Source organism: Streptomyces sp. NPDC056628, from assembly GCF_042792555.1.
Classification (GTDB): Bacteria; Actinomycetota; Actinomycetes; order Streptomycetales; family Streptomycetaceae; genus Streptomyces.
The window spans coordinates 1-55,712 of sequence record NZ_JBHTWG010000034.1 but is presented as its reverse complement, the minus strand read 5'-3'; the positions used below and the strand labels follow the sequence as shown (position 1 = coordinate 55,712).

48 protein-coding genes (1 of these 48 running past the window's edge) are annotated in these 55,712 nt (G+C 73.5%); 20 read left to right on the top strand and 28 right to left on the bottom strand.

Going from position 1 to position 55,712, the window contains the following annotated elements:
* Both ACFRAC_RS29915 and ACFRAC_RS29910 read left to right on the top strand, forming a co-directional pair.
* Nucleotides 1-277, top strand: the 3' portion of a protein-coding gene (locus tag ACFRAC_RS29915; RefSeq protein WP_382934769.1) for a VOC family protein. Its footprint begins 524 nt before the window's first position; the window shows 277 of its 801 coding nt (coding positions 525-801); the start codon falls outside the window, past its left edge; it ends in the stop codon at nucleotides 275-277.
* Nucleotides 278-337: 60 nt separating this feature from the next.
* Nucleotides 338-1,030 (top strand): ribonuclease H, encoded by a 693-nt coding sequence (locus ACFRAC_RS29910; RefSeq protein ID WP_382934766.1) that lies wholly within the window; start codon nucleotides 338-340, stop codon nucleotides 1,028-1,030.
* A 19-nt stretch (nucleotides 1,031-1,049) separates the two neighbouring features.
* Here ACFRAC_RS29910 and ACFRAC_RS29905 read toward each other — a convergent pair whose 3' ends face one another.
* Complete coding sequence (locus ACFRAC_RS29905; protein WP_382934762.1) at nucleotides 1,050-1,874, bottom strand: tyrosinase family protein; 825 nt, start codon at nucleotides 1,872-1,874, stop codon at nucleotides 1,050-1,052.
* A gap of 34 nt (nucleotides 1,875-1,908) precedes the next feature.
* Nucleotides 1,909-2,283 carry a tyrosinase cofactor gene (locus ACFRAC_RS29900; RefSeq protein WP_382934759.1) on the bottom strand — a complete coding sequence of 125 codons (375 nt, stop codon included), beginning with the start codon at nucleotides 2,281-2,283 and terminating at the stop codon, nucleotides 1,909-1,911.
* Between the two features lie 360 nt (nucleotides 2,284-2,643).
* On the opposite strand from ACFRAC_RS29900, the gene ACFRAC_RS29895 reads away from it, so the two are divergent.
* From ACFRAC_RS29895 to ACFRAC_RS29885, 3 genes are all read left to right on the top strand, one after another.
* Complete coding sequence (locus ACFRAC_RS29895) at nucleotides 2,644-3,882, top strand: FAD-dependent monooxygenase (RefSeq protein ID WP_382934756.1); 1,239 nt, start codon at nucleotides 2,644-2,646, stop codon at nucleotides 3,880-3,882.
* 23 nt (nucleotides 3,883-3,905) lie between these two features.
* Entirely contained in the window at nucleotides 3,906-4,889 is a 984-nt protein-coding gene (locus ACFRAC_RS29890; RefSeq protein ID WP_382934752.1) for an aldo/keto reductase, read from the top strand.
* Nucleotides 4,890-4,995: 106 nt separating this feature from the next.
* The gene (locus ACFRAC_RS29885) at nucleotides 4,996-5,490 is read left to right on the top strand and encodes a DUF6328 family protein (RefSeq protein ID WP_382934750.1); all 495 of its coding nucleotides are present in this window, start codon (nucleotides 4,996-4,998) and stop codon (nucleotides 5,488-5,490) included.
* A gap of 24 nt (nucleotides 5,491-5,514) precedes the next feature.
* Here ACFRAC_RS29885 and ACFRAC_RS29880 read toward each other — a convergent pair whose 3' ends face one another.
* On the bottom strand, nucleotides 5,515-6,486 hold the full coding sequence (locus ACFRAC_RS29880) for an LLM class F420-dependent oxidoreductase (RefSeq protein WP_382934745.1): 972 nt from the start codon (nucleotides 6,484-6,486) through the stop codon (nucleotides 5,515-5,517).
* A gap of 132 nt (nucleotides 6,487-6,618) precedes the next feature.
* On the opposite strand from ACFRAC_RS29880, the gene ACFRAC_RS29875 reads away from it, so the two are divergent.
* A complete protein-coding gene (locus ACFRAC_RS29875) occupies nucleotides 6,619-8,046 on the top strand; it encodes a serine hydrolase domain-containing protein (RefSeq protein ID WP_382934742.1) in 1,428 nt (475 codons plus the stop codon).
* A 1-nt stretch (nucleotide 8,047) separates the two neighbouring features.
* Here ACFRAC_RS29875 and ACFRAC_RS29870 read toward each other — a convergent pair whose 3' ends face one another.
* The 5 genes from ACFRAC_RS29870 to ACFRAC_RS29850 all read right to left on the bottom strand — a co-directional run bounded on the left by ACFRAC_RS29870 (nucleotide 8,048) and on the right by ACFRAC_RS29850 (nucleotide 14,405).
* A complete protein-coding gene (locus ACFRAC_RS29870) occupies nucleotides 8,048-9,595 on the bottom strand; it encodes a serine/threonine protein kinase (RefSeq protein WP_382934739.1) in 1,548 nt (515 codons plus the stop codon).
* A gap of 157 nt (nucleotides 9,596-9,752) precedes the next feature.
* Nucleotides 9,753-10,712 carry a threonine/serine dehydratase gene (locus tag ACFRAC_RS29865; RefSeq protein ID WP_382934736.1) on the bottom strand — a complete coding sequence of 320 codons (960 nt, stop codon included), beginning with the start codon at nucleotides 10,710-10,712 and terminating at the stop codon, nucleotides 9,753-9,755.
* Nucleotides 10,713-10,815: 103 nt separating this feature from the next.
* Complete coding sequence (locus ACFRAC_RS29860; protein WP_382934734.1) at nucleotides 10,816-11,859, bottom strand: polyprenyl synthetase family protein; 1,044 nt, start codon at nucleotides 11,857-11,859, stop codon at nucleotides 10,816-10,818.
* Nucleotides 11,856-12,950 (bottom strand): tetratricopeptide repeat protein, encoded by a 1,095-nt coding sequence (locus ACFRAC_RS29855; protein ID WP_382934730.1) that lies wholly within the window; start codon nucleotides 12,948-12,950, stop codon nucleotides 11,856-11,858. The genes ACFRAC_RS29860 and ACFRAC_RS29855 overlap by 4 nt, the downstream gene beginning before the upstream one ends.
* 225 nt (nucleotides 12,951-13,175) lie before the next feature.
* Nucleotides 13,176-14,405 carry a serine hydrolase domain-containing protein gene (locus ACFRAC_RS29850; RefSeq protein ID WP_382934726.1) on the bottom strand — a complete coding sequence of 410 codons (1,230 nt, stop codon included), beginning with the start codon at nucleotides 14,403-14,405 and terminating at the stop codon, nucleotides 13,176-13,178.
* 214 nt (nucleotides 14,406-14,619) lie between these two features.
* Between ACFRAC_RS29850 and ACFRAC_RS29845 the strand changes: the two genes are divergently transcribed.
* Genes ACFRAC_RS29845 through ACFRAC_RS29830 form a run of 4 tightly spaced genes read left to right on the top strand, consistent with a single transcriptional unit; the run spans nucleotide 14,620 to nucleotide 21,279 of the window.
* Nucleotides 14,620-15,807, top strand: coding sequence for an ROK family protein (locus ACFRAC_RS29845; RefSeq protein ID WP_382934722.1), 1,188 nt, complete (start codon nucleotides 14,620-14,622; stop codon nucleotides 15,805-15,807).
* Nucleotides 15,808-15,830: 23 nt separating this feature from the next.
* A complete protein-coding gene (locus ACFRAC_RS29840; protein ID WP_382934721.1) occupies nucleotides 15,831-17,645 on the top strand; it encodes an alpha-galactosidase D in 1,815 nt (604 codons plus the stop codon).
* A gap of 59 nt (nucleotides 17,646-17,704) precedes the next feature.
* The gene (locus ACFRAC_RS29835) at nucleotides 17,705-20,092 is read left to right on the top strand and encodes a glycoside hydrolase N-terminal domain-containing protein (RefSeq protein ID WP_382934718.1); all 2,388 of its coding nucleotides are present in this window, start codon (nucleotides 17,705-17,707) and stop codon (nucleotides 20,090-20,092) included.
* Nucleotides 20,089-21,279 (top strand): SGNH/GDSL hydrolase family protein, encoded by a 1,191-nt coding sequence (locus ACFRAC_RS29830; protein ID WP_382934716.1) that lies wholly within the window; start codon nucleotides 20,089-20,091, stop codon nucleotides 21,277-21,279. Before ACFRAC_RS29835 ends, ACFRAC_RS29830 begins: the two co-directional genes overlap by 4 nt.
* Nucleotides 21,280-21,288: 9 nt before the next feature.
* Here the strand turns inward: ACFRAC_RS29830 and ACFRAC_RS29825 are convergent, their stop codons facing one another.
* The 4 genes from ACFRAC_RS29825 to ACFRAC_RS29810 form a co-directional block, all read right to left on the bottom strand.
* A complete protein-coding gene (locus tag ACFRAC_RS29825; protein ID WP_382934714.1) occupies nucleotides 21,289-24,219 on the bottom strand; it encodes a helix-turn-helix transcriptional regulator in 2,931 nt (976 codons plus the stop codon).
* 88 nt (nucleotides 24,220-24,307) lie between these two features.
* Nucleotides 24,308-24,661 (bottom strand): UBP-type zinc finger domain-containing protein, encoded by a 354-nt coding sequence (locus tag ACFRAC_RS29820; RefSeq protein WP_382934712.1) that lies wholly within the window; start codon nucleotides 24,659-24,661, stop codon nucleotides 24,308-24,310.
* Nucleotides 24,658-26,097: an ATP-binding protein gene (locus ACFRAC_RS29815; protein ID WP_382934709.1), complete on the bottom strand. Its 1,440-nt coding sequence runs from the start codon at nucleotides 26,095-26,097 to the stop codon at nucleotides 24,658-24,660. Before ACFRAC_RS29815 ends, ACFRAC_RS29820 begins: the two co-directional genes overlap by 4 nt.
* Entirely contained in the window at nucleotides 26,094-27,770 is a 1,677-nt protein-coding gene (locus ACFRAC_RS29810) for an FAD-dependent oxidoreductase (protein WP_382934703.1), read from the bottom strand. Before ACFRAC_RS29810 ends, ACFRAC_RS29815 begins: the two co-directional genes overlap by 4 nt.
* Nucleotides 27,771-27,972: 202 nt before the next feature.
* On the opposite strand from ACFRAC_RS29810, the gene ACFRAC_RS29805 reads away from it, so the two are divergent.
* Complete coding sequence (locus tag ACFRAC_RS29805; RefSeq protein WP_382934697.1) at nucleotides 27,973-28,845, top strand: universal stress protein; 873 nt, start codon at nucleotides 27,973-27,975, stop codon at nucleotides 28,843-28,845.
* Nucleotide 28,846: 1 nt separating this feature from the next.
* On the opposite strand, the gene ACFRAC_RS29800 is transcribed toward ACFRAC_RS29805, so the two are convergent.
* The 4 genes from ACFRAC_RS29800 to ACFRAC_RS29785 form a co-directional block, all read right to left on the bottom strand.
* Nucleotides 28,847-30,070 carry a DUF4032 domain-containing protein gene (locus ACFRAC_RS29800; protein WP_382934692.1) on the bottom strand — a complete coding sequence of 408 codons (1,224 nt, stop codon included), beginning with the start codon at nucleotides 30,068-30,070 and terminating at the stop codon, nucleotides 28,847-28,849.
* Nucleotides 30,071-30,104: 34 nt separating this feature from the next.
* Nucleotides 30,105-30,851 (bottom strand): MBL fold metallo-hydrolase, encoded by a 747-nt coding sequence (locus ACFRAC_RS29795; RefSeq protein WP_382934689.1) that lies wholly within the window; start codon nucleotides 30,849-30,851, stop codon nucleotides 30,105-30,107.
* 49 nt (nucleotides 30,852-30,900) lie between these two features.
* The gene (locus ACFRAC_RS29790; protein WP_382934685.1) at nucleotides 30,901-32,082 is read right to left on the bottom strand and encodes an acyltransferase family protein; all 1,182 of its coding nucleotides are present in this window, start codon (nucleotides 32,080-32,082) and stop codon (nucleotides 30,901-30,903) included.
* 109 nt (nucleotides 32,083-32,191) lie between these two features.
* Nucleotides 32,192-32,821, bottom strand: coding sequence for an alpha-ketoglutarate-dependent dioxygenase AlkB (locus ACFRAC_RS29785; protein ID WP_382934678.1), 630 nt, complete (start codon nucleotides 32,819-32,821; stop codon nucleotides 32,192-32,194).
* 127 nt (nucleotides 32,822-32,948) lie between these two features.
* Here ACFRAC_RS29785 and ACFRAC_RS29780 point away from each other — a divergent pair, with 127 nt between their 5' ends.
* Together ACFRAC_RS29780 and ACFRAC_RS29775 are read left to right on the top strand one after the other, a co-directional pair.
* Nucleotides 32,949-33,590, top strand: coding sequence for a TetR/AcrR family transcriptional regulator (locus tag ACFRAC_RS29780; protein ID WP_382934675.1), 642 nt, complete (start codon nucleotides 32,949-32,951; stop codon nucleotides 33,588-33,590).
* A gap of 15 nt (nucleotides 33,591-33,605) precedes the next feature.
* Complete coding sequence (locus ACFRAC_RS29775) at nucleotides 33,606-35,279, top strand: FAD-binding dehydrogenase (RefSeq protein WP_382934673.1); 1,674 nt, start codon at nucleotides 33,606-33,608, stop codon at nucleotides 35,277-35,279.
* A 22-nt stretch (nucleotides 35,280-35,301) separates the two neighbouring features.
* On the opposite strand, the gene ACFRAC_RS29770 is transcribed toward ACFRAC_RS29775, so the two are convergent.
* Entirely contained in the window at nucleotides 35,302-35,652 is a 351-nt protein-coding gene (locus ACFRAC_RS29770; RefSeq protein WP_382934670.1) for a DUF488 domain-containing protein, read from the bottom strand.
* Between the two features lie 87 nt (nucleotides 35,653-35,739).
* Here ACFRAC_RS29770 and ACFRAC_RS29765 point away from each other — a divergent pair, with 87 nt between their 5' ends.
* From ACFRAC_RS29765 to ACFRAC_RS29755, 3 genes are read left to right on the top strand one after another with little or no spacing between them, the layout of a single operon-like run.
* Entirely contained in the window at nucleotides 35,740-36,483 is a 744-nt protein-coding gene (locus tag ACFRAC_RS29765; protein WP_382934667.1) for a L,D-transpeptidase family protein, read from the top strand.
* A gap of 32 nt (nucleotides 36,484-36,515) precedes the next feature.
* Nucleotides 36,516-37,220: a response regulator transcription factor gene (locus ACFRAC_RS29760; protein WP_382934665.1), complete on the top strand. Its 705-nt coding sequence runs from the start codon at nucleotides 36,516-36,518 to the stop codon at nucleotides 37,218-37,220.
* Entirely contained in the window at nucleotides 37,217-39,037 is a 1,821-nt protein-coding gene (locus ACFRAC_RS29755) for a sensor histidine kinase (protein WP_382934662.1), read from the top strand. Before ACFRAC_RS29760 ends, ACFRAC_RS29755 begins: the two co-directional genes overlap by 4 nt.
* 33 nt (nucleotides 39,038-39,070) lie before the next feature.
* On the opposite strand, the gene ACFRAC_RS29750 is transcribed toward ACFRAC_RS29755, so the two are convergent.
* Nucleotides 39,071-39,304, bottom strand: coding sequence for a WhiB family transcriptional regulator (locus ACFRAC_RS29750; RefSeq protein ID WP_361355042.1), 234 nt, complete (start codon nucleotides 39,302-39,304; stop codon nucleotides 39,071-39,073).
* A gap of 104 nt (nucleotides 39,305-39,408) precedes the next feature.
* Nucleotides 39,409-40,626: a saccharopine dehydrogenase family protein gene (locus ACFRAC_RS29745; RefSeq protein ID WP_382934657.1), complete on the bottom strand. Its 1,218-nt coding sequence runs from the start codon at nucleotides 40,624-40,626 to the stop codon at nucleotides 39,409-39,411.
* 108 nt (nucleotides 40,627-40,734) lie between these two features.
* Between ACFRAC_RS29745 and ACFRAC_RS29740 the strand changes: the two genes are divergently transcribed.
* Nucleotides 40,735-41,442, top strand: a complete 708-nt coding sequence (locus ACFRAC_RS29740) for a TetR/AcrR family transcriptional regulator (RefSeq protein ID WP_382934654.1) — start codon at nucleotides 40,735-40,737, stop codon at nucleotides 41,440-41,442.
* 12 nt (nucleotides 41,443-41,454) lie between these two features.
* On the opposite strand, the gene ACFRAC_RS29735 is transcribed toward ACFRAC_RS29740, so the two are convergent.
* Complete coding sequence (locus ACFRAC_RS29735) at nucleotides 41,455-42,363, bottom strand: LysR family transcriptional regulator ArgP (RefSeq protein WP_382934649.1); 909 nt, start codon at nucleotides 42,361-42,363, stop codon at nucleotides 41,455-41,457.
* Between the two features lie 66 nt (nucleotides 42,364-42,429).
* On the opposite strand from ACFRAC_RS29735, the gene ACFRAC_RS29730 reads away from it, so the two are divergent.
* Complete coding sequence (locus ACFRAC_RS29730) at nucleotides 42,430-43,044, top strand: LysE/ArgO family amino acid transporter (RefSeq protein ID WP_382934645.1); 615 nt, start codon at nucleotides 42,430-42,432, stop codon at nucleotides 43,042-43,044.
* Nucleotides 43,045-43,122: 78 nt separating this feature from the next.
* Complete coding sequence (locus ACFRAC_RS29725) at nucleotides 43,123-44,427, top strand: MFS transporter (RefSeq protein WP_382934642.1); 1,305 nt, start codon at nucleotides 43,123-43,125, stop codon at nucleotides 44,425-44,427.
* Between the two features lie 3 nt (nucleotides 44,428-44,430).
* Here the strand turns inward: ACFRAC_RS29725 and ACFRAC_RS29720 are convergent, their stop codons facing one another.
* The 5 genes from ACFRAC_RS29720 to ACFRAC_RS29700 all read right to left on the bottom strand — a co-directional run bounded on the left by ACFRAC_RS29720 (nucleotide 44,431) and on the right by ACFRAC_RS29700 (nucleotide 51,304).
* Nucleotides 44,431-44,886, bottom strand: a complete 456-nt coding sequence (locus tag ACFRAC_RS29720) for a cyclic nucleotide-binding domain-containing protein (protein WP_382934636.1) — start codon at nucleotides 44,884-44,886, stop codon at nucleotides 44,431-44,433.
* Between the two features lie 302 nt (nucleotides 44,887-45,188).
* On the bottom strand, nucleotides 45,189-45,410 hold the full coding sequence (locus ACFRAC_RS29715) for a hypothetical protein (RefSeq protein ID WP_382934633.1): 222 nt from the start codon (nucleotides 45,408-45,410) through the stop codon (nucleotides 45,189-45,191).
* A gap of 33 nt (nucleotides 45,411-45,443) precedes the next feature.
* On the bottom strand, nucleotides 45,444-47,729 hold the full coding sequence (locus ACFRAC_RS29710) for an FUSC family protein (RefSeq protein WP_382934833.1): 2,286 nt from the start codon (nucleotides 47,727-47,729) through the stop codon (nucleotides 45,444-45,446).
* A gap of 33 nt (nucleotides 47,730-47,762) precedes the next feature.
* Nucleotides 47,763-49,151 (bottom strand): NAD(P)/FAD-dependent oxidoreductase, encoded by a 1,389-nt coding sequence (locus ACFRAC_RS29705; RefSeq protein WP_382934630.1) that lies wholly within the window; start codon nucleotides 49,149-49,151, stop codon nucleotides 47,763-47,765.
* A 245-nt stretch (nucleotides 49,152-49,396) separates the two neighbouring features.
* Entirely contained in the window at nucleotides 49,397-51,304 is a 1,908-nt protein-coding gene (locus tag ACFRAC_RS29700) for an AMP-dependent synthetase/ligase (RefSeq protein ID WP_382934626.1), read from the bottom strand.
* Between the two features lie 151 nt (nucleotides 51,305-51,455).
* On the opposite strand from ACFRAC_RS29700, the gene ACFRAC_RS29695 reads away from it, so the two are divergent.
* Nucleotides 51,456-51,725, top strand: a complete 270-nt coding sequence (locus tag ACFRAC_RS29695; protein WP_382934623.1) for a DUF6480 family protein — start codon at nucleotides 51,456-51,458, stop codon at nucleotides 51,723-51,725.
* Between the two features lie 16 nt (nucleotides 51,726-51,741).
* Here the strand turns inward: ACFRAC_RS29695 and glgB are convergent, their stop codons facing one another.
* From glgB to ACFRAC_RS29680, 3 genes are all read right to left on the bottom strand, one after another.
* Complete coding sequence (gene glgB, locus ACFRAC_RS29690; protein WP_382934618.1) at nucleotides 51,742-53,955, bottom strand: 1,4-alpha-glucan branching enzyme; 2,214 nt, start codon at nucleotides 53,953-53,955, stop codon at nucleotides 51,742-51,744.
* A gap of 3 nt (nucleotides 53,956-53,958) precedes the next feature.
* Nucleotides 53,959-55,320 carry a maltokinase gene (locus ACFRAC_RS29685; RefSeq protein ID WP_382934614.1) on the bottom strand — a complete coding sequence of 454 codons (1,362 nt, stop codon included), beginning with the start codon at nucleotides 55,318-55,320 and terminating at the stop codon, nucleotides 53,959-53,961.
* 41 nt (nucleotides 55,321-55,361) lie between these two features.
* Nucleotides 55,362-55,712: alpha-glucosidase C-terminal domain-containing protein (locus tag ACFRAC_RS29680; RefSeq protein ID WP_382934611.1), on the bottom strand; the 351-nt coding region annotated here is incomplete at its 5' end.

Genomic DNA, 55,712 nt, shown 5'->3' with positions numbered 1-55,712 from the left:
CTTCACGATCGGTGACGACATGGTGCTCGGCCGGATGCGGATGACCGAGGAGTTCCCGCCGGAGATCCCCTCCTACATCAACCTCTACTTCACGGTGGAGAACTGCGACGACGCCGTCGCCCGCGCCACCAAGCAGGGCGCCGTGCTGCGGTTCGGTCCGATGACCTCGCCGTTCGGCCGGTTCGCCGCGCTGACCGACCCGCAGGGCGCCAACTTCTCGGTGATCGACGTCACCACGACCGAGGGGGACACGCCGAAGACGACCGAGGTGTCCTGAGCGCCCCGTGCTCCTGGCCGGCGGCCCGTACCGGTACCGGGCGGGCCGCCGGCCCATGGCATGATCGGACGCATGCGTGAACGTGTGGTGGCCGCGTGCGACGGGGCTTCGAAGGGGAACCCCGGGCCGGCGGCCTGGGCGTGGGTCGTCGCCGGTCCGGAGCAGGCACCGGACCGCTGGGAGGCGGGCCCGCTGGGCCGGGCCACCAACAACGTCGCGGAACTCACCGCCCTGGAGCGGCTGCTCGGCGCGACCGACGCGGACGTGCCGCTGGAGATCCGCATGGACTCGCAGTACGCCATGAAGGCCGTCACCACCTGGCTGCCCGGCTGGAAGCGCAACGGCTGGAAGACGTCCGCGGGCAAGCCGGTCGCCAACCAGGATCTCGTGGTGCGCATCGACGACCTGCTCGACGGCCGGGACGTGGAGTTCCGCTACGTCCCCGCCCACCAGGTCGACGGCGACCCGCTCAACGACTTCGCCGATCGCGCCGCCAGCCAGGCCGCCGTCGCGCAGGAGCCCGCGGGCAGCGCACTCGGCTCGCCCGAGCCGCCGTCCTCCCCGGACGTCCCGCAGACCAAGGCACCGCGTCGCAAGGCCGCGCCCGCCCGCCGCAACGGCTCTGCCGCGCGCACGATCAAGGCCAAGTTCCCCGGCCGCTGCGTCTGCGGGCGCGGCTACGCGGCGGGGGAGCAGATCGCCAAGAACGCGCAGGGCTGGGGTCACCCGGACTGCCGCAGCGCCGACGCCTGACCGGCCGGGCGTACGGCCCTCAGTCCGTGTCGAAGGTGTAGTGCGGGGTGTGGTCGAGCAGATCGGCCGGACGCGTGTCGTTCCAGGGCTTCATCGTCTCGTGCAGGTCGACCACGTCCGGTGTCCCGGCCGCCGGGAGGTAGCCGGAACCCGGATGCCGCCGCCGCCACTCGGCCCACAGCTTGTCGACATAGGCGTGGTGCAGCCAGAACACCGGGTCGTTGGGGGACACCCCGGTCGCCATGTGCCCGCCGACCCAGACGTGGACCCGGTTGTGCAGGTTCGGGCCGCGCCAGCCCTCCAGGTGGTTGCGGAACCCGTCGGACGCGCTGTTCCACGGCGCCATGTCGTACGTCGGCACGGCGAGCACCGACTCGACCTCGGCCCGGGTGGGCAGCTCCCGCACGGCGGTCCCCAGCGAGCGGCGCAGGAACGTCCGGCCGTCCACGCGGACGGTGATCTGCCACGTGCCGGCCCCGGTGGCGAACGGCCCGTCCATGACCTGACCGTCGAGGCCGCGCCCGGTGCCGCCGAGGAAGTCGGGCGCCCACAGCGAGGAACGCGGGGAGCGGTCGGCGGTCCAGTCCCAGTAGGGCAGCGCGACCGAGGCGTCCACCTCCTGCAGCGCGCGTTCGAAATCGAGCAGGAATCTGCGGTGCCAGGGCAGGAACGACGGTGAGCGGTGCCCGGTGCGCTCGCCGTGGTCGGTGTCGCCGAGGATGAAGGCGTTGTGGGTGGTGACGAACGCGTCGTAGCGTCCGGTGCGCTTCAGCTCCAGGACGGCGTCGACGAAGCGGCGCTTCTCGGCGTAGGTCAGGGCGGCCTGGTTCTTGCGGACGGTCATGTCGGCTGGTGCTCCACGGTGCGGGTGCGGCGGGTCAGTTGGCGGGGAAGGGCAGCAGGGCCGCGCCCCGCAGCTCGTCCACGGCGGCGCGGGCGGCGGCGCGCGGCGTGGGCACCGGGTCGTAGTGGTTGACGACGCTGATCCAGGTGCCGTCGGCGTTGCGCATCAGATGCAGCTCCACGCCGTCGATGAGCACGGTGCAGCCGGTGCCGTGGTGCGCGTGGGCGCCCGTCGCCGGGCGGCCCTGTATCCGGCGGCCCCGGTAGACCTCGTCGAAGGGGGCGGGCACGTGCGGGTCGTGGTGTCCGGCCGCCGTCGCGGCGGGGGCGGGGGCGGCGGTGATGCGGGCCGCCGCGGTGGCGAGGGCCGCGGCGGTGGTGAGCGCCTGCCGTCTGCTGAGTGCGGGCATACGGATCTCCCGGGTGCGTTCGATGGTGCGTTCGGGTGATGACTCCGTATGCCTATCGGGCCGGAGGAGAGCGGGAGAAACCGCGCGCCCGTGGTGGGGCCCGATCCGGACAAGTATGTACATGTCGTGCAGGGTTGAACCAAGACGATCTTGCTCGCGACGAGGCCCCCCACGTGCGGAACAGGCAATTCCTTCTCCGTGGGCGCGCTTCGGCGGTGATCCTTCGCGCGCGGCACCGGCATCGGTGGGCTGTCTCACCCCGGAAAACTGGCGCGATCCGCAGGTGGTGCGGAATCGGGCACACCGCCTGCTACTCTGCGGTCCGAAATGGCCATTTAGTGCATTTATAGAGGTGAGTGTGTGAAGGTCGCGTGCGTCGGCGGCGGACCCGCCGGGCTCTACCTGTCGATCCTGCTCAAGCTGCGGGACCCGTCCCATGAGGTCACCGTCCACGAACGCAACCCGGAGGGCACCACCTACGGGTGGGGCGTCACCTACTGGCGCGGCCTGCTCGACCGGCTCCACGCGCACGACCCCGTGACCGCCCGCGCCATCGAGGCGAGCTCGGTCCGCTGGAATCAGGGCGTCGCCCACGTACGGGACCTGACGGCCCGCCAGCCCGGCGACGAGGGTCACGGCATCGGCCGGCACCGGCTGCTGAAGATCCTGGCCGACCGAGCCCGCTCGCTCGGCGTCCACCTGGACTTCGAGCACGAGATCACCCCGGACGCCCTGCCCGCCGCCGACCTGGTGGTGGCGGGCGACGGTGTGCGCAGCACCCTGCGCGCCCGGCACGCCGGCCACTTCGGCACGCAGATCACCATGGGCCGCAACCGCTACGTCTGGCTGGGCACCAGCAAGGTCTTCGATGCCTTCACCTTCGCCTTCGTGGAGACGGAGCACGGCTGGATCTGGTGCTACGGCTACGGCTACGGCTTCGGACCCGAGGCGAGCACCTGCGTCGTCGAGTGCTCCCCCGAGACCTTCACCGGCCTCGGCCTGCATCGCGCGAGCGAGGCCGACGGACTGGCCCTGCTGGAGAAGCTCTTCGCCGACGTCCTCGACGGGCACCCCCTGCACAGCCGCCCGTCGACCGCAGGCGGCGCCCAGTGGCTGCACTTCCGCACCCTCACCAACCGCACCTGGTACCGCGGCAACCTCGTCCTGATCGGCGACGCCGCCCACACCACCCACTACTCCATCGGCGCGGGCACCACCCTCGCCCTGGAGGACGCCATGGCCCTCGCCGCCGCCCTGCACGAGGAGCCCTCGCTCCCGCGGGCCCTCGCCCGCTACGAGGACGAGCGCAGACGGGCCCTGCTGTCCGTCCAGAGCGCCGCCCGCTACAGCGCCCTGTGGTACGAGAACCTGCCCCGGTACATGCAGCTGCCCCCGCAGCAGATGTTCGCCCTCCTGGGACAGCGCCACTCACCCCTGCTGCCCCATGTCCCGCCGCAGCTCTACTACCGGATCGACCGGGCCGCCGGGCAGATGGAGACGCTGCGCCGGCTCAAGCGGTGGCTCGGCCCGAGAGTTGCGCGCACCGTGCAGGCCAGGGCCGACCGGCCCTACTCGGAGGGGTCCGTTCCACGTACTTGAATCCTGAATGACACACTGGCGCCATGGAACAGCGTGCATTCGACAGGGCGGGCCTCGCGGCGTCCGTCATCGGCCTCGGGACCTGGCAGCTCGGCGCGGACTGGGGAGACGTCGACGACCAGCAGGCCGAGGGTGTGCTGGAGGCGGCGGCCGAGTCGGGGGTGACCTTCTTCGACACGGCCGACGTGTACGGCGACGGACGCAGCGAGCAGACCATCGCCCGGTTCCTGCGCGACCGGCCCGGCCTGGACGTCCTCGTCGCGACCAAGATGGGCCGCCGCGTCGACCAGATCCCCGAGAACTACGTCCTGGACAACTTCCGCGCCTGGAACGACCGGTCGCGGCGCAACCTCGGCACGGACCGCATCGACCTGGTCCAGCTGCACTGCCCGCCGACCCCCGTCTACTCCACCGACGAGGTGTTCGACGCCCTGGACACCCTGGTGGCGGAGGAGCGCGTCGCCCACTACGGCGTCAGCGTGGAGACCTGCGCCGAGGCCCTGACCGCGATCGCCCGGCCCCACGTGGCCAGCGTGCAGATCATCCTCAACGCCTTCCGGATGAAGCCCCTCCTGGAGGTGCTGCCGGCGGCCCGCGAGGCCGGCGTGGGCATCATCGTCCGCGTGCCCCTGGCCTCCGGCCTGCTGTCCGGCCGGTACACCAAGGACACCGTCTTCCCCGAGAACGACCACCGCACCTACAACCGGCACGGCGAGGCCTTCGACCAGGGCGAGACCTTCTCGGGCGTCGACTACGCCACCGGCGTGGAGGCCGCGGCCGAGTTCTCCGCGCTCGCCCCGCAGGGCTGGACCCCGGCCCAGCTGGCGCTGCGCTGGATCATCCAGCAGCCCGGCGTGACCACCGTCATCCCGGGTGCCCGATCGCCCGAGCAGGCCCGCGCCAACGCGGCCGCCGCCGCGCTCCCGGACCTCTCCGAGGACACCCTCGCCGCGATCCGGGACCTCTACGACCGCCGCATCAAGGACCAGGTCGAGGGCCGCTGGTGAACCACGGGGCAGGGGGCGACGGGGGCAGGACCCCGTCCAGCGGGTACCCGCACAGCTGAGGGCGCGTCGCTCCAGGGCGCGCTTCTCCAGGACGCGGGAGGACACGGTGACGGACGCCGACGGCGGCGCGAAGCGGCGCAGAGGACGCAACGAGACCGAGGAGGAGCGGGCCGACCGCATGTGGCTCGACCTCCTCCAAGAAGTACGCGTGGCCCAGATGGGCGTGCAGATCCTCTTCGGCTTCCTGCTGACCGTCGTGTTCACGCCGAAGTACGACGACCTGCGGTCCACCGACCAGTCGATCTACATCTTCACCGTGGCCGTGGGCGCCGCCGCCACCGGCGCCCTGATCGGCCCGGTGTCACTGCACCGGCTGGTGTCCGGCCGCCGGATCAAACCCCAGGCGGTCGAGTGGGCCTCCCGGCTCACCCTGGTCGGGCTGGTCCTGCTCCTCGTCACCATGGCGTCCTCGCTGCTGCTGATCCTGCGGGTCGCCACGCACGACGACTACGTGCCCTGGCTGGTCACCGGCATCGTCGTCTGGTACGGCGTGTGCTGGTTCGTCCTGCCGCTGTGGACCCGCCGCCGCTACACCGAGTGAGCGGCGGCGGGCGGGGGCGGCCGGTCAGCCGAAAGCGTTCCGCAGGGCCGGCAGCAGCGTCTCGCGCGCCCAGTCCAGGTAGGGCAGCTGCGCGTCGCCCCCGATCTGGACCAGGGCGATCTCGGTGAACCCGGCCTCGGCGTACGGGCGGACGGCCTCGACGAAGGCGTCCGGGTCGTCGCCGCACGGAATGGCCCCGGCCACGTCCTCCGGGGTGACGAACTGCGTGGCCGCCTCGAAGGAGTCCGGGTGCGGCAGCTCGGAGTTGACCTTCCAGCCGCTGCCGAACCAGCGGAACTGGTCGTGGGCGCGCTTCACCGCCGCGTCCCGGTCGCGGTCGTAGGACACCGGGAGCTGGCCCACCCGGGGCTTGCCGGAGCCGCCGTGCCGGTCGAACGCCGCCAGCAGCTCCGGCTTGGGCTCGGTGGCGATCACCAGGTCGGCGAACCGGCCCGCGAGCCGGCACGACCGCTCCCCGGAGACCGCGATGCCGATGGGCACCGGCTGGTCGGGCAGGTCCCACAGCCGGGCCGACTCCACGTCGAAGTGCGTGCCCCGATGGTTGACGTGCCCGCCCTCGAAGAGCGCCCGGATGATCTCCACAGCCTCCTCGAGCATCTCGTGCCGCACGTCCACGGAGGGCCAGCCGCCGCCCACCACATGCTCGTTCAGGTTCTCGCCCGAGCCGAGTCCCAGCCGGAACCGGCCCTCGGACAGCAGCTGGAGGGTCGCCGCCTTCTGCGCCACGACGGCCGGGTGGTAGCGGACCGTCGGGCAGGTCACGTATGTCATCAGCGGGATCCGGGACGTGGCCTGGGCGGCGGCTCCCAGCACGCTCCAGGCGTACGGCGAATGCCCCTGCGAGCGCAGCCAGGGGAAGTAGTGGTCCGAGGTGACGGAGAAGTCGAAGCCCGCCTCCTCGGCGCGGACCACGTGGTCGACCAGCTCACGGGGGCCGGCCTGCTCGGTCATCATCGTGTATCCGATCTGCACCATGGGCCCCGAGTCCCCGGAGACCGTGACCGAAAACGGCGAAAACCGCGTACCGCCCAAGGGTGCCCGGAAAACGGGCGGGGAGCGGGGCGCAAACCCTTCGCTCCCGCCGGGGCGCCGGTGCAGGATGCACGTATGTCTGTTCGCCCCCTGCCCTCGAGCCCGCCCTCCGCCCAGGGCGTCGACGCCTCCGGTGTCCTCGCCTTCCTCGACGCCGTCGACGCCGCCCCCGGCATCGAACCGCACAGCCTGATGATCCTGCGGCACGACCGGGTCGTGGCCGCCGGATGGTGGGCGCCGTACACCGCCGGGCGCCGGCACCTGCTCTACTCGATCAGCAAGAGCTTCACGGCCACGGCGGCCGCGATCGCCGCCGGCGAGGGGCTGATCCGGCTCGACGACCCCGTGATCTCCTACTTCCCCGAGCTCGACGCCGAGATCACGGACCCCCGCAGCCGCGCCCTCCTGGTGCGGCACGTGGCCTCCATGGCCACCGGGCACGACAGCGACATGATCTTCGCCGCACGGGAGCGCGACCGCGACGACCTGGTCCGCGGGTTCCTCCTCGAGCCCCCACCGCACGACCCGGGGACCGTGTTCGCGTACAACCAGCCCGCCACCTTCACGCTCTCCGCCATCGTCCAGCGGGTCAGCGGCCAGTCGCTGACCGACTACCTCCGGCCCCGTCTGCTGGACCCGCTCGGCATCGGTGACGTGGCCTGGCTGCGCCACCGCGACGGCCGCGAGCTCGGCTTCAGCGGCCTGCACGCCACCACCGACGCCGTCGCCCGGCTCGGCCTGCTGTATCTGCGCGGGGGTGTCTGGGAGGGCGAGCGGCTGCTGCCCGAGGAGTGGGTCGCCGAGGCCACACGCGCGCAGATACCGTCGTCCGGCGGGATGCCGGGCGACGACTGGCAGCGGGGCTACGGCTTGTCGTTCTGGATGTCCCGGCACGGCTTCCGCGGCGACGGGGCCCTCGGCCAGTTCCGCGTGGTGCTCCCCGAGCACGACGCGGTGGTGGTGACCACCGCCGACACCTGGGACATGCCGGGTCTGCTGAACCTCGTCTGGGAGCACCTGCTGCCCGCGTTCGGCGGCGCGGCCGGGGCCGGAGCCGAGGAGGCCGACGCGGACCTGGCCCGCCGGCTGGCCGGCCTCGCCCTGCCGCCCGCGGCCGGCGAACCGGCACCCGAGGGACGGGCCGCGTCCTGGCAGGGCTCCTTCACTCCCGGCGACGAGGTCCACGCGGCCCTGCCCAAGGTGAGCGCCGTCGACCTCACCGAGCGGGACGGCGGCTGGGACCTGACGTTCACCGAGGACGGCGAAGCCCTGCGCGTGCGGCTCGGCGGCCCCGGGTGGACCGTCACCGAGGGGCCGGTGCCCACCGCGGTGAGCGGGGGCTGGACCGATGCCGACACCCTGGCCCTGGACGTCGCCTTCCTGGAGACCCCGCACCACCTGGAGGTGACCTGCTCGCTCAAGGAACGCACCTTCGGCGCCCGCTGGCGCACCGAGCCGCTGCACGGTCTGCGCCTGCGCGGGATGTGCGCCCCGGCCTCCTGACTCAGTCCCCGGGCACCCGGAAGGTCCGCAGGAACACGTCCAGGGCCTCCCGGTTGCCCGGGGCGTCCCAGTCCCGCGCCGGGGTCGACCAGCGCAGGGAGAAGCCGCGGTGGTCGTCCAGGAGGAAGCCCCGGCCGAAGGTGTGCACCTGCGTGCCGCCGCTGCGCGACAGCCATTCCATGTCCGCGGCCTCGTACCCCTGGTAGGTGGTGGCCTCGATCTCCCCGATCCGGCGGAAGCCCTCCGACCGGGCCAGTCCGGGCTGCACGTCGTCGCGCCAGACGGCCACCGGGTCGGAGTCCAGGCGCTCGCTGTAGGTGACGGTGAGCCGGCGCGGATCGCCCTCGGTGCCCAGGAACACCCGGTACGCGAGATCCGCGGCACGGGTCGTGGACACCGGCTTCCAGCCTCGCGGCAGGGCGACGGAGAAGCCGTCCGGGGAGGTGTACGTGCGGTAGCCGGCGGGGAGACCGGTGTCCGGCGTCCCTGCGTCCGACGCCGGGGCGCTGGGCGCGGGGGAGGCGCCGCCCGTCCCGGCGGGCGGCGTCGGGCTCACGGCGGCCTCCGGGGTGCCGGCGTCCTGGCCGCCCGTCGCGACGAGGACGGCGGTGGCGACGGTGACCACGGCCAGGGCCGTGCCGAACAGCAGGGCCCGTCTCCCGCGCACGGGACCGGCGCCGAACCGGTCCAGCAGCCGGGGGTGCGGCGGCTCCTCGTCGGCCGTGCCGGGCTCGTCCCGCAGGACCCGGACGAGGGCGTCGCGGACCGCGGACCTGCTCAGCCGCTCCCGGGACTCCTTGCGCAGCAGCCCCTGCACGGCCTGGGTGAGCGGCCCCGACCGGACCGGGGCGCGCAGCGGCAGCCGGTCCACGCCCTTCAGGGTGGCCTCGGGCCGGTCCCGTTCCCGGTACGGCGGGCGGCCCTCGGACATCGAGTAGAGGATCGCGCCGAGCGCCCACAGGTCGGACGCCGGCCCGACGCGTTCGTCGCGGGCCTGCTCGGGCGAGGCGTACGACGGTGCCGAGAGGCGGGGCGAGAGGGTGGCGCCGGCCAGGCCGAAGCCGGTGACCACCACGGCATCCTCCTCGCCCACGAACACCTGACCGGGGCTCAGCTCGCCGTGCGTGATGCCCGCGACGTGCGCGGCCTCCAGCACGTCCAGCAGCTCCAGGCCGATCCGGGCGGTCCGGGTGTAGTCGAACGTGCCCTGGCGGGTGAGGAGTTCACCCAGCGGGGTGCCGCCGATCCACTCCGTGACGATCCACAGGCTCCCGGCTTCCTCGACGGCGTCCAGGACGGTGGCCACGCGGCCGGGCCGCAGCAGCGCCATGCGCCCCGACGTCCGCAGAATGCGCGAGGCGGCCCGCCGGGCGTTGTCCGGGTCCTCGCCCGGGGGCAGACCGATCTGGGTGAGGAGGCACGCGTGTTCGGTTTCCAGGTCCTCGCCGGAATAGCTGACCCGGTTCGTCTCGCGATGCACGACATCGACGAGGCGGTACCTTCCGGCGACCAACTCGGAGGTGGAGACGTGTGCCTTGACCATGGCCATCCCTCGCTGAACACCTGGCTCCCGTATCTCACAGGAAGTACGGGAGCCGTCACCCGGTCTGTTCAACGAAAGCAGCGGAGAAAGGGCTGTTCCTTTCCTTTGCTGCTGACGCTGGAGTAAGCAGGCGAAAAGGGCGGGGGAATTCCGCCGGGAATGCTCAGCGAAGGTCGAAATCGGTCACCCAGCGCCCGACATCCGCGGTCGTCGCGTTGCCCCCGCACACGACCAGTCCGAGCCGGGCGCCGTCGCCGACCCGCTCCAGGACGCGCCGCGCGGCCGGCAGCAGGGCGCCGGCCGCCGGCTCGGTCCACACCTTGGCGTGCTCGGCGAGGTCGAGCACCCCGCGCACCGCCTCCCGGTCCGGCACCACGAGCACGTCGTCCACGAGCGCGGACACATGGTCGTACGTCAGCCGCGAGACGCTCGGCGCGCTCAGCGTGGACACGATCGACGACAGCTTCACCGGTACCGGCCCGCCCGCCGCCAGCGCCGCCGACATCGCCTCGGCGCCCTCCGTCTCCACGCCCCAGATCCGCACGTCCGGGCGCCGGGCCCGCAGGGCCACGGCGACCCCGGCGATCAGCCCGCCGCCCCCGACGCTCACCACCACGTCCGTCAACGCGTCGGCGTCGTCGGCGAGTTCCAGCCCGACGGTGCCCTGACCGGCGACGACCAGCGGGTCGTCGAAGGGGTGCACCAGGGTCAGGCCCTCGTCCCGCAGCCGGGTGACGAGCGCGAAGGCGTCGTCCATGCCGTCCGTCAGCCGCACCGACGCCCCGGCGTCCCGGACGATCTCGACGGAACGCGCGGGCGCCGTACGCGGCATGACCACGGTCGCCTTCACATCGAAGGCGGCCGCCGTCAGCGCGAGGGCGATCCCGTGGTTGCCGCCGCTGACGGCCACCACCCCGGCCGCGCGCTGGGCCTCGTCGAGCGACAGCAGCTTCGCCGTGGCGCCGCGCGCCTTGAACGAGCCGGTGCGCTGGAGGAGTTCGAGCTTCGCCGTCACCGGCACGCCGAGCAGGGCCGAGAGGCCCGGACTGGACACGGTCGGCGTACGGACGACATGCCCGGCGACGAGCCCGGCCGCGGCTTCGACCTCGGAGATCCCGATCAAGACACTCACCTTTCCGGCGCCGGGCGGTTCCCACGCCGTTCGCACCCTGACGCGCGGAATGACGCCGGTCAAGCCGGTGCCGGGCGCGGCACCGGCACCGCGCTCACAGCTCGCGCCGTACCACGAAGTCCAGCAGGGACCGCAGTTCGGCGGCGGGGCCGGCTGCCAGCGGCGCGCTGTCCAGGGCCGTGCGGGCGGCCGTCACATGGCGCCGCGCCTCCGCGAGCGCGGCCGTGCGCCCGCCGGCCCGGTCGATCAGGTCCGCCATCGAGGCCGGGTCGGCGGCCGACTCCAGTAGCGCGGACAGGTTCCCGGCGGTGGGGGAGTCCAGGGCCGCCAGCACCGGGAAGGTCTTCTTGCGCTCCCGCAGGTCGCCGTGCACGGGTTTGCCGGTGACGGCCGGGTCGCCCCAGATGCCGAGGACGTCGTCCACGGCCTGGAACGCGATGCCCAGGTGCCGTCCGGCCCGGTCGAGGGCGGCCGCGGTGGCGGGCGGCGCCCCGCCGAGGGTGGCGCCCAGCGCGGCCGCACAGCCCAGCAGCGCACCGGTCTTGTGTTCGGCCATCGCCCGGTACTCCCGCGGGCGCACCCGGTCCGGGCCGGTCCAGGGGCGCGAGGCGAACAGCAGGTCGTCCGCCTGCCCGCGCACCAGGTCCCCCAACGCCCGCGACAGCAGCCGCACGGCCGGTGCCCCGGCGTCGGCGAGCGCCTCGACGGCCAGCCCGAACAGCGCGTCCCCGGCGAGTACGGCGGGGCCGGTGCCGTAGGCCTTCCACACCGTGGGCCGGCGGCGGCGCGCCTCGTCGCCGTCCATGATGTCGTCGTGCAGCAGTGAGAAGGCGTGCACCAGTTCCACCGCGACCGCTCCCGGGACCGCGGCCCGTCCGGGCGCGCCGGCCGCCTCGGCGCCGAGCACGGCCAGGGCCTGCCGGACGCCCTTCCCGCCGGAGGAGCCGGACGGGGCGCCGCCCACCTCGCACCAGCCGAAGGAGTAGGCGGCCATCTCGGCGACCCACGGGTGCGTACGCGCCACGGCGTCCCGCAGCGCGGGCGCCACCAGGGCCCGGCACCGGGCGAGGGTGTGCTGGACGCCGGCGGCCGGCCGGGTGTCCCCGGGCGTCCGGACGGAAGTGGGAAGGGCGCTCACCGGACGCCCGCCGTCTCCGCGCCCGCCGTCTCCGCGCCCGCCGTCTCCGCGCCCGCCGCGGCGGCCTCGCCGGAGCAGAACTCCCGCTGGGCCTCGGCCACCGCCGCGCGGGCGTGCCGCAGCCCTATCCGCTCCATGACGTCGGCCAGCTCGGCGAGTTCGGCCGCCGTCTCGGCGCGGTCGCGTCCCAGCCGGGCCAGCGCCTTGGCACGTCCCAGCCGCGACAGCGCCTCGCCTCTCGGCTCTCTCATCGCGCGGAACTCCGCGAGTGCCTCCTCGTACCGGTCCCGGGCCTCCGCGTGCCGTCCGGCGCGGTAGAGGACGTTGCCGCGCATCTTGTGGTTGTAGGCCAGCGCGCTGGTCAGCCGCATCTCCCGGCAGGTCGCCTCGGCCTCGGACAGCAGCGCCAGGGCCCGTTCGGTGTCGCCGTCGCGCACGGACACGACGTCGGCGAGGCCACGCAGCGCCCAGGCGTGCCCGCGGCGGTCCTCGGCCCGTTCGGCGATCTGGGCGGCCTCCTCGAACAGGGCGTACGCCGTGTCGTAGGACCCGGTGTTGCGGTGGATCTGCGCGATGCCCTCCAGCGCCCACACCGTGTGCCGGGCCTCCCCGCGGCGCCTGGCCTCGGCCAGCAGCTGCTCGTGCAGCCGGTGGACGGCGTCGTAGTCGCCCTGGATGCGCCCGGTCTCGGCCAGCCCGGCCAGCGAGTAGCCGCGGACGACGACGTCGCCGGCGCGCTCGCCGAGGTCCGCCGCGAGCTGGAGCAGCCGGCGCGCCAGCGGGAACGCGCCGCGCTGGCGGGCCAGGGTGCCGCCGCTCCACAGGGCCCAGGCCATGGCCGCCCCGTCACCGGCCGCGCGGGCGGAGCGGTAGCTGGCCTTCCATGCCCGCTCGGCGTCCGTGACCTGCCCGAGCCGCCGGTGCGCCTCGGCGACCGCGAGGCCCGAGCGGGCCGCCTCGCCGTGCTCGCCGGCCCGTTCGGCCGCTCTCAACTGCTGGGTGCCGGCGGCCAGTACGTCCGTGAGGGACGCGTTCACGGACAGGGTGGTCAGAGCGCCCTGGTACTCCGGGGCGAATGCCTTGCCGTACATCGATGCCTTTCGATCGACATACACGCCGCGTATACGTTCTGCGTATACGCGGAGCGTATACGTGACATGTATACATGACGTGTATAGAGCGTGAGGAACCAGCCCTGGCCAGAAGGGGAGGCCAGGGCTTCACTTGTCGTCGATCAAGACGTCGACGGGTCGGCCGGGGTTGCTCGTGAGGCGCACGTCACCCCGGCGCGTGCTCGGTTCCGCCGCGCGTCACCCTCACCGGGCCTGCCCCGCCGGGCGGTTCACGGGCACCGAGGGCGCGACGTCCTCGTAGCGCTCCACGCGCGGGGTGCGCGGCCGCGCCTTGGCCTTCTTGCCGCAGAACGCCGACTCCAGCGCGCCCAGCAGGGTGGTGAGGACCGTGCCGTTGTTGGAGGTGTTGGCGAGCGCGGTGAGGCTGCGCCTGCCGTCCTTCGACGCGAACGCGACGGTGTAGTAGCCCTGGACGGCGCCCGTGTGCCCGTACACCGACACCCCGCACGGCAGATCGCGGCGCCGCAGCCCCAGTCCGTACGCCTGGCCGGTGCCCGCCGGCACCCAGCGCCGCATCTCGGCCAGCCCGGCCCGGGACGTCAGCCGGCCGCCCAGCAGCGCCGACAGGAAGATGTGCAGGTCCTTGGTGGTGGAGATGACCGCGCCCGCGCTCTGCGCCCAGGACACCGTCTGCTCGGTGGCGTCGACCAGCGCGGCCCCCGCGGTGTCCGGGGTGAGGTAGCCGCGCGTGTGCCGGCCGGGGATCTTCGTGCCGGGGTGCACGTAGAAGGTGTCCTTCAGTCCCAGCGGCCCGATGATCCGGTCCCGGTACTCGGTCCGCACGGAGTGCCCCGTCAGCTTCTCGATGAGCAGCCCCGCGACCACGAAGTTGGTGTTGGAGTAGGAGTACGCGCCGCCCGGCGCGGTCGTGCGCGGCTTGCCCAGCGAGCGCTTCACCAGCTGGCGGTAGGTGAAGACCTTGGTGCGGACCGCCTCGAAACCGGGCACCGTCTCGGCGAACATGTCGTTGGTGTAGTCGTACAGGCCGCTGCGGTGGCTGAGCACATGACGCACCGTGATGCGGTCGTCGGGCAGCAGTCCCGGCAGATAGCGGTCGACCGGCGCGTCGAGCGAGAGCTTCCCCTCGTCGGCCAGCTGGAGCAGGACGACCGCCGAGAAGGTCTTGGTGACACTGCCGATGCGGAACCGGTCGGCGTTGCCGATGGCCCGCCCGGTGCCGCGGTCGGCCACGCCGACGGCCGCCCAGCGGACCGTGCCGCCGTCGTCGAGCCGGGCGATCGCGCCGGGCGCCCCCTGCCGCTGTGCCGCGCGCAGCGCGTTCCACACGCCCGCGCCGTCCGGCGCGGGCAGGGTGTCCGCCCGCGCGCCGGGCACCGCCGCGTGGGCGGGTACGGCCATGAGCGTCGCGAGGGCCGCTGCCGCCATCGCCCTCGTCACCGTTGCTGAGACCATCCGGTGCTCCTCCCGTCGCCGCCCCGGGGCGGCGGACGTCGATCATCCTGTGCGTGCGGCACAACTTTCCCGTATGCCGTCAGATCGCCGCGCACGACGCACAGTTGGACAGATGTTCCGTCACCGGGAGGGAGTCCTCGGCCGGGGCGGCCGCCCCGGACCAATCCTGTGACTTTTATTGACGGCGGAAAATAAGGGCTCTAGGTTCCCCCGCATGTCCTCGATCCGCGGCGCCGAGACGTTCCCGGCGCACACGCCGGCCGCCTCGCAGATCTTCACCACGGTTCTCTGCCACGGGCCCCTCACCCGCCTGGAGGTGGCCCGGCGGGCCGCACTGTCCCCGGCCGCCGTCACCAAGGCGGTACGGCCGCTCATCGAGGCCGGCTACCTGGTCGAGGACACGGAGGAGACCGCCCGCCCCGCGCTCGGCCGGCCCGCCAACCCGGTGCGGGTGGACGGCGCCCGGGCCCTGTTCATCGGCGTCAAGGTGACCGGCGACGAGATCATCGCCGTCCTCACCGACCTGTGCTGCCGCATCCGCGCGGCCCGGCACGCCCCGCTCCCCGGACGGGAACCCGAGGAGGTCCTGGCCCGGATCGCCGACCTGGTGGCCGACCTGCGCACGGAGGCCGGCGCGTCGGGCACCCCCGTCCTCGGCCTCGGTGTCGCCGTGTCCGGTGACGTGGACCGTGGCGCGGGCGTCGTCCGCTACTCGCCGTTCCTGGGGTGGCGGGACGTGCCCCTCGCCGGCCTCGCCGCCACGGCCACCAGGCTGCCGGTCACCGTGGACAACGATGTCCGGGCCCTCACCGTCGCCGAGCAGTGGTTCGGCGCCGGCGTCGGGCTGTCCGACTTCGCCGTGGTCACGGTCGGAGCCGGCATCGGCTGCGGCCTCGTCGTGCACGGCCGGGTCGTCGCCGGGGCCCACGGCGTCGCCGGGGAGATCGGCCATGTGACCGTCGACCCGGCCGGGCCGCCCTGCCACTGCGGCAACCGCGGCTGCGTGGAGGCCATCGCGGCTGACGCGGCCATCGTCCGCCGCCTCCGTGAGACCACGGGCACCGAGGTCGCCGGTGTCGCCGAGGCCGCCGCCCTGGCCCACGCCGGGGACCCCGCGGCACGCGACGCCTACGCCCGGGCCGGGGAGGCCATCGGCCGCGGCATCGCCACCGTCGCCAACCTGCTCGGTCCCGAACGCGTGATCATCTCCGGCGAGGGCCTCGCCGCCTACGACCTGTTCGCCGAACAGATCCGCGACGCCTTCGCCGCGGCCGCGTTCGGCTCCGCCGCCCGCTGCGACGTCAGGACCCGCCCGCTGCCCTTCGAGGAATGGGCACGCGGGGCCGCGGCCACCGCCATCCAGTCCTTCATCCGAGCCGACGACCGGCCCCCGAGCCGCTGAATAGACACCTGGAGGTACGACCCATGCGGTCATCCTCGTACTCCGCCCTGCCCGCACGCGCCCTGAGAGCCCTGGTGGTGCTGGCGCTCACCGCCGGTGTCACCGCCGCCGTCCCCGCCGCCCGCGCCGAGACCGCCTCCGCGCCCCCGGCCGCCCCGGCCGCACCTCCCGTCGCCGCCAAGCCCTACATGGGCTGGACCAGTTGGACCATGCAGTCGTCGAAGTACCCGGGCCTCAACCCGAAGGGCGACTACAGCTACCTCTCCGAGGCGAACGTCCTCAAGCAGACCGACGCCATGGCCGCCAGGCTGAAGAAGTACGGCTACGAGTACGTCAACATCGACGCCGGCTGGTGGATGGACTGGTCCTGGACGTCGCACTTCGACGAGTACGGCCGGCAGCAGGCCGACCCGGTGCGCTTCCCGAGCGGGATGAAGGCCGTCGCCGACCACATCCACGCCAAGGGCCTCAAGGCCGGCATCTACCTGCCGGTCGGCCTGGAGAAGGGCGCGTACAACGACGGGAAGAACCCGATCTGGAACGCCGAGGGCTGCACCACCGGCGACATCGTCCACGACGACCTGCGCACCACCAACGGCTGGGACAGCGCCTACAAGATCGATTTCTCGGACCCCTGCGCGCAGAAGTACATCGACTCCCAGGCGCGGATGTTCGCCGACTGGGGCTACGACTTCCTGAAGCTCGACGGCGTGGGCCCCGGCTCCTTCAAGAGCGGCGACAACTACGACAACGTCCCCGACGTCGCCGCCTGGCACAGGGCCATCGAGGCCACCGGCCGCCCCCTCCACCTGGAGCTGTCCTGGTCCCTCGACTACGGACACGTCGCCGACTGGAAGAAGTACTCCGACGGCTGGCGCATCGACACCGACGTCGAGTGCTACTGCAACACCCTGGTGTCCTGGGAGAACTCGGTCGACGACCGCTGGGACGACGCCCCCGCCTGGACCGACCACGCCGGAGCCGGCGGCTGGAACGACCTCGACTCCCTCAACGTCGGCAACGGCGAGATGGACGGCCTCACCAAGGCCGAGCGCCAGAGCTACGCCACCCTGTGGGCCATCGCCAAGTCCCCCCTGTTCACCGGCGACGACCTGACCCGGCTCGACGCGTACGGACTGAAGCTGCTCACCGACCGCGAGGTCATCGCCATCAACCAGAGCAGCGCCCCGCCCGCCGAGCCCGTCACCGCGTCCGACGCGCAGCAGGTGTGGGCCGCGAAGAACCCCGACGGCACCTACACCGTCGCCCTGTTCAACCTCGCCGCCACGCCCGCCGCCGTCACCGCGCACTGGCCCACCCTCGGCTTCACGGGCCGCGCCTCGGTGCGCGACGTGTGGAACAAGGAGAACCTCGGCATCCACAACGGCAAGATCACCGAGGCCCTCCCGGCGCACGGCTCCCGCCTGTTCACCGTCACCCCGCGCGGCACCCGGCTCGCCTGGACCGCCCACGAGGCCGAGGCGGGCGCCCTCGCCGGGAACGCCGTCGTGGCCGGCTGCTCCGCCTGCTCCGGCGGCCACAAGGTCGGCAACCTCTACACCGGCGGCAAGGTCACCGTCGAGGACGTCGTCGTCCCCGAGGCCGGCACCTACCAGATCACGGTCGCCTACGGCAGCGGCGACCCCCGGTCCGTCCTCGTCTCCGCGAACGGGGGCGGCGGCACCTCCCACCGGTTCGCCTCCACCGGCGACTGGGGGACCGTCAACAGCGTGTACGTGCCGGTGAAGCTGAAGGCCGGCACCAACACCATCACGTTCGACAGCGGGACCGGCTACGCGCCGGACATCGACCGGATCGACGTACCGACCTCCCTCTGACCCCCGCCGGGGCCCGGCCGTGCGCCGGGCCCCCGGCCCGGACGTACTCCGGAGCCCCCATGAACCCCAGCCCGCACGACCCCAGCAGACGCGGCGTCCTCTCCCTGGCCACCACCGCGGGCCTCACCGCCGCCCTCGGCGCCCTGCCCGCCTTCACCGCATCCGCCGCCCCCGCGGCCCGCCCCGACCGGCCCACCGAGGTTCCGCTGCCCCCGGACGCGGCCCGTGAACGACTGTGGTGGCAGGCGCCCGGAGACGAGAGCTCCCTGATCGAACAGGGACTGCCCGTCGGCAACGGCCGGATCGGCGCCCTCGCGAGCAACGACCCCGGCCGCGAACTGCTGCTGATCACCGACGCCACCCTGTGGACCGGCGGCCTCAACGACACCCTCGACCAGGACGGCCAGTTCCCTTACGGCCGCGCCGACTTCGGCTCCTTCACCCTGCTCGCCCGGCTCACCGTCGACATCCCCGACCACGACCTCGGCTCCGTCCACGGCTACCGCCGCACTCTCGACCTCGCGCAGGGCGTGGTCGCCAGCACCTACGTCCGCTCCGGCGTCACCTACCGGCGCGAGATGTACGCCAGCCACCCCGACGACGTGATCGTCCTGCACTTCACGCAGAGCGGCGGCGGCCGCCACACCGGCAGCATCACCCTCACCGGCACCCACGGCGAGAAACCGGACACCGCCAAGTCCTTCGGGGCCGCCCTGCCCAACGGACTGCGCTACGGCGCCGCCGTCCAGGCCCGCGGCACCGGCGGCGAGGTCACCGTGCGCGGCACTCGCATCGACTTCACCGGGTGCAAGGACCTCACCGTCGTCGTCTGCGCGGGCACCGACTACGCGCCCGACGCCGCCGCCGGCTTCCGCGACGCCTCCCTCGACCCCGAACGCCTCGCCCGCACCAAGGCCCGCGCCGCCGCGGCCGTACCGCCCGACGCCCTGCGGCGCACCCACGTCGCCGACTACCGCGCCCTGTACGGCCGCCTCCGCCTCTCCCTCGGCACCTCCACCACGGGCCAGCGCGCCCTCGACACCTGGGAGCGGCTGCACGCCCGCGCCCGCGACGGGGAACCCGACCCCGAACTGGAGGCCGCCTACCTCCAGTTCGGCCGCTACCTCATGATCAGCGGCTCGCGCGGCAGCCTGCCCCTCGGCCTGCAGGGCCTGTGGCTGGACGGCAACGACCCGGACTGGATGGGCGACTATCACACCGACATCAACATCCAGATGAACTACTGGATGGCCGACCGCACGGGCCTGTCGGCCTGCTTCGACGCCCTCGCCGACTACTGCTTCGCCCAGCTTCCCGCGTGGACCGACGTCACCCGGCGGCGGTTCGACGACCCGCGCAACCGCTTCCGCAACACCAGCGGGAGGACCGCCGGCTGGGCCGTCGCCTTCTCCACCAACCCCTACGGCGGCAGCGGCTGGTGGTGGCACCCGGCCGGCAACGCCTGGCTGTGCACCACCCTGTGGGAGCACTACGAGTACACCGGCTCCCGCGCGTACCTGGAGAAGATCTACCCGCTGCTCAAGGGAGCCTGCGAGTTCTGGGAGGCGCGGCTGCTCCCCGTGACCCTCCCGGGCACCTCGAAGGAGGTGCTCGTCGACGACCACGACTGGTCCCCTGAGCACGGCCCGCAGGACGCGCGGGGCATCACCTACGCCCAGGAGGTCGTGTGGACGCTGTTCGGCGACTACTGCACGGCCGCCGCCGCACTCGGCCGGGACACCCGGTACGCGGACACCGTCGCCGCCCTGCGCCGCAGGCTGTACCTGCCGGAGGTCAGCCCCACCACCGGCCGGCTCCAGGAGTGGATGTCCCCCGACGACCTCGGTGAGACCGAGCACCGCCATCTCTCCCCGCTGATCAACCTGTTCCCCGGCGACCGCATCCGCCCCGACGGCTCCACCCCGGCCGACGTCGTCGCCGGCGCCACCGCCCTGCTCACCGCACGGGGCATGGAGAACTTCGGCTGGGCCAACGCCTGGCGCAGCGCGTGCTGGGCCCGTCTGAAGAACGCCGAGAACGCCTACCGGCTGATCGCGAACAATCTGCGCCCCTCGACCGACGGCCGCAACGGCACGGCGTCCAACCTGTTCGACATCTACGAGGCGGAACGCGGCCGGGGCATCTTCCAGATCGACGCCAACTTCGGCACCCCCGCCGCCATGGTGGAGATGCTGCTGTACTCCCGGCCCGGGCACATCGAACTGCTGCCCGCGCTCCCGGACGCCTGGGCGGCCTCCGGCCACATCGAGGGCGTCCCCGCGCGCGGCGGCTTCGAGGTCGACCTGCGCTGGCGGGACGGGAGACCGACCCACGTCACCGTCCGCAGCGTCGGCGGGCGCACCACCACCGTCGCCCATGGCTCCGCGACCCGCCGGATCACCCTGCGGCCCGGCGCCTCCGTCACCCTGAAGGGACTCGGCCGATGAGGGCCGCGGGTCCGGCGGCCGCCGCGCTGCTGGCGGTGCTCGCCTGCGCGGCCCCGCCCGCCCGGGCGAGCACCGCCCCGCACGACGTCGTCACCTGGGCGGCGAGCGCGGACGCCCTCGGCACCGGGGTGGCGGGCCGCGGCCACCGGCTCGTCGTGCACACCGGCGTCGGCGGCACCGGTGTCCGCATCCGGCTGTCCAACGCCTTCGGGGACCGGCCGATCACCTTCGACAGCGTGTGGGCGGGCGTCCGGAAGCAGGGCGCCGAACTGCGCCGGGGCAGCAACCGGCGGCTCACCTTCGGCGGCGCGCCCACCGTCGCCGTGCCCGCGGGCGCCACCGTGTGGAGCGACCCGCTGCCCGGCTCGCTGCCCGCCGCCACCGACCTGGTCGTCAGCCTCCACAGCCCGGACGCCGCCGGACCCGCCTCCGGCCACGGGATGGCGATGCAGACCTCCTACGCCTCCGACGGCGACCACACCGCCGAGGAGAGCGGCGCCGCCTGGACCACGCCGACCGGTTCCTGGCTGTACCTCGACGCCGTCTCCGTACGCCCCCGGTCCGGCACCGGCGCGGTCGCGGCGCTCGGCGACTCCATCACGGACGGCTGGCAGTCCAGTTCGGACCTGAACCGCCGCTGGCCCGACTACCTGGCCCGCCGGCTGCTCCGCACGGACTCGGCGGTCCGGGGCGTCGCCAACGAGGGCATCTCCGGCAACAAGGTCCTCGCCGACGGCGCGGGGCGCAGCGCGCTCAACCGCCTGGACCGGGACGTCCTGTCGCTGCCGGGTGTGCGGACCGTGTTCCTCTTCGAGGGCGTCAACGACATCAAGGCCCACTCGGGCGTCACGGCCGCGGACCTGATCGAGGGCTACCGGACGATCGTCGACCGGGCGCACGCGGCCGGGAAGTGCGTCGTCGGCGCGACCGTCGCCCCCTTCAAGGGCTGGGGCGAATGGGATCCGGCCGCCGAGGCCGTCCGCCGGGAGGTCAACGCCTTCGTGCGCGACGGCGGGGCGTTCGACGCCGTCACCGACTTCGACCGCGTCCTGCGCAGCCCCTACGACCCCGAGCGGATGCTGCCCGCCCTCGACGGCGGCGACCACCTCCACCCCAACGACAAGGGCATGCAGGCCATGGCCGACGCCGTCGACCTGACGGCGCTCGACTGCGACCGCACGCCCTGACGGGGGCTGTCAGCCCACGGCCTCCTCGCGGCCGATCAGCCCCTCCCGGTAGGCGATCGCCACCGCCTCCGTACGGCTCGCCGCGCCCAGCTTGGCGAGGATGTTGGAGACGTGGACGCTGGCCGTCTTGCCGGTGATGTACAGCTCCTCGCCGATCTGCCGGTTGCTGCGGCCGGCGGCGAGGAGCCCCAGCACGTCCTGCTCCCGGGCCGTCAGCGGGGACGAGCCCGGCGAGCGCTGCTCGGCGAGGCGGCCCCGGCGGATCAGGGCGTCCACCCGCTCCAGCAGCGGGACCGCCCCGAGCCGTGCCGCCGTCCGGCGGGCCGCCGAGGCCTCGGCGGCGGCGCCCTCCCGGTCGTCCGCCACCAGCAGCGCCTCGGCGTACCTCAGCCGGCACCGCGCCCGCTCGTACCCGTCGCCGGACGCGAACGCCGCGACGGCCTCGGCCCACGCCCCGGCGTCGGGCCCGGACACCGCCCGCGTCCACTCCGCCTCCGCGCGGGCCAGCCACGCCCTGCCCTCCGGGCCCTGCGAGGTGCCGTCGGCGCCGCGCGCGGCCGTCACCCGCGCCAGCTCCACCAGTTCGGCCGCCGTGTCCGTCCAGCGGCTCAGCTCCTCCGCGTCACCGGCCGCGCGCAGCGCGGCCGCCCGGTCGGCGACGGCCGCGAGGGCGAGCGCGGCCAGCCGGACCGTGGCGTCGGGCAGGGTCCCCGCGTCGTCGGTCAGCGCGGCCACCCCCGAGCGCATCCGCTCCACCGCCGCCCGCGGGTCGCCGCGCAGCGCCGCCTCGTCGGTGAGCACGATGCTCGCCACCAGCCGGCCCATCCAGTCGAACGGCCCCTCCGCGAGCGGACGTGTCCGCTCCACGATGTCCGCGTCGCCGCGCGCGAGACCGACGTACAGCGCCGGGCCCGCCGCGAACGCGCCGGCCGCCGGCAGCACCGCCGCGTCCTCGGCCGCGCACTCGTCCCAGCGGCCCAGCGTGTACAGCACCAGCAGATGCAGATACCGCATCTCCAGCGGATACGGCGACGAGGACAGCCCGGCGCGCCGCGCCCGCTCCAGGCCCTCCCGCAGCCAGGACACGCTCTCCTCCAGCTCACCGGACTCGAAGCAGCCGATGGCCAGGTTGAACAGCGCCCGCAGCTCCACCGGCGCGTTCCCCGCGCCGCGCGCCACCTCGCGGGCCTCCCGCAGCCGGGCGCGCCCCTCGGGCGTACCGCGCCCGCCGCTCTCCAGCACGGCCAGCGAGATCAGCAGGTCCGCGCGGGCGTCCGGCACCTGGAGCCGCTCGGCCACGGTCAGGGCCTCGTGGGCCACCCGCAACGCCGTCTCGTTCTCCCCAACCTGTCGGGCCGCCAGGACATGGGTGGCCGCCGCCCACACCCAGGTCCGCGACGGCGGGTCGGCCGGGATCAGGGCCAGCGCCTCGCTGCTGTAGGAGAACGCCGCCGTGAGGCTGTCGACGCCGAGCAGGTTGCCGGCGAGCGTGTACCGGACCCGGGCGGCGAGCTCGTGGTCGGAGTCCCGGACACCGGCGAGCGCGGAACGGGTCAGCGCGACGGCCCGGTGCGCCGCCCCGGCGTGCGCGGCGGCCGCCGACGCGCGCAGCGTCAGCGTCACCCGGTCGACGCCCTCGCCCGAGGGCCGCGCCGACGGCTCCACCGAAGACCACAGATCCAGGGCGGTCTCCAGATGCCGCAGCTCCTCGGCGGGCGCCCCGACCTGGTGCGCGTGCTCGGCGGCCTCCAGCGAGGCGGCCAGCGCCTCGGTGAGGTCATGACTCTCCCGGGAGTGGTGGGCGCGCTCGGCGGCCGTCTCCCGGGAACGGCCGCGCGCCGCGAGGAGCCGGGCGAACGCGCCGTGCAGCCGGGCCCGTTCGCCGGGGAGCAGATCCGCGTACACCGCCTCCCGGGCGAGCGCGTGCCGGAACGCGTACGTGTCGCCGTCGCCGGGCAGCAGCAGTTGCCGGCCGACGGCCTCGCGCAGCGCCGCCTCCAGCTCGTCCTCCGGCAGGCCCACGGCGCCCCGCAGCAGGTCGTGCTCGACGCGGCGCCCCGCGACGGCCGCCGTGCGCAGCACCTGCTGGGCGGTGTCGGACAGCTGCTCGAACCGGATCAGCAGGACGTCGGCCAGCCCGCTCGGCACCCCGTCGCCCCCGGTGTCGGTGGCGGCGACCAGCTCCTCCGCGTAGAAGGCGTTGCCCTCGGCCCGCTCCACGATCCGCCGCACGGTGGCGTCCGGCAGCGGCCGGTCCTGCACATGTCGCACCAGCTCGGTCACCTCGGCGTCGGCCAGCGGGCGCAGTTCGAGCCGCTCCACGACGGGCAGCCGCACCAGTTCGGCCAGCAGCGGCCGCAGCGGATGACGGCGGTGCAGGTCGTCCGCCCGGTACGACGCCAGCACGGCCAGCCGGTGCCCGGGCGCCCCGCCCGCGGCCCGCTGGAGCGTGCCCCGGCTCAGCAGGAACCGCAGCAGATCCCTCGACGACTGGTCCGCCCAGTGCAGGTCCTCCAGGACCAGCAGCACCGGTGCCCGGTCCGCCAGGTCGGTGAGCAGCCCCGCGAACCCCTCGAACAGCCGCAGCCGGTCCTGCACGGCGTCCGAGCCGCCTCCCAGGAGCCGGCCCACCACGGGATGGGCGGCGAGGACGTCCGCGAACCGCTCGTCGGCGGCGAGCGTCCCCACCACCTCCGTGAACGGCAGGTACGGCAGCCCGACGTCGCCGAGGTCGACGCAGTGCCCGGTGAGCACCGTCATCCCGGCCGCGGCGGCCAGCCCCGCGGCCTCGCCCAGCACCCGGCTCTTGCCGACCCCGGCGTCGCCGGCGACCAGGACCGCGCGGGCGTCCCCGGCGCGGGCGCGCTCCAGGACTGCGGAGAGCCGGGCGAGTTCGGGGTTCCGGCCGATCAACGGCGTACTGAAAGAGGGCTGCGACACGCACACATCCTGCCACTCGCCCCGGTGGGAGCCATCTGCCTTTCCGTACCGCCCGCGCCCGCCCCCGGCGCGAGGCGGGCGTGGGGGCTCAGCCGTGCAGCAGCTCCGTCCAGTCCGCCGGCACCCGTCCTTCGGGGCCCGGCGCGGGCTGCGTCGCCGGGTGGCTCGACGGGGGCGCCAGATCCGGCCCCCTCTCGAACAGTTCGTCCGTCGCGTAGTTCCAGTACCAGCTCTCGCCGGGCTCGAAGCTCCGCACCAGCGGGTGCCCGGTCTCCCGGTAGTGCGCGGTGGCGTGCTGCGCGGGCGAGCTGTCGCAGCACCCGATGTGCCCGCACTGCGCGCACCGCCGCAGATGGAACCACCAGCCGCCCGCCTCGTCGCACTCGCCGCACCCGCTGCCGCTCGGCGGCACGCTCGGATCGATACCGTCCACGCCGGTCATGAGACCTCCTCGTCGGTGAGCGGCAGCAGCACCTGGAAGCGCGTGTCGCCCGGCTCGGACTCCACCTTGATGCCGCCGTGGTGCTTGTCGACCACGATCCGCCAGGAGATGTCCAGGCCGAGCCCGGTGCCCTCGCCCACGGGCTTCGTCGTGAAGAACGGGTCGAAGATCCGCTCGCGGATCTCCGCCGGGATGCCGACCCCCGTGTCCCGGAACTCCACGAGCAGCCGGTCGTTCTCCCGTGCCGTCCGTACGGTCAGGGTCCCCTCGCCGCCCGTGCTGCCGATCGCGGCGACCGCGTTGTCGATGAGGTTCGTCCACACCTGGTTGAGCTCCGCCGGGTAGGCCGGGATCTTCGGCAGCGTCCGGTCGTACTCCTTGACGACCTCGATCCGCGAGCCGATCTTCCCGGACAGCATCAGCAGCGTGCTGTCGAGGAGTTCGTGCACGTCGGCGTTCTGGAAGGGCGCCCGGTCCAGCTGGGAGTACTGCTTGGCGGCGTCGACGAGATGCGAGATCCGGGCGGTGGAGTCCTTGATCTCGTCCATCAGCAGCTCGGTCTCGGCGGTGTAGTTCAGCCAGCCGATCGCGTTCGGCAGGATGTCCTCGTCCACCGCCAGCGCGACCTTGTCCAGCCAGTCCGCGTCGACACCGGCCTGGACGAAGGTGGGGGCGCTCCGCCAGCCGTCCGGGACGGCGTGGTCGTCCAGCCAGTCGGTGAGCGTGTCCTCCCGGTCGGCGGCCTCCAGCGGGCTGAGCGCGGGGGCCTTGGCGACCCGCTCCGCGATGCGCTCCTGCAGCTCGATCAGGTTCGCCATCACCTCGGGGGAGTAGGTGCCCTGCGCGATGATGCCGAGCTTGCGCCGCATTTTGCCCACCCGCTCCCGCAGCGCCTCCGTCGCCCGGACGGCCGCCGCGGCCGGGTTGTTGAGCTCGTGCGTGAGCCCCGCCGACAACGAGCCCAGCGCGAGCAGGCGTTCACGCTGCCCGATGGCCTGCTGGGCGCTCTTCGAACCGAAGAACAGCCCCTCCAGCAGGTGCACCGCCATCGGGAACCACTCCTGCATGATGGCCGCGAACGTGTCGGCGGGCAGCACGAAGAACCGTGTCGGCTCGGTGACGCGCAGCGAGTTGTTGTAGACCTGCCGCACCCGGTCGCCGAGGTACGCCTGCATGGCCCCGGCGTACACCCCGCGCTGCGAGGTGCGGGTCACCTCCACGTCGTCCCCGCCGACCCGGCGGGACAGCACCACCGTGCCCTCGATCATCACGTAGAAGCAGGTGGCCGGGTTGCCCTCGGTGTACACGGGCCCCGGGTCGTACCGCTCCACCCGGCCCTCTTCGCACAGCCTCCCCAGCTGCTCCGGCGTCAGCTTCTCGAACAGGAACAGCGAGCCGATCTCCGCGGGCTCGCACGGCACGCGTGTGCCGCTCATGACTGCTCCAGGTACCGGTGGACGAGCATCACGGCCATGGCTCCCTCTCCGACGGCGGACGCGACCCGCTTCGCGGACTCCGAGCGGGCGTCGCCCGCCACGAACACCCCGGGCACGTTGGTCTCCAGGTGGTACGGCGGCCGGTCCAGCTCCCAGCCCGCCGGCGGCCGCCCGTCGGACGTCAGGTCCGGCCCCGCCAGGATGAACCCGCGCCCGTCGCGCAGCACCGTCCCGTCCAGCCAGTCCGTCAGCGGGGCCGCGCCGATGAACACGAACATCCACTGCGCGTCCGTCCGGTCGGTCCGCCCGCTGTCGAGATCCCGCAGCGTCAGCTCCTCCAGATGGTCGGAGCCGTGCGCGGCGTCCACGACGGTCCGGGTCCGCACCGAGATGTTCGGCGCCTCCTCGATCTGCTGGATCAGGTAGTACGACATGGACGCCGACAGCGACTCCCCGCGCACCAGCAGCGTCACCGACTTCGCGCCCCGCGCCAGGTACATCGCCGCCTGTCCGGCCGAGTTGGCGCCGCCCACGATGTACACGTCCTGGCCCTGGCAGGCAGGTGCCTCCGTCAGCGCCGACCCGTAGTACACCCCGCACCCGGTCAGGTCGGCGCAGCCCGGCGCCATCAGCTGCCGGTAGGAGACCCCGGTCGCCAGGATCACGCTGTGCGCGGACACCGCAGACCCGTCCGAGAAGCGCACCACCCGCGCCGCGCCGCACACCTCCAGGCCCGTCACCTCGCGCGCGGTGAGGATCTCCGCGCCGAACCGCGCCGCCTGTCTGCGGGCCCGGTCGGTGAGCTGCGCTCCCGACACCCCGTCCGGGAAGCCCAGGTAGTTCTCGATACGGGAGCTCTGCCCGGCCTGCCCGCCGGTCGCGGACCGCTCCACCAGCACCGTCCGCAGCCCCTCCGACGCCCCGTACACGGCCGCGCCGAGCCCGGCCGGCCCGCCGCCGATGACGACCAGGTCGTAGAAGTCGGCGGTCGGCGTGGTCGCGAGCCCGACCTTCGCGGCCAGCTCGGGTGCCTCCGGTGCCACCAGCGGGGTGCCGTCCGGGGTCACCACCAGCGGCAGCCGCTGCCCGTCCTCCTCCGCCGCCGCCAGCAGCCGCCGTCCCTCCGGGCCGTCCGCCGAGTACCAGCGGTACGGCACCTGGTTGCGGGCCAGGAACTCCCGTACCTCCGAGGACCGCGCCGACCAGCGGTGCCCGACCACCTTGGTGCTGGGCACCGGCCGGTAGTCGCTGCGCCGCCACGCCTCCAGCAGGTCGTCGAGGACCGGGTAGAGCTTCTCCTCCGGCGGGTCCCACGGCTTGAGCAGATAGTGGTCGAGGTCCACGACGTTGATCGCGTCGATCGCCGCGCTGGTGTCCGCGTACGCGGTCAGCAGCACCCGCCGCGCCCCCGGATACACGTCCAGGGCCTGTTCCAGGAACTCGATGCCGTTCATCTGCGGCATGCGGTAGTCGGCCAGGATCACGGCCACGAGGTCGCCGCGCAGCTTCAGCTCGCGCAGCGCCTCCAGCGCGGACTCGCCGGACTCCGCGCGCACGATCCGGTGCGACTGGCCGTAGCGCCGCCGCAGATCGCGGGCGACGGCCCGGGACACCCCGGGGTCGTCGTCCACGGTCAGGATGACGGTCCGTGCTGCTTCGGCAGCCTGAGTCATACGTCTCCCACCCCGGGCGTCGTTCTCGACGAGGCGGCGAGCGGCCGCGAGGCACTGCCGCCGAGTCGACTCCCGGCCATCGTATGTTCGATCCGCGCGCTTCGCTCTGGTACGCGGAGGGCGCCCCGCCGGGCCGCGGCGGCGGAGGGGTGGTGAAGACTGGGCCCACGGACGTCACCGCGACACAAGGAGGCAGCTGCAGATGACGCGCCCGATCACGGCAGGGGTGGACGGATCGGAGGAGAGTCTCGCGGGGCTGGCCTGGGCCGCCCGGGAGGCCGTCCGCCGGGGGCTCGCCCTGCGTGTGATGCACGCGTGGCGGTTCCAGGAGCACGAGGCGATGGCCGCCGTGGACGCGGACACACAGGCCGGGTGGGTGCGGGACGGGCTGGCGGAGGCCGTGCGGTCGGTCGCCGAACGGCACCCGGCGCTGGAGGTCGGCACCGAGGTCGTGGACGCGGGCTCCGTCGAGACGCTGCTCGCCGCCACGGCGGAGTCCGAGATGGTGGTGCTGGGCTCGCGCGGGCGCGCCGCGGTCGTCGGCTTCCTGCTGGGCTCGGTCGGGCAGCAGGTCGTCGCCGAGGCGGAGCGGCCCGTCGTCCTGGTGCGGGCCGGCGACCGGCCGTCGGCGGAGGTCGCCGGGCACGACATCGTCGTGGGCCAGCAGGGCGACGCCGACGACAGCGCCGAAGCCCTGCGGTTCGCCTTCGAGACGGCGGCGGCGCGCGGCGCGGCCGTCCGTGCCGTACGGGCCTGGACCCTGCCGCCGCTGTTCGCCTACAGCCCGGCCTCCCTGAAGCTCCTCGACGACGCCGGGGGCCTGGAGCCGTACGAGAAGAAGGCGCTGGCCGAGGCGCTGCTGCCGTGGCGGGAGCGCTTCCCGGACGTGCACGTCGTCGAGCACGTGGAGATGGGCAGCGCCGGGCAGGTGCTGCTGTCGGTGGCGTCCCGGGCCCAGCTCGTCGTCGTGGGCCGGCGCGCCCGGCGTACGGCCGTGGGCGCCCGGATCGGATCGGTGGCGTCCGGCGTCCTGCACCACGCGCCGTGCCCGGTGGCCGTGGTGCCGCACGGGTGAGTCAGTCGGCCGTGGTCGGCTGGAGCGTCTCGCGGGCCCTGGGCAGGATCGTGGCGATGTAGTCCTGGACCACCGTGTCCAGGTCGATGTCGCGTTCGGCCCGCTCGGACAGGTACCAGCGGTGCTCCAGCAGCTCGTGGTAGATCTCGGCCGGGTCCATGGCGCCGCGCAGCTGCGGCGGCACGGCCCGCACGGTGGGCCGGAAGACGTCGCGCACCCAGCGGTGGGCGAGGACCTCGGGCCGGGCGCCGTCGGCGTGGTCCTCCTGGGTGGCCATCCAGGACTCCAGGTCGTTCAGCAGCCGGCGGGCCTGGTTCTCCTCGGCGTCCAGGCCCGTCAGGCGCAGCAGCTGCCGCTGGTGGTGGCCGGCGTCGACGACCTTGGGCACGAAGGTGACCGAGGCGCCGTCGCCGGTCTGCCCGATCTGCATCTCGGCCACGTCGAACCCGAGGTCGTTCAGCCGGCGTATCCGGCGCTCGATGTAGTGGTATTTGCCCGCCGGGTACACCGAGGTGCGGGTCAGCTCCTCCCACAGGGACCCGTAGCGGGCGCAGATCTCGGCGCCGAACTCGATGGGGTCGACGGACGGGTGCAGCGCCCCGGACGCCTCCAGGTCCAGCAGCTCGCCGCTGATGTTGACGCGGGCCAGGTCCAGGTCGTAGTCCCGCTGCCCGTCGCTGAGCCGCGGATGCAGGTCGCCGGTCTCCGCGTCCACCAGATACGCCGCGTAGGCGCCCGCGTCCCGCCGGAACAGCGTGTTGGACAGCGAGCAGTCGCCCCAGGCGAACCCGGCCAGATGGAGCCGGACCAGCAACACGGCCAGCGCGTCCATCAGGCGGTGCATGGTGGCCGGGCGCATCGTCGTCTCGAACATCGACCGGTACGGCTGGGAGCCGCGCAGGTGCCGGGTGACCAGGACCGGCTCCAGCGGGTCGCCCGCGGCGTCCGTGCGGCCGGTGACCACGGCCAGCGGGTCGACCGCCGGGATGCCCAACCGGTCCAGGTCGCGCAGCAGTTCGTACTCGCGCAGGGCGGGGCGCTCGGCGAGCTCCTTGACGGCGATCACCTCGTCGCCGGCGCGCGCGTAGCGCACGATGTGCCGGGAGATGCCGCGCGGCAGCGGGACCAGGAGGTCCTCGGGCCACTCCTCCAGCGGCACCTGCCACGGCAGCTCCAGCAGGAGGGCCGGGTGCTCCGGATTCGTCGCGCTGATCTGGAGTGCCATGGGCCGTCCTCGCCTAGGTGATCGTCCCCTCAGCCTATTGCGCCCTCTCCCGCGCCTGAAGGGCCGCGTCCCGCACGGACCCGGTGCGCGCCGGGCCGTGCCCGGGCAGCAGCACGTCCCCGTCGAGGTCCTCGAACGCGGCCAGCGAGGCCAGCGTCCGGGCCCGTTCGCGGTGGAACATGTCCGGCAGCAGCTGCGGCCCCTCGATCCGCGAGGTCGGGTGCCCGGTGACCAGCGCGTCGCCCGAGATCACCACGCCCGTCCCGGGCAGGTGATAGGCGCAGTGGCCGTCGGTGTGGCCGGGCGTGTGCACGGGGACGGGCCGGCCGGGCAGGTCCAGCGGGCCGGACCGCGGGAACGCCTGCGGCGAGGCGACCGGGACGTGCTCGGTGCCGCCGGAGCGCAGGGCGTGCACGGCCCAGGGCAGGACCCCCGGCCGCCAGCCGTTGCGCAGCACCGTTCCCACGCTCACCTGGTGCAGGAACTCCCGGCGCGCGTGGGGCACTTCGGCCTCGTGCAGGTACACCGGCGTGCCGTGGGCGCCGCGCAGGTGCTCGGCGCTGCCCAGGTGGTCGTTGTGCGCGTGCGTGATCAGGACGGCCTCGACCGCCTCCGGCGCGCTGCCCACCTCGGCCAGGGAGGCGAGGAGCGCCGCCCGGTCCCCGGGGTACCCGGTGTCGACGAGGGTGACCGCGTCGCCCTCGGTGAGGATGATCCAGTTGGTGTTGCTGCCGTGCACCAGATAGGTGCCGTCCGCGATGTGCCGCACATCCGTCCGCATGATCGTCCCGCGTGGTGAGGTCCGTGACCGACGCGCACAGCAAAGCAGATCAGGGTGACGTCCCGGCCCGTGGGGCGGCGCGCATCCCGAACAGGAACCGCGTCGGCCGGGTCCGGCGCACCAGGCCCTCGTACAGGGCGAGGATCACCACCAGCGAACCGGCCACGATCAGCGCGTACTTGAGGGCGATCGGCCCCGGCAGGCCCACCGCGCCATAGGCGAGGGCGACCACGACGGGCTGGTGCAGCACATAGACCGGCAGGGCGGCGACGCCCAGGTACATGAGGGCGCGCGACGGCGGACGGGCCGCGCGGGGGCGGTCCAGCAGCCCGAGGAGGGCCACCACCCAGCACCAGCCCGCCAGCCCGAACAGACCCCGCGTCACCCACGCGAAGGCGTTCCACTCGGTGAACGGGTCGTCCAGGCCGAGGAATCCGGGCGCGGTCCCCGCGAACAGGACGAGCCCGCACACCCCGGCCGGCACCGCGAGCCGGCGCAGCCCGGCGCGGGCCCGCGGGTCGTCCGCGAGCGTGTACCCGGCGAGGAAGAACACCAGGTAGGCCCAGCGGTTCCAGCCCGCGAAGCCCTCCTCCATGCCGAGGAAGGCGTTGATCGCGGCGAGCGGCAGCGCGGGCAGCAGGAGCAGCGCCGGGCGCCGCTCCACCGCGCGGGCCGCGCGTTCCGCCCCGGCCGCCAGGCGTACCGCCACCGGGGCGAGGAGCAGGCTGAACGTGAGCAGCAGGACGACGAACCACAGGTGCCCGGTCTCGAAGTGCTCCCCGTCGAGTACGAAGGGGAAGTCGGCCGCGTCCGGGCGGACGCCGAGGAACCGCGGCCAGAACCGCCAGTACGGCTCGTCGTAGCCGGCGTCGGCGGCCCGCAGCCGCAGCCACTGGGGGAGGGGGCACAGCACGAGCGTGCCGAACAGCAGGGGGACACCGAGGCGCAGCAGCCGCTCGCGGGTGAACCGGGCGGGGCCGCGCCGGCGGATCGAGTGCCGGGAGCCGAGCCCGGCCACGAGGAACAGCATGGGCATGGCCCAGACGACCCCGAACCCGGCGAGCACGGTCACGACATCGGTGGTCCGCGCGTTCTTGACGTAGAAGTCGTCGTCCGGGGAGAACACCAGCGCGGAGTGGAAGAAGACCAGGCCGAGCACGACGCACACCCGGAGCGTGTCGAGCTCGGTGCGGCGGGAGGCGCTGTCCGGGACGGGCGGCGGGGCGCTCACCCGGCCAGTGTGGCGGCCCGGTCCGCCCGCGCCCAGAGGAAGGGCTGCCTCCGGCACCGTCCGCCGGAGGCAGCCCCCGCGTACGCCGCGGCCGGCCGCCTCCGCCGGCTCAGCGCACGCCGTTCGGCCGGAACTGCACGCTGATGCGCGGTCCCGTGGCGCGGGCCGTCTTCGGGACGGCGTGCTCCCAGGTCCGCTGGCAGGAGCCGCCCATCACGATGAGATCGCCGTGCCCGAGCGGCCGGCGGACCGTATCGCCGCCTCCGTGCACGGGCCGCAGCAGCAGGTCGCGGGGCGCGCCCACGGACAGGATGGCGACCATGGTGTCCCGCCGCGCGCCGCGCCCGATCCGGTCGCCGTGCCAGGCGACGCTGTCGCGTCCGTCGCGGTAGTAGCACAGCCCGGCCGTGGTGAACGGTTCGCCCAGCTCCCCGGCGTAGTGCGCGGAGAGCGCCTCGCGCGCCTCGTCGAGCACGGGGTGGGGGAGGGCGTCGCCGGCGCCGTAGAAGGAGAGCAGCCGCGGCACGTCGACGACCTGGTCGTACATGGTGCGCCGCTCGGCGCGCCAGGGGACCTCGGCGGCCAGCCGCTCGAAGAGGGCGTCGGCCCCGCTCAGCCAGCCGGGCAGGACGTCGATCCAGGCGCCGTGCGTGAGGCGTGTGCGGCGGATCCCGCTGAGCGCGCCGAGCCGCAGCTCGTCGGTCTGGTCGAACAGGGAGCCCTGGAGGTGCGTGGCCATGGATCCAGCGTAAGCCCTGAATCGAAAATCTGTTCCCATATGAGAGCTGATTCTCATCGGCCGCTCCGCACCCCTGTTGGATACGCTCGTGTATCGGATACATTCCCGTATCGAACGGAGGTCCGACATGGCGGTGGGGGAGACGACGAGGCGTGTCACCAGGCGCCGCGTCCGCACCCGGGCCAACCTGCTCGACGCCGCGTTCGCCGTGTTCGCCGCCAAAGGGTTCGGGCGCGTCTCCATCGAGGAGGTCTGCGAGGCCGCCGGCTACAGCCGGGGTGCCTTCTACTCCAACTTCTCCAGCCTGGACGAGCTGTTCTTCGCCCTGTACCGGCAGCGGGCCGACCTGATCGCCGACCAGGTCGCCGGGGCGCTCGCCGTCGACGGCCCCGGCCTGGACGTCCCGGCCGCCGTGGACCGGGTCACCGAGGTGCTGCTCCTGGACCGCGACTGGCTGCTGGTCAAGACGGACTTCCTGGTGCACGCCGCCCGGGACCCCGCCGTCGCCGCCACCCTGCTCGACCACCGCGCCCGGCTACGCGCCGCGATCGCCGACCGGCTCGCCCGCGCCCGCGGCCACACCGCACTGCCCGCCGTCCTCGGCGGCACCGACGGCGCCGCCCACGCGGTGGTCGCCGCGTACGACGGCGTCACGACCCAGCTGCTGCTGGACCGCGACACCGGGCACGCCCGCGCCTGGCTGGGCCGGCTGCTCACCGCGCTGCTGACCGACGGCAGCGACACCACCGGACAGCGCACCACCGCCTAGGAAAGGACGGTCGCCATGGACGCCGACGTCATCGTCGTCGGAGCGGGACTCGCCGGACTCGTCGCCGCGCACGAACTGACCAGCCGGGGCCGCCGGGTCGCCCTGGTCGACCAGGAGAACGCCGCGAACCTCGGCGGGCAGGCGTTCTGGTCCTTCGGCGGGCTCTTCCTCGTCGGCTCGCCCGAACAACGGCGCCTGGGCATCAAGGACTCCCTCGACCTGGCCTGGAACGACTGGCAGGGCAGCGCCGGGTTCGACCGGGTCGACGACGAGGACTCCTGGGCGGTGCGCTGGGCGCGCGCGTACGTGGAGTGGGCGGCCGGGGAGAAACGCGCCTGGCTCGACGGGCACGGCATCACCTTCCTGCCCACCGTGGGCTGGGCCGAGCGCGGCGACCTGCGCGCCGACGGCCACGGCAACTCGGTGCCCCGCTTCCACATCGCCTGGGGCACCGGCACCGGTGTCGTGGAGCCGTTCGTGCGGTACGCGAAGCAGGCGGCGCGCGACGGGCTGCTCACCTTCCACCACCGGCACCGGGTGGACGAGCTGGTCATCGAGGACGGCGCCGCGCGCGGCGTGCGGGGCACCGTCCTGGCCGACGACGCCTCGCCGCGCGGAGTCGCCTCCAACCGCGACGCCGTCGGCGAGTTCGAACTCACCGCCCAGGCGGTCGTCGTCACCACCGGCGGCATCGGCGCCGACCACGACATCGTCCGCCGCTACTGGCCCGAGCGCCTGGGCACCCCGCCCGCCGAGATGGTCACCGGCGTCCCCGCCTACGTCGACGGGCGCATGCTCGACATCAGCGCCGAGGCCGGCGTACGCCTCGTCAACCGCGACCGCATGTGGCACTACACCGAGGGCCTGCGGAACTGGGACCCGATCTGGCCCGGCCACGGCATCCGCATCCTGCCCGGCCCGTCCTCGATGTGGTTCGACGCCCTCGGCCGCCGTCTGCCCGACCCCTGCCTGCCCGGCTACGACACCCTGGGAACCCTCCGGCACCTGCGCACCGACGCGGACATCGCCGGCCACGACCACTCCTGGTTCATCCTCACCCAGAAGATCATCGAGAAGGAGTTCGCCCTCTCCGGCTCCGAGCAGAACCCCGACATCACCGCCAAGGACCGCGCCGGGTTCCTCAAGGAGCGGGTGCTCGGCAAGGGCGCACCGGGCCCGGTGGCCGCCTTCCTGCGCCACGGCGCGGACTTCGTCACCGCCCCGACCCTGGAGCAGCTGGTCGAGAAGATGAACCAGCTGACGGACAAGCCGCTGCTCGACGCGGAGACCGTCCGGCGCCAGATCGAGGCCCGCGACCTGCAGATCACCAACGCCTACAGCAAGGACGCCCAGATCCAGGGCATCCGCAACGCCCGCCGCTACATCGGCGACCGCCTGGGCCGCGTCGCCACCCCGCACCGCATCCTCGACCCCGCGGCCGGCCCTCTCATCGGCGTCAAGCTGCACATCCTGACCCGCAAGACCCTCGGCGGCATCCAGACCGACCTGGACTCCCGCGCCCTGGCCACCGACGGCACTCCCATCGACGGCCTCTACGCGGCCGGTGAGGTCGCCGGTTTCGGCGGCGGCGGTGTGCACGGCTACAACGCCCTGGAGGGCACCTTCCTCGGCGGCTGCCTCTTCTCCGGACGCGCCGCCGGACGCGCCGCCGCCCGGCAGGCGGGCTGAGCCCGGCCCGCCTCCCGGGGCGTCACGACTCCAGGAGGCGGGCCAGCACCGCCGCGTGACTCGTCTCGGGGGTCTTCGACGCCGTCAGCAGCGTCACGTCCGCCTCGCCCGCCGTCTCCCGCAGCCGGGCCAGGAGCCCGGCCGCCTCCGGCGCGTCCAGCTCCGCCTCGTACCGGCTTGCGAACTCCTCGTAGGAGCCCTCGCCCGCGTGGTACCAGCGCCGCAACCCGGTCGACGGGGCGAGGCCCTTGAGCCACTCGTCGACCCGGGCCGCGTCCTTGGACAGACCGCGCGGCCACAGCCGGTCCACCAGGACGCGCACCCCGTCCTCCGGTTCGGGCGGCTCGTAGACGCGGCGGACGCGCACACTCATGACCGGGCCTTCCTCTCGGACGGGCGGTGCCGCACACACCGCGCCGGACCTGACGAGTTCCTCACACCTGTCCGTCAGGGTCGTCACATGATCCCGCACAAGCCCCGAGCCGTCCTGCTGGCCACCTCCCTGCTGCTGACCGGCTGCGGCGCCGGCGCCGTGGCGGCCCCCCGTGACCAGCCGGCCGCACCCGCCCGGACCACGACCGCCCCGCCCCGCCCCACCGCCACGGCGCCCCCCCTTCCGCAGCGGCTCCCCGGACTGGGCCCCGAGACCCTGGCCGAGGTCCCGGCCGCCACCCGGCAGGCCGTCGTCGTCACGGGACACGGCAAGGACTCCGCCCGCTCCGACGTCGTCCTGTACGAACGCACCGGCACCGGCTGGAAAGCCGGCGAGCACTGGCCCGCCCACAACGCGCTGCGCGGCTGGAGCGGCCACCACCGCGCCGGCGACCTGCGCTCACCCGTCGGCGTGTTCACCCTCAGCGACGCCGGCGGTCTGCGACCCGACCCCGGCACCCGGCTGCCCTACGACCACGGCCGGGGCTTCACCGCGACCGGCACCGGCGTCGAGGGCGAACCCCTCGCCGGCTCCTTCGACTACGTGATCGCCATCGACTACAACCGCCGGCCCGGCACCTCACCGCTCGACTGGACCCGCCCCCTCGGCGCCGGGCGCGGCGGCGGCATCTGGTTCCACGTCGACCACGGCGGCCCCACCCAGGGCTGCGTCAGCCTCTCCCGGGAGCACATGCGCACGCTGCTGCGCACCCTCGACCCCCGCCGGCACCCCGTCGTGGTCATGGGGGACGCCGCCTCCTTCGCCCGCTGACCCCGTTCCGCCGACCGCTTAGGATCCGCCGCGTGTGCGCACATGTACTGGTGGCCGAGGACGACGGGATGCAGGCGGAGCTGATACGCCGCTCCCTGCTCGCGGAGGGCCACACCGCGACCGTGGTCCACGACGGCCCGGCCGCCCTCGACGCCGTCCGCAGGCTCAGGCCCGACCTCGTCGTCCTGGACCTGATGCTCCCCGTGATCGACGGCTTCGGCGTCTGCCGGGTGCTGCGCGGGAACGACGACGACCCGGACATCCCGGTGCTGATGCTGACCGCCCGCTCCGCCGAGGACGACGTCCTGCTCGGTCTGGAGCTCGGCGCCGACGACTACATGACCAAGCCGTACAGCCCCCGCGAGCTGATGGCCCGCATCCGCACCGTGCTGCGCCGCGGCGGCCGCGCCGACGGCCGCCGGGAGGACCCCGTCGTACGGGCCGCCGGCATCGCCGTCGACCCGGTCCGGCACGAGGTGTGGTGCGACGGGGAGCCGGTGGAGTGCACACCGGCCGAGTTCCAGATCCTGCTGGCCATGACCGCCGAGCCCGAACGGGTCTTCTCGCGACGGCAGTTGCTGGAGTGCACCCGGGGTACCGACCGGGCCTCCACCGAACGGGCCGTCGACGTGCACATCATGAACCTGCGCAAGAAGACCGAGGCCGACCCGCGCCGGCCCGCGCGCCTGCTGACCGTGTTCGGCGTCGGCTACAAGCTGAGCGGAGGCCGCGGGTGAACGGGCGCATCCCGGTGCGCAAGCGCCTGCTGGTCCGGTTGCTGGTCGCCTCGGTGCTGATCGCCGTCTGCTCGGTGGCGGCGACCGCCTGGCTCGCGGTGGCGACCACCACCCGCGCGCTGCGCGAGGAGCAGGGACAGGTCCTCGCCGAGGACATGGACGTCCTCGCCCGGCTCAGCGGCTACGCCGCCACCCACGCCGACTGGCGGGGCGTCGAAGTGACCGTCCGGGATCTGGCCGACCGCACCGGCCGGCGCATCGCCCTCACCACCACGGACCGGACGGTCGTCGCCGACTCGGCCGGGCCCGGCACCCCGTTGCCCCCGCGCGCCGCCGCCACCGTCGACCCGCTGCGCGCCGACACGTACACGGAGCGCGGAGCACAGCGGGCCGGTGTGGACCCGAGGGCCGTGGGGCCGTACCGGCTCACCGCCCCCGAACGGGCCAAACTCGACAAGCTCGCCGTCGTGCGGCGGAACTGCTTCGCCCGCAACGGCTACCACACCACCGTCGTGCGCGCGCCGAGCGGCCGGCCGGTGGTCACCGACGTCGACGGGCCCGTCGCGGGCGGCACCGTCCCCGAGGAATGCGCCGACGGACTGCTCAACACCCCCACCCCGACCGAGAACAAGGCGCTGGACGACCTCTTCGCCCGCGTCACCGACTGCCTTGAAAAGCGGGGCACCACGCACGCGCCGCACTCCCTCGGCGTCGACATCACGGGACTGGGCCTCGCCCCCCGCTCCTACGTGGGCAAGCCGTCCCCGCACGACAAGCTCGACGGGGCGGCCGTCGCCCAGCACTGCACCGAGCAGGCCCGCCGGGCCCAACTCGACCCGTACGTCGCCCCCGTGGCGCAGCTGTTCCTGGGCGGCGGCGACACGACCGCCGTCCGCTTCGACATGTCACCGGCCAACAAGGCCAAGGTGGCCGGCGCCGCCGGTCTGGTGCTCGCCGTCACCGTGGTGGTCTCCGCCGTCGTCGCCACCCGGCTGGTCAGGCCGCTGCGCGCGCTGACCGCGGCGGCGCAGCAGCCGCCCGAACGGCATGTGCGGGTGCCCGTCACCACCCGCGACGAGACCGGCGTGCTCGCCGCCGCCTTCAACGAACTCACCGAGCGCCGCGAACGGTTGGAGGTCCAGCGCAAGGCCATGGTCAGCGACATCGCGCACGAACTGCGCAGCCCCCTCACCAACATCCGCGGCTGGCTGGAGGTCACCCGCGACGGCCTCGTCGACCCCGACCCCGCCCTGCTCGCCTCGCTGCACGAGGAGGCCCTGGTCCTGCAGCGGGTCATCGACGACCTGCAGGACCTCGCCGCCGCCGACGCGGGCACCCTGCGCCTGCACCGCGAGCCCGTCCGCGCCGACGAACTCCTCGGTCAGGTCGCCGCCGCCCACCAGGTCGCGGCCGACGCCGCGGGCGTCACCCTGCGCACCACCGCGGAGGGCACGCCCTGGCTGGACGCCGACCCCGTCCGGATGCGGCAGGCGCTGGGCAACCTGGTGTCCAACGCGCTGCGGCACACCCCGTCCGGCGGCACGGTCACGCTCTCCGCCCGGCCCGACGGCGACGAGGTCGTCCTCGAGGTCGCCGACACCGGGACCGGGATCGCCCCTGACGATCTGCCGCACGTCTTCGAGCGGTTCTGGCGCGCGGAGAAGTCCCGCAGCCGCCGCACCGGGGGCAGCGGGCTCGGCCTGCCGATCGTCCGGCAGCTGACCGCCGCGCACGGGGGCAGCGCCGAGGCGGCCGCCGCGCCGGGCACCGGCGCGGTGTTCACGCTGCGGCTGCCGGCCGGGGAGGCGCCCGAGTGAAAGACCCGGCGGGCGGGCCCGCCGGGTCGTCGCCTAGCCGGCGCGCTGCCGCAGGGCCCGCCGTTCCGCCTCGCTGGTGCCGCCCCAGATGCCGATGGACTGGTCCATGTCCAGCGCCCAGCGCAGACACTCCTCGCGCACCGAGCAGCGCCGGCACACGGCCTTCGCCTCCTCGGTCTGCATCAGGGTCGGCCCGGAGGTGCCGATCGGATAGAAGAGGTCGGGGTCCTCATGGCGGCAGGCGGCGTGGTCTCGCCAGTCGTCCATCAAAGTCACCTGCGATCGTCGACGTGCCCTCGGTGGAGGAATTACTCGGTGTCGAGTCGCCTGTCGACCCGGAGATGAAACCCCGCGGGGCCCGCCGGATCAGGTCACTGTTCGCGTATGCCCCACGGGGAGCCGTAGGCGGTGAGCAGATCCAGGAACGGCCGGGCCGGGAACGCCTCCGGTCCGAGGACGCCCGCCCCCGACCAGACGCCGGTGGCCAGGAGTTCGAGGGCGACGACCGGGTTGAGGGCCGTCTGCCAGACCACGGCCTGGGAGCCGTACTCCGCCATCGACCACTGGTTGTCGACCACGTGGTACAGGTACACCTCGCGCGGCTCGCCGTCCTTGACGCCCCGCACCCAGGTGCCGGCGCAGGTCTTGCCGTGCATCCGCTCGCCCAGTGTCGCCGGGTCCGGAAGGCACGCGGCCACGACGTCCCGCGGCGAGACCCGCACCGGCCCGTCGGCGCCCGGCACGGTCACCGGCTCGGTCCGGTCCAGCCCCAGCAGGTGCAGCGTCTTGAGGGTGTCCACGAACTCCTGGCCGAGACCGTACTTGAAGGTGACCCGGCGCGCGTCCACCCAGCGCGGCATGAGCAGCACCTCCTCGTGCTCCACGTTCACGCACTCGACCGGGCCGATGCCCTCCGGGAAGTCGAACACCTCGGGCTCGCTGAACGGCGCGGTGGTGAACCAGCCGCGGTCCTTCTCGTAGACGACCGGCGGGTTGAGGCACTCCTCGATGGTGGTCCAGATGCTGAAGGAGGGGGCGAAGTCGTAGCCGTCGACGGTGAGGTTCGCCCCGTCGCGCACCCCGATCTCCTCGATCTCGTCGAAGAGTTCGTCGGCCGCGTACCGGGCGAAGACGTCCGACAGGCCGGGCTCCACGCCCATGCCGACCAGGGCGAGCGCGCCCGCCTTCTCCCAGTCGCCGGCCTGCTCGAACTGGGCGTCCCCGAGCTTGACCCCGCATTCCTCGTACGGGCGGTCGGGGTGCGGCCTCGACAGGGACATCGCCATGTCGACATAGGTGGCCCCGGTGGTGCGCGCGGCCTGGAACAGCGGCATCACGAAACGCGGGTCGGTCGCGTTGAGCAGCACGTCGCAGGCGTGCCGTTCCAGCAGGGCGGCCACGGCCGGCTCGTCGCTCGCGTCGACGCGCTCGGCGCGGAAGCGCGCGTCGCCGTCGAGCGCGGCGACGGCGGCCTCGGCCCGCGCGAGGTCGTAGTCGGCGACGACCATCGCCTCGAAGAAGGGACGCCGGGCGGCGATCCGGGTGATGGCGGTACCCACCCCGCCGGCTCCCACGAGCAGTACACGCATGACAAGACTCCCTCGGCTGGAGGTGGACGAGTGGTGGGGCCCCGGGTGGGATCCAACGCCGCCCCGCCGCGTAAGGTCAATGCCGTTGGCATAAGGATGGAGGACGCGATGCCGAAAGCGGTCGTACCGGAGGAGAAGCGGCGCAGGCGTCGTCCCACCAAGAGCGGCACCGTGCTGTCCGAGCGCCTCATAGTCGACACGGCGCTGCGCATGCTCGCCGAGCACGGCAGCGCCGGACTCACCGCCCGCCGGCTCGGCCTCGCCCTGGACGCCGACCCGAGCACGCTGTACCGCTACTTCCGGGGCATGGACGACCTGACCCTGGCCATCGGCGACGCCCTGATCGGCCGCGCCCTGGAGGGCTGGGAGCCGACGGGGGAGTGGCGCGCCGACCTGCGGACCGTCGGCACCCGTATCCACGCCGCCTACGTCGCCCACCCGCACGCCGCGGTGCTGACCACGAGCCGCGTCACGGGACGGGCCAACGAACTCGCCGCCGACGAGACCGTGCTGGACCTCCTGCGCACGGCCGGCTTCCCGCTTGCCGACACCGTGCGCCTCTACCACGCCTTCATCGACCAGACGCTGGCCTTCGCCGCGCTGGACGCGGCCTCACTGACGCTGCCGAGCGCGTCGCTGCGCGCCGACGAGGAGAAGTGGCGTTCGACGTACGCCCGGCTGCCGCACACCACGCACCCCCGGATCGCCGAGGCGGCGCCGCTGCTGGCCCGGCGCATGGTCACCAGCGCCTATCCGACGGCCCTGGAGATGCTGCTGGACGCGGCGGAGGCCCAGCTCGCCGCCTGCCGCGCCTGACGGCGCGGCTGCTCAGGCGCGCAGCGCCTCGTGGGCGGCGGCCACCACCGCCTCCGTCACCGTGACCAGCGCGGGGGAGTGCAGCTTCCACTGCTGCCAGTACAGCGGCACGTCGACGGGCCGCTCCGGGGCCAGCGAGATCAGGCGTCCCTCCGCCACGAGCGGCTCCGCCTGCACCTCGGGGATCATGCCCCAGCCCAATCCGGCGAGCACGGCGGACAGGAACCCCTCGGAGGTCGGCATCCGGTGCCGCGCAGGACCGGCGTGCCCGGCGCCGCCCCGCAGCCCGCGCACGAAGGCGTCCTGCAGGTCGTCACTGCGGTCGAAGGTCAGCACCGGGGCCCCCGCCAGGGCGTCGGCGAGCGGCCCGGTCAGATACCGTGCGGCGAACTCCGGGCTCGCGGCGGCCAGATACCGCATCCGGCCCAGCGTCCGCACGGAACACCCCGCGACGGGCTCGGCCGAGGACGTCACCGCGGCCATCACCAGGCCCTCCCGCAGCAGGGTCGCCGTCCGGCTCTCGTCCTCCCGGCTCAGCTCGAAGCAGAGCGGCGGCTCCCGGCGCACCCGGGTGAGGGCGGGCAGGAACCAGGTGGCCAGCGAGTCGGCGTTGACCGCGACGGACACCCGCGTCGCCTCGGCGGTCCCGCGCATGCCCAACTCGGCGCGCGCGTCGCGTTCCAGCCGGGCCAGCTGGCGGGCGAACCGGACCACGACCCGGCCGGACTCGGTCGGCCGCACCGGTTTGGACCGTACGAGCAGCACCCGCCCGGTGCGCTGCTCCAGCGCCTTGACCCGCTGGCTCACCGCCGACGGCGTCACATGCAGGGCGGCGGCGGCCGCGTCGAACGTCCCCTCGTCCACCACCGCGAGCAGGGTCCGCACCTGGTCCAGGGGCAGCTCGGTCAGCTCGGTCTTCACGTCGGCTAAGGATACGTAAGAATCCTTAGCTGTACGCCGGGAGATCGCTTGTCTAGCGTCGACGGCATGACCAGCGCCTTGACCACTGCCGTCGCCGGATTCGGCACCGGCCTCTCCCTGATCGTCGCCATCGGCGCGCAGAACGCCTTCGTCCTGCGCCAGGGCATCCGCCGCGACGCCGTCCTCGCCGTCGTCGGCATCTGCGCCCTGTCCGACGCGATCCTGATCGCCCTCGGGGTGGCGGGGGTCGGCGCGGTCGTCGTGGCGTGGCCCGGGGTGCTGACGGCGGTCGCCTGGGTGGGCGGGGTGTTCCTGCTCTGCTACGGCGTCCTGGCCGCCCGCAGGGTGCTGCGGCCGGCCGGCGCCCTGGTCACCGACGGCGACGCGGCGGGCTCACGGCGGCGGGCGGTGCTGACCTGCCTCGCCATGACCTGGCTCAACCCGCACGTCTACCTCGACACCGTGTTCCTGCTCGGCACCATCGCCGCCGACCGGGGCCCGCTGCGCTGGACGTTCGGCCTCGGCGCCGCAGTGGCCAGCCTGTGCTGGTTCGCCGCGCTCGGCTTCGGGGCGCGGCTGCTGAGCCGTCACCTCGCCAAGCCGGGGGCGTGGCGGGTGCTGGACGGGGTGATCGCCGTCACCATGATGGCCCTCGGCGCCTCCCTGATCGCCGGAACCTGAGACGCCGGTCCGAACACCCGGCCGGTGCTGCGATAGTGATCCCCGGACAAAAAGATGTAGCGAGCATCCAGGAAGCCCGTGGACACCAGCGACAGCAGCACCGCACCGCAGGAGAAGGAGCCACCCGCGGTACCCGCCACCCCCCGCGGCTGGCGCCGCTGGGCCATGGACACCCGGCCGCTGCACCGCCCCGCCTACCGGCGGCTGTGGTCGTCCACCATCGTCACGGCCGTCGGCAGCCAGCTCACCGCGGTCGCCGTGCCCAAGCAGGTCTACGACATCACCGGCTCCTCGGCCTGGGTGGGAGCCGCGAGCCTGGCCGGGCTGGTGCCGCTCACGGTGTTCGCGCTGTGGGGCGGCGCGATCGCCGACAGCATGGACCGGCGCAGGCTGCTGCTGATCACCAACAGCGGGATAGCCGTGACCTCGGTGCTGTTCTGGCTCCAGGCCGTCGCCGGGCTGGAGTCGGTCGCCGTGCTGATGGTCCTGCTCGCGCTCCAGCAAGCCTTCTGGGGGCTCAACTCCCCGGCCCGCAACGCCTCGATCGCCCGGCTGGTGCCGGCGGACGAGCTCGCCGCGGCCAACGCCCTCGGCTCGACCGTCATGCAGACCGGGCAGGTCGTCGGACCCCTGCTGGCCGGGGTGCTGATCCCGGTGGTCGGCCTGGCCGAGCTGTACCTGATCGACGCCCTGGCCCTGTGCGTCACGGTGTGGGCGGTGTACCGGCTGCCCGCGCTGCCGCCGCCGCCGCCGACCGCCGCCGTCCGGCGCCGCGCCGGGGTACGCGAGATCGCGGAGGGCTTCCGCTACATCTCGCTGCACAAGGTGCTGCTGCTGTCCTTCCTCGCCGACATCATCGCGATGGTCTTCGGGATGCCCCGCGCGCTGTTCCCGCAGCTGGCGAGCGAGACGTACGGCTCCTCCGGTGAAGGGCTCGCGCTCGGCCTGCTGTTCGCGGCCATCCCGATCGGCGCGGTGGCCGGCGGGCTGTTCTCCGGCACCTTCTCGCGGGCCCGCCGGCACGGCTGGATGGTGATCGGCTCGGTCGTCGCCTGGGGGCTGGCCGTCACCGGCTTCGGGCTCAGCTCCAGCCTGTGGCTCGCGGTGGTGTTCCTGGCCCTGGCCGGGGTGGCGGACATGGTGTCCATGGTGTTCCGCGGGGCCATCCTGCTGTCCGCCGCCAGCGACGAGATGCGCGGCCGGATGCAGGGCGTGTTCACGGTCGTCGTCGCGGGCGGCCCGCGCCTGGCCGACGTCCTGCACGGCACGGCGGGCTCGGCGTTCGGCGCGCGCACCGCGACGGCCGGGGGCGGCCTGCTCGTCGTCGTCCTCATGCTGGGCCTGGCCGCGGCGGTGCCGGCCCTGCGCCGCTACCGCGTCTGACGCTCAGTACACGCTGCGCCACGTCTGCGCGTGCCGCTCCATGAGCTGCCCGCGGGTCATCTCCAGACGGTGCGCGAGGATCTCGGCCACGTACCGCACCAGGGTCAGTCCGAGCGCGGTGTCCTCGTCGCACAGCCGCAGCACCGCGGCCGCCTCGAACTCGTACGCCCGCACCGGGCTGAAGGCCTCCGCGCCGAAGTCCCAGAGGTACGGCGGGAACAGCCACGACCAGCCGAGCAGGTCGCCCGCGCCGAGACTCGCGACGGTGATCCGCTGCGTCGGTGCCACCCGCTGGTCCAGGGTGACGGCGCCCGAGCGGATGACCCAGAAGCGGTCAGCCGTACCACCGGACTCGAAGATGCGGGTGTCCTCCGGGAAGGAGGTCTCCCGGGCGAGCGTCATCAGGCGCTGACGCTGGGGCGGTGGAAGGGCGGTCAGCAGTTTGATCGCTTTGGTCATGGCACGGGGCTCCTCACCGACGACAGGCATTCCGGTGTCTCCCTGCGTCCATTGGAGCGGCTGCGGCGGCCGGGGGCACCTCGGCGGCGGGCGGCTTTGGCCGGTGGCCCGTGCGGCCGGGTCGCCGCGGGCATGAAAAAGCCCTGGCTGGACGGGGGAGGCCAGCCAGGGCCGTTGATGGTGGTTCACGGGGGACGGATTCGGTCGACCCCGTGACCACTATGGATGAACCTTAAACCATTCGGTCGGCGTCTCGGTAATCGAGACGGGGGTACGTGACCCGTTTCACTCCAGTCGATGTTTCACGGGTGATCGGCGTGTTTCCCGGGGGTCAGGATCTCGTCCAGCACGGCGAGGACCGTCTCGTACGTCAGCGTCCGCACGGCGGCGTCCCGCGCCCCCTCGGGATCGGTGGCGCGCAACTCCTCGCTCCGCCCCCGCCACGTCCGCTCCTCCTGACGGGCCCAAGCCCGCGCGCGCTGCATCCGCCGCAACAGTTCGTCTGAGTCCACGACATCGGTCATGTACGTCGCCTACCCAGCCCGGGCCCGATGCGCTCATCCCTCCGACGCCTTCACGGGCACGTCCAGTGGACGGGCCAGACCGGTGACGGCCTCGTCCAGACGCTGCAGAGGCCGCAGCACGTGCTCGGTGACCCGGCCCTGCCCCCGCGCGCTCGGCGCGCTCGGCCCCAGCAGGGAGGCGATGCTCGGGCCGGTCTCGATGGTGGCACCGGCGTGCTCGTCGGTGACGTGCGCGGTGATCGCCTCCAGGTTGCGCCAGATCCGGCCCGTCGCGCCGCGCAGCCGGGGATCGGCCGTGATCGACGGACGGGTGAGCAGCAGTTCGGCCGTCGCAGCCAGGGTGCGCGCGTGGTACGCGGACGTCTCCAGCAGCGCGACGACATAACGGGCGGTCTCCCTGCGGGCCCGCAGCGGCGTCGCCGGGTGCGTCAGCGGCTGGACGGCGGACCGCAGATCGGCCAGCGCCTGGTCCAGGTCGCGGGCCTGCTCCATCAGGTCCCCGGGCGGCCCGCCGCTGAGCTGGTCCACGGCGCTGTTCGTGACCTCCCCGAGCCGCCGCAGCACCGTGGCGAGCAGCTCGTTGGTCCGCCGGTCGGTCCGCACCGGCAGCACGAACGCCGCCGCGATCAACCCGCAGGCCGCGCCGAGCGCCGTCTCCTCGATCCGCAGCACGAGCACCGACAGGCTGTAGGTGTGCAGCAGGGTGTAGAGCAGCCCCAGCGCCGCCGTCACGAAGAACGACGACAGCGTGTACGACAGCGGCGCCGAGTAGAACATCGCGAACACGAACAGCAGCACCAGCGCGAACGCCGTACCGGTGTGGTGCCCGACCGCCCCCGCCAGCACGATGCCCGCCAGCACTCCCAGCACCGTGCCGACCAGCCGGCGCGAGCCCTTGACCAGGATCTCGCCCGTGGAGGCGGTGTTGAAGAACACGATCCAGCACGTCAGCACCGCCCAGTACCAGCGGTCCCGCGACAGCAGCTCGCCGCCGACGATGGCCAGCAGCGACCCCACCGCGACCTGCACGGCGGCCCGCGTGGTGCGCCGCTCCAGCCCCGTGGCCTCCTCCTCTTCCTCCGCGTCGAGGACGGCGTCCTCCGCGTCCAGCTCCTCACGGGACCGCGCCGTCGCCGGGGAGTCGTCCGACTCGTCCCGGGCCCCGCCCAGCGCGATCCGCAGACCGAGGACCGCCCGCGCGGTCTCGCCGACGGCCCGGAAGGCGTCCTGCACGGCCGGGGACGCGACGGGCACGTTCTCCTCGTCGCGGTAGCCGAGGAGCCGGTTGCGCAGCTGGGCCACGCCGGTCCCGCCGGCCGCCTCCACCGGGCGCAGCACCAGCACCCGCAGCGCGTCCAGGTCGCGGCGCAGCGCCGTCGTCGCCTCCTCCCGCACCGGCTGCCGGCCGCCCGACGGCACCGGCGCCCCCGGCAGGTGCAGGGCCAGCGTGTCCACCCGCTCGGCGCCGCGCGCCCGCAGCAGCGCCAGGCCCAGCCGCTCGGCGGCGATCTCGGCGTCCGCGATGCGCCGCTGCACGAGCCGGGCCACCGCCTCGTCGGCGGTCCCGTCCGCCAGCCGTCCCTGGATCAGCAGCGCCGTCTCGTGCAGCCGCGCGGTGCCCTCCCGCACCCGCCGCAGCGCCCGGTCCGCCTCGTCGGGTCCGGCGTCGAGCAGGTCGAGCTGCGCCGACAGCAGCTGGGCCATCCGGGCCCTGAAGGCGCTTCGCAGCCGTTCCAGCACGCCGACCGGCGTCTCCGGGACCAGGGCGAACCGCATCAGCGCACTGCACCCGAAGGCGACGGCGGCCGCGGCGTACATCTGGGGCAGCCCCTCGGGGGTGGCCCCGACGAAGAGGGCCACGAAGTACGTCTGGAAGCCGATCAGGCCCAGCCCGGTGCCCCGGTCGCCGAACCTGCGCCCGTAGACGGCACAGAAGATCAACGCGACGAAGACGAGGTCGCCGAGCACCACCCGGTGGTGCAGCAGCGACGCCAGTGTCATCGACGCCAGCGTCACCGGCAGACCGAGGGCCAGGGTGACCGCCTGCCGGGAGCGCTGCTTCTCACGGATGGCGAAGGTGGAGACCATCGCCACCAGCGCCCCCGTCACCAGGTGCGGCAGATCGGTGCCGAGGACGGCGAGCACGGCGACCGTCAGGGCGATCGACCCCACCGTCCGCACGGCCGCCGCCAGCCTCAGCAGGCCGGGGTCCGAGGCCGCGACACGGTCCCTCAGCCGCGCCCGGACCGTCTCCTCCGCCGCCCTCACACCGTCCCACTCACGTGCCCGCCCCCGCCCGGGGGGTGTCTCGCCGATCATGCCGTACGGCAGGTGGGACTTCGCGGACACGTCCTAGCACGTGCCGGCGCTTCCGCCCCCGTCCTGCGCGGCGATCTGCTTCTTGAGCTGTTCCGGCGTCAGATACGCGTGGGTGAACTCGAAGTCCTTCAGCTTGGCGGGCCTGCGCGCCTGGAACCCGGTGCGCACGAAGTCGTCGCCCGCGATGGCGTTCAGCACCCAGTTCGTCATGACGCGGGCCTTGGCGACGTTGGTGCGCAGGGCCGACCAGTGGTAGGCGCGGGCCACCACCACCGCGGGCAGTCCCTTCAGCTCCACCCCGAGCGGCTTGGCGACGCCGTCGAAGCCGCCGAGGTCGACGACCAGGCCGAGGTCCTTGTGCTCGTACGGCCGCAGAGGCCGGCTGCGCATGGCGGCGATGACGTTGTCGGCGGCGACCTTGCCCTGACGCATGGCGTGCTGGGCGGTGGGCGGGCACACCGCGCCCTCCTGGTCCTTGGCCACGTCCGGCACCGCGGCGGCGTCGCCGAGCGCGAAGACGCCGTCGTGCCCGGGCAGCCGCATCTCGGACGTCACCGCGAGCCGGCCGCGGACGGTCTCCGCGCCGAGCGTGGCGATCAGCGGGCTGGCGACGACACCGGCGGTCCAGATCAGCGTGTGCGTGGGCACCACCCGGCCGTCGGTGAAGGTGACCTCCTCCGCTCCGGCCTTCGCGATGGACACGCCGAGGGAGATCTCGATGCCACGCTTGCGCAGGATCTCCTGCGCGTCCCGGCCCAGCTTGTCGCCGAGTTCGGGCATCAGCTTCGGCGCGATGTCGATCAGGTGCCACTTGATCAGGCGCGGGTCGAGCCGCGGATAGCGCTTGACCGCGTTGTGGGTCAGCATCTGCAGGCAGGCCGCCGTCTCGGTGCCGGCGTACCCGCCGCCGACCACGACGAACTGGAGCCGGGCCGCCCGCTCGGCGGGGTCCTGGCAGGCGTCGGCGAGGTCGAGCTGCGAGATGACGTGGTCGCGCAGATAGGCGGCCTCCGCCAGCGTCTTCATACCGAACGCGTGGTCGGCGAGCCCCGGGATGTCGAAGGTGCGCGTGACACTGCCGGGCGCCAGCACGATGTAGTCGTACGGCTCGTTCACGATGCGGTCGGTGATGGTGCGCACGACGCACACCTTGGACGCGAGGTCCACCCCGATGGCGCCGCCGGGGATGATCCGGGTGCGGTACCTGCGGCTGCGGCGCAGCGACAGGGCGATGGACTGCGGGGTCAGCACACCGGAGGCCACCTGGGGCAGCAACGGCAGATAGAGCTGGAACGAGTACGGGGTCACCAGGGTGATCTCGGCCTCGTCGGGAGAGAGCCTGCGTTCGAGCCGGCGTACGCATCCGACTCCCGCGAAGCCTGCGCCAACCACGAGGATCCTGGGTCGTGTCACGCTGATCATCCCTTCTGCGGCTCCAGGCGGTCTGCCTCGATGTCGTTCGCCTGCCCCTGAATCGCCGCGTCGCACGCCTCGATCCCATCGCGCCACGGGGCGTTCCGCCAGCCGGGAGCGGCCGGCGGATGAACACGTCGCCGCCACCAGTGCCCCGGCCCGGGCGCCCGTACACCGGTTCGGCGGGCAAAGACCGGAACGCGGCGCCTCTCGACGGTCACGGCCCCGCCCTCTCCGAGCGGTCCTCCCGTCGCTCAGCCGAACACGCTGTCGCCGTCGTCCCAGTGCGCCACGTCGTCCGACAGATGCTCCCGGGGCATCCGCGACCGCGCCTGGTACATGGCGTTGATCTGCGCCTCGTAGTGCCGCACGATCGCGTCCCGGCGCAGCTTCATCGACGGTGTCAGCAGACCGCTGGCCACGTCGAACGGCTCCGGCAGCACCCGGAACACCCGGATCGACTCCGGACGCGACACCGCGCTGTTGGCGGCGGCCACCGCCCTGCCGATCTCCTCCCGCAGCGCGTTCTCCTCACGGGCCTCGCGGGCCCGGGCGTCGCTGCGGGCCGCCAGGGAGTCCCGCCAGAACGCCAGGAACTCCGGGTCCAGGGTGATCAGCGCCCCGACGCAGGGCCGGTTGTCGCCCACCACCACGGCCTGGTGGACCAGGGGATGCTGCCGCAGCCGCTGCTCCAGGATCGCCGGCGAGACGCTCTTGCCGCTGCTCGTGATGATGACGTCCTTCTTGCGGCCCGTGATCGTCAGATAGCCGTCGGAGTCCAGCCGTCCGAGGTCACCGGTCGCCAGCCAGCCGCCGCGCAGCGCCTCCCGCGTCGCCGCCTCGTTGTTGACGTATCCCTGGAACACCGAGGGCCCGCGCACCAGGATCTCCCCGTCGTCGGCCACCCTGATGTCCACGCCCGGCAGGGCCTGGCCCACCGTGCCCGACATCTCCCGGCCCAGCGGCTGCGCGGTCACCCCGCCGCAGGTCTCGGTCAGGCCGTAGCCGTCGTTCACGTAGATGCCGATGCCCTCGTAGAACAGCGACAGTTCACGGTTGAGGGGGGAACCGCCGGAGGTCGCCCGGCACACCCGGCCGCCCAGCGCCTCCCGCAGCTTGCGGTACACCGTGCGCTCGTACAGGGCGTGCTGCAGCCGCAGGTCGAAGCCGGGGCCGGGGCCGCCGCCCAGGCGCTGACGCTCCAGCGCCGCGGCGAAGTCCCGCGCGGTGTCCGCGGCCCGCTCGAACAGGGCGCCGCGGCCGGACTGCTGCGCCGTGCGCAGGAAGTTCTTGTAGATCTTCTCGAAGATCGACGGAACGGCCGTGAAGTACGTCGGCCGGAACGTCCGCAGCGCCGAGGCGAGCGCGTCCCCGCTGAGATCCGGCTCGTGCCCCATCAGCATCCCGCCGCGGACGCACAGGCCCTGCACCAGCAGCCCGTACACATGGGAGAACGGCAGGAAGGCGAGGACCGAGCCGCGCCGCTCGCCGGGCGGGACGACCGTGTGGCCCCAGCCCGCCAGGAGCGTGTCACAGGGGCTCGCCAGACCCCGGTGGCTGAGCGCGCAGCCCAGCGGGCGGCCCGTCGTCCCGGAGGTGTACATGATCGCCGCGGTGGAGTCCGGCAGCACGATGCGGCGCAGCGACTCGACGGTCGCGAACGGCACGAACTCGCCCGCCGCGACGAGCTGCTGGAGCCCGCCGGCGTCCAGCTGCCACACGTGCCGCAGCTTGGGCAGCGTCCCGCAGACCGACCCGACCGTCATGATCGCCTGCTCGTCCTCGACCACCACGGCCACGCACTCGGCGTCCCGGAGGATCCACTCGACCTGGTCGCGCGACGACGTCGGGTAGATCGGCACCACCTCGGCGCCCACCGCCCACAGCGCGTAGCTGAACACCGTCCACTCGTAGCGGGTGCGCGCCATCACGGCGACGCGGTGGCCGGGGGAAATGCCGGACGCGATCAGGCCCTTGGCGAGGGCGGTGACCTCGTCGCGGACCTCCACGGCGGTCACCTCCTCCCAGGTGGCGGCGGAGGGGTGGGGGCGGCGCGCGAGCAACGTGAGCGTGGGATCGGCGGCGGCCGTCTCGAAGAGGCTGTCGGCGAGCCCTCCTGTCAGCGGCCGTACGGGCGGGGGAGCGAGGCCGAGATCGCGCATGCGCTGCTCCTGATATGTACCGGGTGTGACACCACCGATGATTTCTGTTATCGGCGTCGCCCGAATCTAGCCCAGCAGGGAGCGCGCGGTGCCCTGATCTGACAATTGACGTCGTTCGGTGATCTCGGCCGTGAGGGGGAACCCGGGGCGCATGACACATGCGACCCCCCAACCCGATTCGGAACCGGGCCGGCGCCCGAACCCCGACCCGGAGCCCGAGCGCACCACGGGCCTCGAACCGGGTGGTTCCGTGCCGCCCGGCGAGACCCCGCCCGCGGAGAGCAGCATGTCCGGCGCCGGCCCCCGTGAGACCCACAACCCGCCCACCGGCTGGGCGAAGGCCCCGCTGGCCCTGATCCTCGTCGTCACGGCCCTGATCTCCGCGTTCTTCCTCGTCTACGCCCTGATCCTGATCTTCTGACCCGGACCGGGACCCGTCACAGACCCGGCGTGAACCACACCGTGGCCAGGGGAGGCAGCGTCAGCCGCAGCCGCCCGTCCTCCGGCTTGAGCGGGCCGGGGTGGGTGACACCGCTGCCGCCGTACCGGGCGGCGTCGGTGTTCAGGGTCTCCTGCCACGCCGTGACGTGGTCGGGGACCCACAGACCGTAGTCGTGCCGGACCACGGGCGAGAAGTTGGAGACGCAGAACAGCGGAACACCCTCGGCGTCGTAGCGCAGGAACGCGAAGACGTTGTCGTCGGCGGCGTCCCCCAGCGACCACTGGAAGCCACCGGGGTCGGTGTCGCGCTGCCACAGCGCCGGGGTCGCCTGGTACGCGGTGTTGAGATCGCGGACCAGATCGCGCATCCCCCGGTGGTCGCCGGCCGAGGCGTACCCGGGATCGAGCAGCCACCACTCCGGGCCGTGCGCCTCCGACCACTCCGCGCCCTGCGCGAACTCCTGCCCCATGAAGAGCAGCTGCTTGCCGGGGTGCGCCCACATGAAGCCCAGGTACGCGCGATGGTTCGCCCGGCGCTGCCACCAGTCGCCCGGCATCTTCGACACCAGCGCCTGCTTGCCGTGCACGACTTCGTCGTGGGAGATCGGCAGGACGTAGTTCTCGCTGTAGGCGTACACCATCGAGAACGTCATCTCGTTGTGGTGGTACTTGCGGTGCACCGGCTCCTTGGCGATGTACTCCAGCGAGTCGTGCATCCAGCCCATGTTCCACTTCAGCCCGAAGCCCAGCCCGCCGCTGTCCGTCGGCCGGGTCACGCCCTCCCAGGCCGTCGACTCCTCGGCGATCGTGACGACCCCCGGATTGCGCCGGTACACGGTCGCGTTCATCTCCTGGAGGAACGCCTTCGCGGCCAGGTCCTCCCGCCCGCCCAAGGCGTTCGGCGCCCACTGCCCGGACTCGCGTGAGTAGTCCAGGTAGAGCATCGAGGCGACCGCGTCGACCCGCAGCCCGTCGATGTGGAACTCCTCGCACCAGTACGTGGCGTTCGCGACCAGGAAGTTGCGCACCTCGGTACGCCCGAAGTCGAACTCGAGGGTCCCCCAGTCGGGGTGCTCGGCCCGCCTGGCGTCCCCGGGCTCGTACAGCGGGTCCCCGTCGAACCGGGCCAGCGCCCAGTCGTCCTTGGGGAAGTGCGCGGGGACCCAGTCCATGATCACGCCGATGCCGGCCCTGTGCAGCGAGTCGACCAGGTACTTGAAGTCGTCGGGACTGCCGAGCCGGGACATGGGCGCGTAGAACCCGGTGACCTGGTAGCCCCAGGACCCGGCGAACGGGTGCTGCGCCACCGGCATGAACTCGACGTGCGTGAATCCGAGGTCGGCGACATACGCGGGCAGCTGCTCGGCGAGCTGACGGTAGGTCAGCCCCGGTCGCCAGGACGGCAGGTGCACCTCGTACACGGACAGCGGGGCCTCGTGCACCGGGATGTCGCCGCGGTGCGCCATCCACCGGGCGTCGCCCCACTCGTACCGCGAGGCGTGCACGACGGACGCCGTGTCCGGCGGCACCTCCGCGCACCGCGCCATCGGGTCGGCCTTGAGGAAGCGGTGCCCGTACCGGGAGGTGATCTCGAACTTGTACCGGGTGCCCTCGCCGATGCCCGGCAGGAACAGCTCCCACACCCCGGACGCGCCGAGGGACCGCATCGGGAACGCCGTCCCGTCCCAGTGGCAGAAGTCCCCGGCGACCCGCACGCCCCGCGCGTTCGGCGCCCAGACCGTGAAGCGGGTGCCGCGCACGCCCTGGTGCTCCATGGGCTCGGCGCCGAGCGCCTTCCACAGCTCCTCGTGCCGGCCCTCCCGGATGAGGTGGAGGTCGAGTTCGCCCAGGGCAGGCAGGAAGCGGTACGGGTCGTGCACCTCGTGCTCGTCGCCGCCGTCCTCCTGGTACGACACCAGCAGCGTGTACGCGGGGATCCGGGGCAGCGGCAGCAGCGCGGAGAACAGTCCGCCGCCCTCCGAGACCAGCGCGGTGCGCTCGCCGTCCACCAGGACGCTCACCGCCCGCGCGAACGGGCGGAGCGCGCGCACCGCGATCCCACCGGGGACGGGATGGGCCCCGAGCAGGGCGTGCGGATCGTGGTGGGTGCCCGCCAGCAGGCGGTCACGGTCGCCGGGATCCAGGGCCGGAGCGGTCACGCTCCGACCGGCTCCGGCCGACTCGGGGCGCGAGGTCTCGTGCAGGGCCATCGGTCAGGCTCCTCTCACGGCGAGGCGTTCGATCGCCGCCATGGGTACGGGCAACCAGTCGGGTCGGTGCCGGGCTTCGTACAGCACCTCGTACACGGCGCGGTCGGTCTCGTAGGCACGGAGCAGTCCGTGCTTCTTGCGCGGGTCCCACCCGGCGAGCGAGGCGTAGCCCGCGCAGTAGGCCTCGCGGCAGCGGCGCGCCCACTCCGGGCGCCACGGCCGGCGCTGCCGGGCGGCGTAGTCGAAGGAGCGCAGCATCCCGGCGATGTCCCGCACCGGGGAGTGCACGCCCCGCCGCTCGGCGAGCGGGCGTGACGGCTCGCCCTCGAAGTCGATGACGAACCACTCGCGCCCCGCCCGCAGCACCTGACCCAGATGCAGGTCACCGTGGATGCGCTGGTCCGGCGGGCCCGGGTCGCAGCCGGCGAGCGCGCCGAAGGCCATGCGCAGCCCGGGGACATGGGGCTGGAGCGCGGGCACGAAGTGCGCGGCGAGTTCCAGCCGTTCGGTCATGGCGGCCGCCATCCGGCCGTTCTCGCCGTGCGCGCGGGACGGGAACGCCGACGCCAGCGCCAGGTGCACCTCGGCCGTCGCCCGGCCCAGCTGGCGCGCCTCGGCGGTGAAGTCGTCACCGGAGGCGAGCGCGGCCAGCGCCAGCGTCCAGCCGTCGGAGGCGTCCCGCAGGAACGGCTGGAGCACCCCGAGCGTGGCCTCCCAGGGGCTCGTCGTACGGAACCAGGCGACCGGGGCCGGCACCCGCCGGCAGCCCTGCCCGGCCAGCGCACCGGACAGCTCCAGATCGGGGTTGACCCCGGGCTGAATGCGCCGGAACAGCTTCAGGATGAACGCGTCGCCGTACACCAGCGAGGAGTTGGACTGCTCGGCGTCCAGCAGCCGGGGCACGAGACCGGCCGGCACCGGCACGGAAGGATCGCCCTCGAAGCGCAGTGGACCGGCCTCCCCGGGATGCCGCAGCCGCTCCAGCAGCAGCTGGGCCGACCGGGGGTTCTGGAGGGCGTCGAAGACCGTCATCCCGGCCAGCGGTCCTTCGGGAGCCTGGCCGATCAGCGCCCGGCCGAGCCGCGGCGACGGGTGCTCCCGTACGCCGAGCAGCAGCTGGTAGCAGTCACCGGCCGGCTGGGCGCCGCCGGGTGAGGGGACGGCCGAGTGGCCGGCGTGCACCAGCAGGTGCAGACAGCCGGGGAAGAGCTCGGTCATGGACAGCAGGACGAGGTCCGTGACGGGCCGGTCCTTGCCGGCGAACCAGCGCTGCCGCGGCAGCCATTCGCGCAGCAGGCCGGAGAGCGACGCCATGGGGCCGGCGTCGGTCGTACGGCCCGGTCGGGCGGTTGCGGTCTTCTGCATGGTGACGCGTCCTTTCCCCGGCAGTCGCTCGAAGCTCAGGTTCAAGATCGTCTGCCGATGCGGGATGCGACTCGGGTGAGCCGGAACCAGTAGAAGCCGTGGCCCCCGAGGGTCAGCAGATACGGCAGCTCGCCGATGGCGGGGAAGCGCACGCCGCCGAACAGCTCGACGGGGATGCGTCCGTTGAACTCGCGCAGGTCGAGTTCGGTGGGCTGCGAGAAGCGGGCGAAGTTGTGGACGCAGAGCACGAGGTCGTCCTCGTACTCGCGCAGGAACGCGATCACCGCCGGGTTCGAGGACTGGAGCTCGGTGTAGGAGCCGAGTCCGAAGGCGGGGTTCTGCTTGCGGATCTCGATCATGCGCCGGGTCCAGTGCAGCAGCGAGGACGGCGA

What these genes read in the sequence shown, in the direction of transcription:
- ACFRAC_RS29910 (WP_382934766.1), top strand. Translation starts at nt 338, where the DNA reads ATGATCGGACGCATGCGTGAACGTGTGGTGGCCGCGTGCGACGGGGCT.
- ACFRAC_RS29905 (WP_382934762.1), bottom strand. Translation starts at nt 1,874, where the DNA reads ATGACCGTCCGCAAGAACCAGGCCGCCCTGACCTACGCCGAGAAGCGC.
- ACFRAC_RS29900 (WP_382934759.1), bottom strand. Translation starts at nt 2,283, where the DNA reads ATGCCCGCACTCAGCAGACGGCAGGCGCTCACCACCGCCGCGGCCCTC.
- ACFRAC_RS29890 (WP_382934752.1), top strand. Translation starts at nt 3,906, where the DNA reads ATGGAACAGCGTGCATTCGACAGGGCGGGCCTCGCGGCGTCCGTCATC.
- ACFRAC_RS29880 (WP_382934745.1), bottom strand. Translation starts at nt 6,486, where the DNA reads ATGGTGCAGATCGGATACACGATGATGACCGAGCAGGCCGGCCCCCGT.
- ACFRAC_RS29875 (WP_382934742.1), top strand. Translation starts at nt 6,619, where the DNA reads ATGTCTGTTCGCCCCCTGCCCTCGAGCCCGCCCTCCGCCCAGGGCGTC.
- ACFRAC_RS29870 (WP_382934739.1), bottom strand. Translation starts at nt 9,595, where the DNA reads ATGGCCATGGTCAAGGCACACGTCTCCACCTCCGAGTTGGTCGCCGGA.
- ACFRAC_RS29855 (WP_382934730.1), bottom strand. Translation starts at nt 12,950, where the DNA reads ATGTACGGCAAGGCATTCGCCCCGGAGTACCAGGGCGCTCTGACCACC.
- ACFRAC_RS29850 (WP_382934726.1), bottom strand. Translation starts at nt 14,405, where the DNA reads ATGGTCTCAGCAACGGTGACGAGGGCGATGGCGGCAGCGGCCCTCGCG.
- ACFRAC_RS29845 (WP_382934722.1), top strand. Translation starts at nt 14,620, where the DNA reads ATGTCCTCGATCCGCGGCGCCGAGACGTTCCCGGCGCACACGCCGGCC.
- ACFRAC_RS29840 (WP_382934721.1), top strand. Translation starts at nt 15,831, where the DNA reads ATGCGGTCATCCTCGTACTCCGCCCTGCCCGCACGCGCCCTGAGAGCC.
- ACFRAC_RS29835 (WP_382934718.1), top strand. Translation starts at nt 17,705, where the DNA reads ATGAACCCCAGCCCGCACGACCCCAGCAGACGCGGCGTCCTCTCCCTG.
- ACFRAC_RS29830 (WP_382934716.1), top strand. Translation starts at nt 20,089, where the DNA reads ATGAGGGCCGCGGGTCCGGCGGCCGCCGCGCTGCTGGCGGTGCTCGCC.
- ACFRAC_RS29820 (WP_382934712.1), bottom strand. Translation starts at nt 24,661, where the DNA reads ATGACCGGCGTGGACGGTATCGATCCGAGCGTGCCGCCGAGCGGCAGC.
- ACFRAC_RS29815 (WP_382934709.1), bottom strand. Translation starts at nt 26,097, where the DNA reads ATGAGCGGCACACGCGTGCCGTGCGAGCCCGCGGAGATCGGCTCGCTG.
- ACFRAC_RS29810 (WP_382934703.1), bottom strand. Translation starts at nt 27,770, where the DNA reads ATGACTCAGGCTGCCGAAGCAGCACGGACCGTCATCCTGACCGTGGAC.
- ACFRAC_RS29805 (WP_382934697.1), top strand. Translation starts at nt 27,973, where the DNA reads ATGACGCGCCCGATCACGGCAGGGGTGGACGGATCGGAGGAGAGTCTC.
- ACFRAC_RS29800 (WP_382934692.1), bottom strand. Translation starts at nt 30,070, where the DNA reads ATGGCACTCCAGATCAGCGCGACGAATCCGGAGCACCCGGCCCTCCTG.
- ACFRAC_RS29795 (WP_382934689.1), bottom strand. Translation starts at nt 30,851, where the DNA reads ATGCGGACGGATGTGCGGCACATCGCGGACGGCACCTATCTGGTGCAC.
- ACFRAC_RS29785 (WP_382934678.1), bottom strand. Translation starts at nt 32,821, where the DNA reads ATGGCCACGCACCTCCAGGGCTCCCTGTTCGACCAGACCGACGAGCTG.
- ACFRAC_RS29780 (WP_382934675.1), top strand. Translation starts at nt 32,949, where the DNA reads ATGGCGGTGGGGGAGACGACGAGGCGTGTCACCAGGCGCCGCGTCCGC.
- ACFRAC_RS29775 (WP_382934673.1), top strand. Translation starts at nt 33,606, where the DNA reads ATGGACGCCGACGTCATCGTCGTCGGAGCGGGACTCGCCGGACTCGTC.
- ACFRAC_RS29770 (WP_382934670.1), bottom strand. Translation starts at nt 35,652, where the DNA reads ATGAGTGTGCGCGTCCGCCGCGTCTACGAGCCGCCCGAACCGGAGGAC.
- ACFRAC_RS29765 (WP_382934667.1), top strand. Translation starts at nt 35,740, where the DNA reads ATGATCCCGCACAAGCCCCGAGCCGTCCTGCTGGCCACCTCCCTGCTG.
- ACFRAC_RS29750 (WP_361355042.1), bottom strand. Translation starts at nt 39,304, where the DNA reads ATGGACGACTGGCGAGACCACGCCGCCTGCCGCCATGAGGACCCCGAC.
- ACFRAC_RS29745 (WP_382934657.1), bottom strand. Translation starts at nt 40,626, where the DNA reads ATGCGTGTACTGCTCGTGGGAGCCGGCGGGGTGGGTACCGCCATCACC.
- ACFRAC_RS29740 (WP_382934654.1), top strand. Translation starts at nt 40,735, where the DNA reads ATGCCGAAAGCGGTCGTACCGGAGGAGAAGCGGCGCAGGCGTCGTCCC.
- ACFRAC_RS29730 (WP_382934645.1), top strand. Translation starts at nt 42,430, where the DNA reads ATGACCAGCGCCTTGACCACTGCCGTCGCCGGATTCGGCACCGGCCTC.
- ACFRAC_RS29720 (WP_382934636.1), bottom strand. Translation starts at nt 44,886, where the DNA reads ATGACCAAAGCGATCAAACTGCTGACCGCCCTTCCACCGCCCCAGCGT.
- ACFRAC_RS29715 (WP_382934633.1), bottom strand. Translation starts at nt 45,410, where the DNA reads ATGACCGATGTCGTGGACTCAGACGAACTGTTGCGGCGGATGCAGCGC.
- ACFRAC_RS29710 (WP_382934833.1), bottom strand. Translation starts at nt 47,729, where the DNA reads ATGATCGGCGAGACACCCCCCGGGCGGGGGCGGGCACGTGAGTGGGAC.
- ACFRAC_RS29705 (WP_382934630.1), bottom strand. Translation starts at nt 49,151, where the DNA reads ATGATCAGCGTGACACGACCCAGGATCCTCGTGGTTGGCGCAGGCTTC.
- ACFRAC_RS29700 (WP_382934626.1), bottom strand. Translation starts at nt 51,304, where the DNA reads ATGCGCGATCTCGGCCTCGCTCCCCCGCCCGTACGGCCGCTGACAGGA.
- ACFRAC_RS29695 (WP_382934623.1), top strand. Translation starts at nt 51,456, where the DNA reads ATGACACATGCGACCCCCCAACCCGATTCGGAACCGGGCCGGCGCCCG.
- glgB (WP_382934618.1), bottom strand. Translation starts at nt 53,955, where the DNA reads ATGGCCCTGCACGAGACCTCGCGCCCCGAGTCGGCCGGAGCCGGTCGG.
- ACFRAC_RS29685 (WP_382934614.1), bottom strand. Translation starts at nt 55,320, where the DNA reads ATGCAGAAGACCGCAACCGCCCGACCGGGCCGTACGACCGACGCCGGC.